General features: G+C 57.4%; 57 protein-coding genes and 2 pseudogenes (1 of these 59 only partly in view). 27 read left to right on the forward strand and 32 right to left on the reverse strand.

Features of this window, described 5'->3' with window-relative positions:
• Positions 1–408: 408 nt before the first annotated feature.
• A pseudogene (locus CR105_RS23055) lies at positions 409–1,022 on the forward strand (IS6 family transposase); the annotation flags it as partial.
• Positions 1,023–1,300: 278 nt separating this feature from the next.
• Here the strand turns inward: CR105_RS23055 and CR105_RS23060 are convergent.
• Together CR105_RS23060 and CR105_RS23065 are read right to left on the reverse strand one after the other, a co-directional pair.
• The gene (locus CR105_RS23060) at positions 1,301–1,621 is read right to left on the reverse strand and encodes an ElaB/YgaM/YqjD family protein (RefSeq protein ID WP_099792620.1); all 321 of its coding nucleotides are present in this window, start codon (positions 1,619–1,621) and stop codon (positions 1,301–1,303) included.
• 297 nt (positions 1,622–1,918) lie between these two features.
• Positions 1,919–2,503, reverse strand: coding sequence for a PRC-barrel domain-containing protein (locus CR105_RS23065; RefSeq protein WP_229414089.1), 585 nt, complete (start codon positions 2,501–2,503; stop codon positions 1,919–1,921).
• 153 nt (positions 2,504–2,656) lie between these two features.
• Here CR105_RS23065 and CR105_RS23070 point away from each other — a divergent pair.
• A pseudogene (locus CR105_RS23070) lies at positions 2,657–3,198 on the forward strand (IS6 family transposase); the annotation flags it as partial.
• 63 nt (positions 3,199–3,261) lie between these two features.
• On the opposite strand, the gene CR105_RS23075 reads toward CR105_RS23070, so the two are convergent.
• On the reverse strand, positions 3,262–3,954 hold the full coding sequence (locus tag CR105_RS23075; RefSeq protein ID WP_099792624.1) for an IS6 family transposase: 693 nt from the start codon (positions 3,952–3,954) through the stop codon (positions 3,262–3,264).
• 845 nt (positions 3,955–4,799) lie between these two features.
• Between CR105_RS23075 and CR105_RS23080 the strand changes: the two genes are divergently transcribed.
• The 7 genes from CR105_RS23080 to CR105_RS23115 all read left to right on the forward strand — a co-directional run bounded on the left by CR105_RS23080 (position 4,800) and on the right by CR105_RS23115 (position 10,943).
• Positions 4,800–5,366 (forward strand): recombinase family protein, encoded by a 567-nt coding sequence (locus CR105_RS23080; protein ID WP_099792626.1) that lies wholly within the window; start codon positions 4,800–4,802, stop codon positions 5,364–5,366.
• Between the two features lie 310 nt (positions 5,367–5,676).
• Positions 5,677–6,720 (forward strand): DNA-binding protein, encoded by a 1,044-nt coding sequence (locus tag CR105_RS23090; RefSeq protein WP_099792630.1) that lies wholly within the window; start codon positions 5,677–5,679, stop codon positions 6,718–6,720.
• A 136-nt stretch (positions 6,721–6,856) separates the two neighbouring features.
• On the forward strand, positions 6,857–7,252 hold the full coding sequence (locus tag CR105_RS27995; RefSeq protein WP_143752803.1) for a hypothetical protein: 396 nt from the start codon (positions 6,857–6,859) through the stop codon (positions 7,250–7,252).
• Between the two features lie 91 nt (positions 7,253–7,343).
• Positions 7,344–7,613: a hypothetical protein gene (locus tag CR105_RS23100; protein ID WP_099792634.1), complete on the forward strand. Its 270-nt coding sequence runs from the start codon at positions 7,344–7,346 to the stop codon at positions 7,611–7,613.
• The gene (locus CR105_RS23105; RefSeq protein ID WP_099792636.1) at positions 7,610–8,266 is read left to right on the forward strand and encodes a recombinase family protein; all 657 of its coding nucleotides are present in this window, start codon (positions 7,610–7,612) and stop codon (positions 8,264–8,266) included. Before CR105_RS23100 ends, CR105_RS23105 begins: the two co-directional genes overlap by 4 nt.
• A 750-nt stretch (positions 8,267–9,016) precedes the next feature.
• Positions 9,017–9,751, forward strand: coding sequence for a hypothetical protein (locus CR105_RS23110; protein WP_370660701.1), 735 nt, complete (start codon positions 9,017–9,019; stop codon positions 9,749–9,751).
• 799 nt (positions 9,752–10,550) lie between these two features.
• Positions 10,551–10,943, forward strand: coding sequence for a hypothetical protein (locus tag CR105_RS23115; RefSeq protein WP_099792640.1), 393 nt, complete (start codon positions 10,551–10,553; stop codon positions 10,941–10,943).
• Positions 10,944–11,028: 85 nt separating this feature from the next.
• Here CR105_RS23115 and CR105_RS23120 read toward each other — a convergent pair whose 3' ends face one another.
• A complete protein-coding gene (locus CR105_RS23120) occupies positions 11,029–11,304 on the reverse strand; it encodes a hypothetical protein (RefSeq protein WP_099792642.1) in 276 nt (91 codons plus the stop codon).
• A 526-nt stretch (positions 11,305–11,830) separates the two neighbouring features.
• Between CR105_RS23120 and CR105_RS23125 the strand changes: the two genes are divergently transcribed.
• From CR105_RS23125 to CR105_RS23145, 5 genes are all read left to right on the forward strand, one after another.
• Positions 11,831–12,658: a DUF932 domain-containing protein gene (locus CR105_RS23125; RefSeq protein WP_099792731.1), complete on the forward strand. Its 828-nt coding sequence runs from the start codon at positions 11,831–11,833 to the stop codon at positions 12,656–12,658.
• Positions 12,659–12,707: 49 nt separating this feature from the next.
• Entirely contained in the window at positions 12,708–12,977 is a 270-nt protein-coding gene (locus CR105_RS23130) for a hypothetical protein (protein ID WP_143752804.1), read from the forward strand.
• A 12-nt stretch (positions 12,978–12,989) separates the two neighbouring features.
• Positions 12,990–13,301, forward strand: a complete 312-nt coding sequence (locus tag CR105_RS23135; RefSeq protein ID WP_099792646.1) for a hypothetical protein — start codon at positions 12,990–12,992, stop codon at positions 13,299–13,301.
• Positions 13,302–13,316: 15 nt separating this feature from the next.
• Positions 13,317–13,658 (forward strand): hypothetical protein, encoded by a 342-nt coding sequence (locus tag CR105_RS23140; protein ID WP_099792649.1) that lies wholly within the window; start codon positions 13,317–13,319, stop codon positions 13,656–13,658.
• 87 nt (positions 13,659–13,745) lie between these two features.
• The gene (locus CR105_RS23145; protein WP_099792651.1) at positions 13,746–14,126 is read left to right on the forward strand and encodes a hypothetical protein; all 381 of its coding nucleotides are present in this window, start codon (positions 13,746–13,748) and stop codon (positions 14,124–14,126) included.
• A 554-nt stretch (positions 14,127–14,680) separates the two neighbouring features.
• Here the strand turns inward: CR105_RS23145 and CR105_RS28495 are convergent.
• The 5 genes from CR105_RS28495 to CR105_RS23160 are packed head-to-tail and all read right to left on the reverse strand — an operon-like array spanning position 14,681 to position 16,610.
• Positions 14,681–14,830, reverse strand: coding sequence for a hypothetical protein (locus CR105_RS28495; RefSeq protein ID WP_180288283.1), 150 nt, complete (start codon positions 14,828–14,830; stop codon positions 14,681–14,683).
• Positions 14,831–14,860: 30 nt separating this feature from the next.
• Positions 14,861–14,992: a hypothetical protein gene (locus CR105_RS29270; protein WP_267873911.1), complete on the reverse strand. Its 132-nt coding sequence runs from the start codon at positions 14,990–14,992 to the stop codon at positions 14,861–14,863.
• A 29-nt stretch (positions 14,993–15,021) separates the two neighbouring features.
• Positions 15,022–15,492, reverse strand: a complete 471-nt coding sequence (gene traM, locus CR105_RS23150) for a conjugal transfer transcriptional regulator TraM (protein WP_099792653.1) — start codon at positions 15,490–15,492, stop codon at positions 15,022–15,024.
• Positions 15,493–16,215 carry a P-loop NTPase family protein gene (locus CR105_RS23155; protein ID WP_099792655.1) on the reverse strand — a complete coding sequence of 241 codons (723 nt, stop codon included), beginning with the start codon at positions 16,213–16,215 and terminating at the stop codon, positions 15,493–15,495.
• A 2-nt stretch (positions 16,216–16,217) separates the two neighbouring features.
• On the reverse strand, positions 16,218–16,610 hold the full coding sequence (locus tag CR105_RS23160) for a KorA protein (protein WP_099792657.1): 393 nt from the start codon (positions 16,608–16,610) through the stop codon (positions 16,218–16,220).
• 344 nt (positions 16,611–16,954) lie between these two features.
• Here CR105_RS23160 and CR105_RS23165 point away from each other — a divergent pair, with 344 nt between their 5' ends.
• Positions 16,955–17,317 (forward strand): plasmid mobilization protein, encoded by a 363-nt coding sequence (locus CR105_RS23165; protein ID WP_099792659.1) that lies wholly within the window; start codon positions 16,955–16,957, stop codon positions 17,315–17,317.
• A complete protein-coding gene (locus CR105_RS28500; protein ID WP_180288284.1) occupies positions 17,307–20,087 on the forward strand; it encodes an LPD7 domain-containing protein in 2,781 nt (926 codons plus the stop codon). Before CR105_RS23165 ends, CR105_RS28500 begins: the two co-directional genes overlap by 11 nt.
• Before the next feature lie 147 nt (positions 20,088–20,234).
• Here CR105_RS28500 and CR105_RS23175 read toward each other — a convergent pair whose 3' ends face one another.
• The 19 genes from CR105_RS23175 to CR105_RS23255 all read right to left on the reverse strand — a co-directional run bounded on the left by CR105_RS23175 (position 20,235) and on the right by CR105_RS23255 (position 42,037).
• Positions 20,235–25,211, reverse strand: coding sequence for a DEAD/DEAH box helicase (locus CR105_RS23175; protein WP_099792661.1), 4,977 nt, complete (start codon positions 25,209–25,211; stop codon positions 20,235–20,237).
• Between the two features lie 145 nt (positions 25,212–25,356).
• Positions 25,357–27,810 carry a DNA topoisomerase gene (locus tag CR105_RS23180; protein ID WP_099792663.1) on the reverse strand — a complete coding sequence of 818 codons (2,454 nt, stop codon included), beginning with the start codon at positions 27,808–27,810 and terminating at the stop codon, positions 25,357–25,359.
• A gap of 166 nt (positions 27,811–27,976) precedes the next feature.
• Positions 27,977–29,215 carry an LPD7 domain-containing protein gene (locus CR105_RS23185; RefSeq protein WP_099792665.1) on the reverse strand — a complete coding sequence of 413 codons (1,239 nt, stop codon included), beginning with the start codon at positions 29,213–29,215 and terminating at the stop codon, positions 27,977–27,979.
• A gap of 13 nt (positions 29,216–29,228) precedes the next feature.
• Complete coding sequence (locus CR105_RS23190; protein WP_099792667.1) at positions 29,229–31,103, reverse strand: type IV secretory system conjugative DNA transfer family protein; 1,875 nt, start codon at positions 31,101–31,103, stop codon at positions 29,229–29,231.
• Positions 31,100–31,570: a hypothetical protein gene (locus CR105_RS23195; RefSeq protein WP_099792669.1), complete on the reverse strand. Its 471-nt coding sequence runs from the start codon at positions 31,568–31,570 to the stop codon at positions 31,100–31,102. Before CR105_RS23195 ends, CR105_RS23190 begins: the two co-directional genes overlap by 4 nt.
• Positions 31,563–32,630, reverse strand: a complete 1,068-nt coding sequence (gene virB11 / locus CR105_RS23200; protein WP_099792671.1) for a P-type DNA transfer ATPase VirB11 — start codon at positions 32,628–32,630, stop codon at positions 31,563–31,565. The genes CR105_RS23195 and virB11 overlap by 8 nt, the downstream gene beginning before the upstream one ends.
• Positions 32,611–33,885 (reverse strand): TrbI/VirB10 family protein, encoded by a 1,275-nt coding sequence (locus tag CR105_RS23205; RefSeq protein ID WP_099792673.1) that lies wholly within the window; start codon positions 33,883–33,885, stop codon positions 32,611–32,613. Before CR105_RS23205 ends, virB11 begins: the two co-directional genes overlap by 20 nt.
• Positions 33,882–34,706: a TrbG/VirB9 family P-type conjugative transfer protein gene (locus CR105_RS23210; protein WP_180288285.1), complete on the reverse strand. Its 825-nt coding sequence runs from the start codon at positions 34,704–34,706 to the stop codon at positions 33,882–33,884. Before CR105_RS23210 ends, CR105_RS23205 begins: the two co-directional genes overlap by 4 nt.
• Positions 34,703–35,491: a VirB8 family type IV secretion system protein gene (locus CR105_RS23215; RefSeq protein WP_180288286.1), complete on the reverse strand. Its 789-nt coding sequence runs from the start codon at positions 35,489–35,491 to the stop codon at positions 34,703–34,705. The genes CR105_RS23210 and CR105_RS23215 overlap by 4 nt, the downstream gene beginning before the upstream one ends.
• 5 nt (positions 35,492–35,496) lie before the next feature.
• Positions 35,497–35,625, reverse strand: coding sequence for a lipoprotein (locus CR105_RS29715; protein ID WP_502522556.1), 129 nt, complete (start codon positions 35,623–35,625; stop codon positions 35,497–35,499).
• An 8-nt stretch (positions 35,626–35,633) separates the two neighbouring features.
• On the reverse strand, positions 35,634–36,590 hold the full coding sequence (locus tag CR105_RS23220) for a TrbL/VirB6 family protein (protein ID WP_099792679.1): 957 nt from the start codon (positions 36,588–36,590) through the stop codon (positions 35,634–35,636).
• A gap of 51 nt (positions 36,591–36,641) precedes the next feature.
• On the reverse strand, positions 36,642–36,773 hold the full coding sequence (locus CR105_RS29275; RefSeq protein WP_267873912.1) for a hypothetical protein: 132 nt from the start codon (positions 36,771–36,773) through the stop codon (positions 36,642–36,644).
• Positions 36,773–37,429 carry a P-type DNA transfer protein VirB5 gene (virB5, locus tag CR105_RS23225; RefSeq protein WP_099792681.1) on the reverse strand — a complete coding sequence of 219 codons (657 nt, stop codon included), beginning with the start codon at positions 37,427–37,429 and terminating at the stop codon, positions 36,773–36,775. The genes CR105_RS29275 and virB5 overlap by 1 nt, the downstream gene beginning before the upstream one ends.
• Before the next feature lie 101 nt (positions 37,430–37,530).
• Complete coding sequence (locus CR105_RS23230; protein WP_099792683.1) at positions 37,531–39,930, reverse strand: VirB4 family type IV secretion/conjugal transfer ATPase; 2,400 nt, start codon at positions 39,928–39,930, stop codon at positions 37,531–37,533.
• A complete protein-coding gene (locus tag CR105_RS23235) occupies positions 39,890–40,255 on the reverse strand; it encodes a VirB3 family type IV secretion system protein (RefSeq protein ID WP_099792685.1) in 366 nt (121 codons plus the stop codon). The genes CR105_RS23230 and CR105_RS23235 overlap by 41 nt, the downstream gene beginning before the upstream one ends.
• A 2-nt stretch (positions 40,256–40,257) precedes the next feature.
• The gene (locus tag CR105_RS23240) at positions 40,258–40,551 is read right to left on the reverse strand and encodes a conjugal transfer protein (RefSeq protein ID WP_099792687.1); all 294 of its coding nucleotides are present in this window, start codon (positions 40,549–40,551) and stop codon (positions 40,258–40,260) included.
• Positions 40,552–40,587: 36 nt separating this feature from the next.
• Positions 40,588–41,232: a lytic transglycosylase domain-containing protein gene (locus tag CR105_RS23245; protein ID WP_099792689.1), complete on the reverse strand. Its 645-nt coding sequence runs from the start codon at positions 41,230–41,232 to the stop codon at positions 40,588–40,590.
• Between the two features lie 14 nt (positions 41,233–41,246).
• Positions 41,247–41,711, reverse strand: coding sequence for a hypothetical protein (locus CR105_RS23250; RefSeq protein WP_143752806.1), 465 nt, complete (start codon positions 41,709–41,711; stop codon positions 41,247–41,249).
• Between the two features lie 11 nt (positions 41,712–41,722).
• Positions 41,723–42,037 (reverse strand): hypothetical protein, encoded by a 315-nt coding sequence (locus CR105_RS23255; RefSeq protein WP_180288287.1) that lies wholly within the window; start codon positions 42,035–42,037, stop codon positions 41,723–41,725.
• A gap of 480 nt (positions 42,038–42,517) precedes the next feature.
• Between CR105_RS23255 and CR105_RS23260 the strand changes: the two genes are divergently transcribed.
• The 7 genes from CR105_RS23260 (at position 42,518) to CR105_RS23290 (ending at position 49,546) form a co-directional block, all read left to right on the forward strand.
• Positions 42,518–43,171, forward strand: a complete 654-nt coding sequence (locus tag CR105_RS23260) for a response regulator transcription factor (RefSeq protein WP_099792695.1) — start codon at positions 42,518–42,520, stop codon at positions 43,169–43,171.
• Between the two features lie 67 nt (positions 43,172–43,238).
• Positions 43,239–44,120, forward strand: coding sequence for a CPBP family intramembrane glutamic endopeptidase (locus CR105_RS23265; RefSeq protein WP_099792697.1), 882 nt, complete (start codon positions 43,239–43,241; stop codon positions 44,118–44,120).
• The gene (locus CR105_RS23270; protein WP_099792699.1) at positions 44,121–46,268 is read left to right on the forward strand and encodes a TonB-dependent receptor plug domain-containing protein; all 2,148 of its coding nucleotides are present in this window, start codon (positions 44,121–44,123) and stop codon (positions 46,266–46,268) included.
• 209 nt (positions 46,269–46,477) lie between these two features.
• Positions 46,478–47,296 (forward strand): type 1 periplasmic-binding domain-containing protein, encoded by an 819-nt coding sequence (locus tag CR105_RS23275; RefSeq protein WP_099792701.1) that lies wholly within the window; start codon positions 46,478–46,480, stop codon positions 47,294–47,296.
• Positions 47,293–48,804: a HAMP domain-containing sensor histidine kinase gene (locus tag CR105_RS23280; protein WP_099792702.1), complete on the forward strand. Its 1,512-nt coding sequence runs from the start codon at positions 47,293–47,295 to the stop codon at positions 48,802–48,804. Before CR105_RS23275 ends, CR105_RS23280 begins: the two co-directional genes overlap by 4 nt.
• A gap of 199 nt (positions 48,805–49,003) precedes the next feature.
• A complete protein-coding gene (locus CR105_RS23285; protein WP_099792704.1) occupies positions 49,004–49,288 on the forward strand; it encodes a hypothetical protein in 285 nt (94 codons plus the stop codon).
• 18 nt (positions 49,289–49,306) lie between these two features.
• Positions 49,307–49,546 carry a hypothetical protein gene (locus CR105_RS23290; RefSeq protein ID WP_143752807.1) on the forward strand — a complete coding sequence of 80 codons (240 nt, stop codon included), beginning with the start codon at positions 49,307–49,309 and terminating at the stop codon, positions 49,544–49,546.
• Positions 49,547–49,758: 212 nt separating this feature from the next.
• On the opposite strand, the gene CR105_RS23295 is transcribed toward CR105_RS23290, so the two are convergent.
• On the reverse strand, positions 49,759–50,724 hold the full coding sequence (locus tag CR105_RS23295) for an Abi family protein (protein WP_099792708.1): 966 nt from the start codon (positions 50,722–50,724) through the stop codon (positions 49,759–49,761).
• A gap of 36 nt (positions 50,725–50,760) precedes the next feature.
• Positions 50,761–51,051: a hypothetical protein gene (locus tag CR105_RS23300; RefSeq protein WP_099792710.1), complete on the reverse strand. Its 291-nt coding sequence runs from the start codon at positions 51,049–51,051 to the stop codon at positions 50,761–50,763.
• Between the two features lie 639 nt (positions 51,052–51,690).
• Between CR105_RS23300 and CR105_RS28505 the strand changes: the two genes are divergently transcribed.
• Both CR105_RS28505 and CR105_RS23305 read left to right on the forward strand, forming a co-directional pair.
• Positions 51,691–51,840: a hypothetical protein gene (locus CR105_RS28505; RefSeq protein ID WP_180288288.1), complete on the forward strand. Its 150-nt coding sequence runs from the start codon at positions 51,691–51,693 to the stop codon at positions 51,838–51,840.
• 73 nt (positions 51,841–51,913) lie between these two features.
• Positions 51,914–52,114: a hypothetical protein gene (locus tag CR105_RS23305; protein ID WP_099792712.1), complete on the forward strand. Its 201-nt coding sequence runs from the start codon at positions 51,914–51,916 to the stop codon at positions 52,112–52,114.
• A gap of 25 nt (positions 52,115–52,139) precedes the next feature.
• On the opposite strand, the gene CR105_RS23310 is transcribed toward CR105_RS23305, so the two are convergent.
• Both CR105_RS23310 and CR105_RS23315 read right to left on the reverse strand, forming a co-directional pair.
• On the reverse strand, positions 52,140–53,081 hold the full coding sequence (locus tag CR105_RS23310; protein ID WP_099792713.1) for a hypothetical protein: 942 nt from the start codon (positions 53,079–53,081) through the stop codon (positions 52,140–52,142).
• Positions 53,078–53,527: a DUF6932 family protein gene (locus CR105_RS23315; RefSeq protein ID WP_099792715.1), complete on the reverse strand. Its 450-nt coding sequence runs from the start codon at positions 53,525–53,527 to the stop codon at positions 53,078–53,080. Before CR105_RS23315 ends, CR105_RS23310 begins: the two co-directional genes overlap by 4 nt.
• 807 nt (positions 53,528–54,334) lie before the next feature.
• Between CR105_RS23315 and ssb the strand changes: the two genes are divergently transcribed.
• Both ssb and CR105_RS23325 read left to right on the forward strand, forming a co-directional pair.
• On the forward strand, positions 54,335–54,826 hold the full coding sequence (ssb, locus tag CR105_RS23320; RefSeq protein ID WP_099792717.1) for a single-stranded DNA-binding protein: 492 nt from the start codon (positions 54,335–54,337) through the stop codon (positions 54,824–54,826).
• A gap of 148 nt (positions 54,827–54,974) precedes the next feature.
• Positions 54,975–55,632 carry the 5' portion of a ParA family protein gene (locus tag CR105_RS23325; RefSeq protein ID WP_099792719.1) on the forward strand. The gene runs 140 nt beyond the window's last position, so 658 of the gene's 798 nt are visible here — the first part of the coding sequence; it begins with the start codon at positions 54,975–54,977; its stop codon lies off the right edge, out of view.

Consider the following 55,632-nt stretch of genomic DNA (forward strand, 5'->3'; position numbering starts at 1 on the left):
CGTCTAGAGAAGGTCGTGAAGCTTTAGCCCGCTCGCAGCCTTTTGTCCGCTGTGGGTCGAAAGCGGTCCTTCATTGAAGGACACGTTGCCTTAGCGCCCGATTTTTTCCGAATCCTGTGTTTTCCCCTTGAAGAGTCTTCAAACCTGGATGAAAGGCCGCTTTTGACCCAAAGCGGTCGTCTAACTACAAACAATGATAAGTTTACTTCTGGGAAAATCGTTGCTATTGCGGTCCTACGCAATAGCAACAGCAGGCCGTCTCCAACTAGTTCATCCCACTGAAATTAAGCGCCGCTGTTGAAGCAGGGCAGCCAGAACCTCTGGGTCGACTGGCTGGTTCTGTCGCATTAACAACCGCCGGTGGCCGATACGGTAGACTGCGACACCCCGAACACTGGACGAATCGACATGCTCAACTTCAAAGGGATGCGCTTCCCGAACGATGTCATCTTGGTCTGTATCCGCTGGTGTGTGGCTTACCCGCTGAGCTACCGGCATCTGGAAGAGATGATGGAAAAGCGCGGCGTGTCAGTCGTCGACCATTCGTCGATCAACCGTTGGGCAATCCGTTTCTTGCCGCTCATCGAGAAGGTGTCCCGGAGACACAAGCGTCCGGTCGGTGGGAGCTGGCGCATGGATGAAACATACATCAAGGTCAAGGGCGTCTGGAAATACCTCTACCGCGCTGTCGACAAGGACGGGAAGACCGTTGATTTTCTGCTGACGGCAAGCGCGACATGGCTGCGGCGAAGCGCTTCTTCGACAAAGCCATGCGAACGAATGGTGATCCCGAAAAAGTCGCGATGGACAGGAGCGGCGCCAACAAGGCTGCCATCGATGCAATCAACGTCGGCCGCAGCGTGCCGATCGCGGTGCGCCAAGTCAAACACCTCAACAACATCGTCGAGCAGGACCACCGCGCCATCAAGCGCGTGACCATACCAATGCTTAATTTCAAGTCATTCCGATCTGCCAGCAATGTGCTTGCCTGCATCGAGTTAATGCACATGATTCGCAAGGGCTAGTTCGCTATCGATGGCGCCGCTGCCATATCGTTCGCCGACCAATTTTATGCGCTGGCAGGGAAAATCCGTCCAGCATAAAGAGGGATCATGTTCGGCACAGAAAAATCTGTCTCGCGCTAAACAATGCGACAGAACCTCCAACAACGAGACAGAACCCAAAAACCACACAAGGCCATAACTCAAAAAAATTGCTGAAATGCCTTGTCTACAGACCGCGATGCCCGACGAACGCGCACCCGGTAAAGAAACATTTTGAAACTAGCGTGTGAGCGGCGTCAATTACGCGACAGTGCAAAGCCAGCCAATAGGCCGATTCCTGCGCCTAGCAAACCCGCGATCGCCATCGAACGCCATGGATTTTCATGGACTATATTGTCGGTCGAGGTGGCGATGTCTTTCGCCGAATTGATCGCGATTTTTTCCAGTTCGTGTGTCTTGGAAATGGTGGAGGAAAGTAGCTGCAAGCTGCGTTTTTCCAGTTCAGCAGCTTTTTCGCCGGTGCTTGTACGGGCTTCGCTCAACAATTGCTCGACTTCATTAATTATCGAGCGTATTTCATGGCCAGCAGTGCTTACTTTCATTTTCGATCCAAACATGCTTATCTCCTTAGGTGATTACTACTCGGCTGCAGGGAGGGTATTCCAAGAAACGTATAGCGAGCTATCATCAAATTCCCAAGATTCCCTTTCCAACGATACGACACTGCGTCGTATGCGCAAAGACCTGGCTCTGCTGCGCCATTAACTGCTAACGCCCAAGCGGTGCCACTATACCAGCTACTATCGACGATTCAAGTCCGACCGTTTAGTTGAATCAATCATGCTGTTTTGGTCGATGCCACTCTGAGATGATGCCCCGCTAGCTGTGCCAAGAGTTCCACTTTGACCCACCGATTAACGGTTGCCAGCGATATTGCCCCTATCGCTTCCCCCGCTTTGAAGGCTGTTTGTGCTTTGGCCCATCGTGCTTCCGGTGGATGTCATGTGGCCCGACAAGTTTTGCCGAGTACCATAAAATCCTTGGATTTGATTGCCAAAGTCGGGATCTGACATGTCGGGCCATCGATCCTCATCGAAACCCGGAGCGTTCTCCAGTCGTTCTTTTGTGCAGTCAAGGATGAAGCGTTTGTTGGCTGTATCTAACTGCAGAGCTTGCCAAGGGACTGCGAACAGTTTTTTGCCCATGCCGAGGATTCCGCCGAAGGAAACAACCGCGTAGGCGATCTGTCCCGTTTGCATGTCCAGCATGATTTCTTTAATGTCGCCCAGATCTTCATCTTGACGGTTACACACATCTTCGCTCATCAGCGTCCCCGCGCCCATCAGGCGAGGTCCGGGGCCATTATTGTCGCGGTCACGATATATACCGAATGGATCTCTATCTAGATAACTCATTGTTAAGTCTCCTGGTTGATGATCTTCCTCCAAAAAATGGAAGACAACAAATCTTATGCCAAAGAATTTTTTATCGGCGTTCAATTCCGCTCGTCATATTTACTTGCCCTGATGTAAGAAAATTTTTACTTAAAGAAATATATTGATTTTTTATTAGCCTGAACGGTTCTGTCGCATTAACAACCGCCGGTGGCCGATACGGTAGACTGCGACACCCCGAGCATTGGACGAATCGACATGCTCAACTTCAAAGGGATGCGCTTCCCGAACGATGTCATCTTGGTCTGTATCCGCTGGTGTGTGGCTTACCCGCTGAGCTACCGGCATCTGGAAGAGATGATGGAAAAGCGCGGCGTGTCAGTCGTCGACCATTCGTCGATCAACCGTTGGGCAATCCGTTTCTTGCCGCTCATCGAGAAGGTGTCCCGGAGACACAAGCGTCCGGTCGGTGGGAGCTGGCGCATGGATGAAACATACATCAAGGTCAAGGGCGTCTGGAAATACCTCTACCGCGCTGTCGACAAGGACGGGAAGACCGTTGATTTTCTGCTGACGGCAAGCGCGACATGGCTGCGGCGAAGCGCTTCTTCGACAAAGCCATGCGAACGAATGGTGATCCCGAAAAAGTCGCAATGGACAAGAGCGGCGCCAACAAGGCTGCCATCGATGCAATCAACGTCGGCCGCAGCGTGCCGATCGCGGTGCGCCAAGTCAAACACCTCAACAACATCGTCGAGCAGGACCACCACGCCATCAAGCGCGTGACCATACCAATGCTTAATTTGGCTCTGTCGCATTGTTGAGCCTGACACAGATTTTTCCTTGCTGAGCATGACCCCGGCTTACACTGGACGGACTTGTCCTGCCAACGAATAAAACTGGTCGGCGAACGACACGACAGTGACGCCATCGATGGCGAACTGGCCCTTCCGGATCATGTGCATGAGCTCGACGCCGGCCAGCACATTGCTGGCAGACCGGAATGATTTAAATCCCAGCATGGGCCTGGTCACGCGCTTGATCGCTCGATGGTCTTGTTCAACAATATTGTTGAGGTATTTGACCTTGCGTACAGTGATCGGCACGGCGCGGCCGGCGTTAATCTTGTCGATCGCCGCCTTGTTGGCGCCGCTCTTGTCCATCGCGACCTTGTCAGGCACGCCGTTCGCTGTCATCGCCTTGTCGAAGAAGCGATTGGCTGCAGCCATGTCGCGCTTGGCAGTTAGAAGGAAGTCGACGGTCTTGCCCTGCTTGTCGACAGCGCGGTAGAGATATTTCCAGACGCCTTTGACCTTGATGCACGTTTCATCCATCCGCCAGCTGCCGCCGACCGGACGCTTGTGCTTGCGAGCCATTTTCTCGATGAGCGGCAAGAAACAAATCGCCCACCGGTTGATCGATGAATGGTCGACCGATACGCCGCGCTCTTCCATCATTTCCTCAATGTGCAGGTAGCTCAGCGGGTAAGCCACGTACCACCGGATGCAGACCAGGATGACGTCGATGGAGAAACGCATTCCTTTGAAGCTGAGCATGTCGGATCGTCAAATGTTTAGGAACCACAGCTTACCTGAACCCTCCGTCCTCGTCGCCAATGCGACAAAGCCAGCATACATCCCTTCTGCAGTGATCGGCTAGGAACGCCGGCTCGCTTTGCCTGAACGGCTCGCGGAGCTTGGTGATGGCCGTTGGCATAGCATCGTGAGTGTAATTGGTCACGTTACCAAGCTATAATTGTTGCCTTACCAAACTGTATACCTTCCTATGCCAGGAATACCGCTGGACTACCGAGAACTCGAGTCGATGCTGCACTCCCTCGACCTATCATCACCGGGCTGCCGAGTACGGATCGGCGAGCTACGGAGGAAGATGGATATTGCCTGTGATAACGGCTCGATCACATTGCTGCAGTGGCGTGTACTGCTCGACAAGATAGCAGCAGTACAAAGTCACCTAAAGCCTTAGCTGTAATAGCTCGTGTTTCAGACCGACTGTGCTCGCATTGACGCCGATCTGGGCTCGAACGAACTTCAAACGAAGGCAGGTCCGTGCTCGCGCTATCTGCAAATGAGCTTGCAATCAACAGCGCCGGCTCGCCCTCCATAACCGGCTCACGTTAACTGCAAATGACGGTCCCGGCCTGCGCGAAGGGCCGCTGCCGACTGCAGAAATTCGTCAAGGCAGTACACGGTAAACGTCTGCAGATAAAATATAGTTCCGTTAACTTCTTCTTGTTCGTGTCAAGTTAAGGCATACCCTAACCTGATGTCAGACGACCACAACGCAGGCCGTCAGGATAGGGTTGATCTCGCAATTACTTGACATATGCCTTTAACGGTCATAGAGTCTTTCCTGACACATCTTGTTAAGGAGTCACGTTTTGCGAGGTCAACGCATCGGTTATGTCCGGGTCAGCAGTTTCGACCAGAATCCAGAGCGTCAGCTCGATCAAGTCCAAGTGGACAAGCTGTTCACTGACAAGGCCTCGGGCAAGGACACCCTGCGGCCGCAGCTCGACGCCTTGCTTTCGTTCGCCCGCGAAGGCGACACGGTAGTGGTACACAGCATGGACCGTCTGGCACGCAACCTGGACGATCTGCGCCGGCTGGTTCAGACGTTGACCAAGCGCGGGATACGAATCGAATTCGTCAAGGAATGCCTGAGCTTCACCGGCGAGGATTCGCCAATGGCGAACCTGCTACTGTCGGTCATGGGAGCATTCGCGGAGTTTGAGCGGGCCTTAATTGGCGAGCGGCAGCGCGAAGGCATTGCATTGGCCAAGCTGCGCGGCGCCTACCGAGGTCGCAAGAAAGCACTGGTGGACAACCAGGTTGTCGAGCTGCGCCGCCGCGCCGGTGCCGGCGAGCCAAAAGCCACGCTCGCGCGGGAGTTCGGCATCAGTCGAGAGACCCTTTATCAATATCTAAAAGTAGCCCCAGCGGCTTAACCCGGTTTTCCGTTCCACTGCACCTCAAACCCCTGAAGGTATGCACCAAGCCGCCGTGGACCGCAAGCGCAATGTCCAGCCTCGCCGCACGACCTTGAACAGGCTGTTTGTGACCTTCTACGCGAGCGTCGTGACGGCTGCGGCCAACCAGGGGGCGGCGCGGAGCCGCGCCAGGGACGATTTCTCGGCCGGGTCGGCACCGGCGGGGCGCGTTCCGCGCCGGACTTGCGAGGAATGAATAACGATGCTATCATAACGTTACTTGTTATCCGTTACGCTCGTTATTCGTTATCCTATCGGGAGAAATATTATGTCCAGCCAAGAAAAGCCTGTAGTGACCCGTGTAATGGTGTTCGCAGAATGCGACCGGCTCAAGGCGTCCGGCGTAGAGCCGACCAATCGGAAGCTGCTCCAAGAACTTGGCGGCAGCATGACGACCATCGCGGGATTCCTGCGCGAGTGGCGCGCTCAGCAAAGTCTCGTTGCGCCGCCCGCTGCGGAGGTTGTGGAAGTGCCAGCGACGGTAGCCGAGGCAGGCAGCGCGGCCGTGGCGGCGATCTGGAACGCATGCCACGTCGAGGCGCGGCGCGAAATTGAGACCATCACTGAGCAGGCCAACCAGCGCGTGCAGCATGTTGTTACCGACCGTGATAGCGTCCTCGGGGAGCTGGAAGCAGCAGACAATGAACTCAAGGCCGCTCGCGCAAGCGTGGCCGAACTGACCGACGCCCTGGAGGCGCTGCGCGCCGAGTTCACGGCCTTGCAAACCCAGGCGGTCGGGCGCGAGGCGGCATCGGCGGCGACCATCGAACAGATGACGCTCCAGATCGAAGGCCATACGTCTGAGCTGGTCCGGGTCCATGCCGACCTTAATGAGTCGCGCCAAGCGCATGCGGCCGAGCTGAGCCGCCTTACGGCGGACTTCGCCCGCCAGCTCACCGAGCAGACCGAGGCGGTGCGCGCCGCGAATGACGAGGCTGCGCGCCTGCGCGCCAAGCTTGACGACGAAAGCGACAAGCTGGCGGTCGCTAAGGCGGGCGAGCTGGAAAGTTTCAAAAAGTTGACGACATCGCAGGCCGAGGCGGCGGCGGCGCTCGCCCAGGTGCGCGACGAGAACACCCGGCACGCCGATGCGGTCAAGAAGCTCGAAGGCGAAATGGCGGCGCTGCGCGCCGAAGGGTCGGAAAGTGCCCGTAAGCTGGCCGCGACGGCAGGGGAGTGCGAAGCGCTACGCGCCCAGGTCAAGAGCCAGCTTGAGGTTATTAACAAACTTGCAATGAAAGCCGAAGCGCAGCCGGAACAATCGGCCGGGCCATTGTCAAAAGACAAAGGAACGCCGAAAAAGGACAAATAGAGTAGCCAAAAATAGGGAGGCCAATTAGACTTGTTGTTCTTATTTTTGGCCAGTGCTTCCGAGGCTGGCCGATTTGGGTATACTCTATTTGTCCATTTTAGTTGTATTTACATTCGTCATTAAGCAAAGGGATGCAATGAGCAAAGCCACCGAAGCCGAAGAACTTTACCAACAGGCGAAAAAATACAATTGGCGCGATTTGCCCGGCGATGCCGCATTGGCGCGTCCTCTTTTTGCCAGTGCGGCGAATCTTGGACACTTCCAGGCAAAATGCGATCTTGCTGGAATGATGTTTCAAGGTCATGGCGGCCCCAAAGAGCAAACAACGGCAATGTCGATAGCATGGCAAGCTTTTGCTGCGAATGACCTCGAACCATTGCAGCAGCTTGACGAGCTATTGCATAGCTATGCAGATGGATTGGATGATTCACCCGAGAAAATGCGAGCTTTAAATGCAGCCGATAAAGCCGAAAAGGCGATTGAATTATTGCGCTACGTCTCTGGATACGTGAAGGGACTCTCCGGTAAGTGAATTTTCGCCCCCGCGAAAATTAGTAGGACAAATATAGCGACGCCGGGTCACGGCCGGCCGGCTGGTTCCGTCACCAAACAAGAGGTAAATCATGGAGTCGGACAACACGAAGAAGCCCGTCGTCAGCCGCAAGGTTGCGTACTGCATCCTGTTCGCGATGGCGCTGCTGCTCGCGCTGTGCCTCATTTGGTTTGCAGTGCGCGCCATGGCTGGCGCGAATCCGTGGTCAAGCGCCATCGGGATCGCCGCCGCCGCCGTATACGTCGTCATCGTCCTGGCTCGCAACAACCCGCTGCGTTCGTACCGAGCACCGCCTCCTGGCAGAAGCACCAGACCAAAATTACGCATCGTGAAGAAATGAAAGTCGCCCGCATTTACCTCCGCGTCAGTACCGCCGAGCAGGACTTAACACGGCAGGCCAGCATCGAAGCCGACACCCGCGCCGCTGGCTTCTACATCGCCGGGGTCTATCGGGAGAAAGCCAGCGGCGCCCGTGCCGACCGGCCGGAGCTGCTGCGCATGATCGCTGACTTGCAGCCCGGCGATGTCGTCGTGGCCGAGCGCATTGACAGGCTTAGCAGGTTGCCCCTGGCCGAGGCCGAGGCGCTTGTCGCTTCAATTCGGGCCACTGGCGCTCGCCTTTCGATTCCTGGCGTCGTGGACTTGTCGGAGCTGGCCGCCGCGTCCGATGGCATCGCCAAGATCGTGCTCGAATCGGTCCAGGACCTGTTGTTGAAGTTGGCTTTGCAGATGGCCAGGGACGATTACGACACGCGGCGCGAGCGCCAGTTGCAAGGCGTCGAGTTGGCCAAAGCTGCTGGGAAGTTTGCCGGGCGTAAAGCCGATACGGCCATGCACGAGCGGATCGTGGCGCTTCGTTCCGGAAACAAGAAAATCGCTGAAACCGCGAGGCTGGCCGGGTGTTCAACGAGCCAGGTCAAACGTGTGTGGGCCTTGCATTTGGAGAAGCAGGGCGGCGGCGAGAAGTCGCAAACCTTGAGTTCTCCGGCCTAGTTGTAGCGGCTCGCGTTTGAAACAGGCCATGCTCGCATTCGACGCGTTTTACGGCTCAGATTAAGTGCAAATGACTGAGGACTCGGCTCACGCAATCTGCAAATATGCTCGCAATCCATGGCGCCGGCTTGCATTCGACGGCGGCGTGCTCGCGCTAACTGCAAGTGAAAATACCCCTACGTCGATAGGCCGCTTACGACCCAAGCAGCCGTTTAATGATGGACGGGCCTAATTACGGGACCGAGTCAACGCCAAGAATTGTGTATGACGACGTGCGTTCAATCGTGCCCAATAGCCATTTTTTTACTTAACCACAAAACAGGGTTGCTAGATATTTTTAAAGTAAATTTTACCCACGGCTTTGGAGAACCTAGGCGGAACCGGCTAAAATGCTTGGATTAACTGGCAGGAAGAAGAGTTCCCGCACGAAAATTTGCTGTAGAAAGTCAAAAACCACCCGTGGGTGGCTTTTATGTTCTGTTACCAAAGTGGCGTCATCGGCTTAGGTCCCTGTACAAGGGGCGAGAGAGGGATCAACTTCGGGCTACAGGTAAATTCTACCCCCTTACTCAAAAAAGAGCAATCAAACTTTACCCTATGCCGCCAAACGCTATAGATGTCATAACAACAATAGGCGCTTCCCGTATAGCGCCCTACCGCTCGCACTTCCAATGCAAAACCGATGAGGAGACGCTGGGCGCGTACTTTTGGGGCCAGGCGGTCTCCTCGGCTTTTCAGGCTTGTCTGGGTATGTATGAGGTTACTTTGCGCAATGCGATTCATGCTGCAGCAAGTAAATTCGCGAACAATGCCAACTGGTACGACTACTCCCAAACCTGGGCACTTCCCCTTTATGGCACGACCAAGGACAAGATTACGGATGAGCTGTATTCCGGCACCCCTTCCCTTCGCAGAGCCCCACAACCGACACCTGATGCTGTGGTTTCATCGCTGTCCTTTGGCTTCTGGAACGGCTTCTTGAATGGGCTGACTTCTCGTGAGCAGCCACGCATCCTTACCGACACGTTCGCCTTTCACCCGCACTCCAAGCCTAAGCATTGGTCCATTACGTCCAACGTTGCGGACTTGATGGAAAAGTTGCAAAAGATACAGCGCCTTCGAAACGCCGTTGCCCATCTGGAGCCGATTTGGAAAAAACACCGGTTAAAGGGAACGGAAACCCACTGGTCGCACTGCGTGGTTAGTCTTCGCGAGCTGCACGACGACATGATGCAAATCATGTCGTGGTGCTGCCCGCATGCGGCCTCCGCTGTAGAACACAGCTACGCCCGCCGGTTGTTTTTAGGCATCTGTTCCACCAATGCGGTTAAGGCATTTAAAGCTGACCCGTTTGCCGCCGGGCGCATGATGCCGTTTGCCGACCTCTTGCCGCGTTCCAGTTACTCCATGCCGCCATCGTATGCCTGGATCGCCCCACAAGGCAACGCCTACTGGTCAGCAATGAGGCCAGTGCTCACGTATTGACCCCGTTGACCGCCAGCACCCTGGCCGAAAGCGGGAATTGCCTTCGGGAGATTTGTACCGTACAGGTACACCCATGCGAGGCCTTACATCGAGACGCTTTCTCCCGTCCCAGATGGGTCGTTGTGACTCATTCGAGACACCGTCATCCGATGGTCTAGACCCTAACGAGACGAGAATCATGTCTCCGGTATTTGCAGTTAGCGCGAGCACGCCGCCATCGAATGCGAGCTGGTGCCGTTGATTGCAAGCTCATTTGCAGATAGCGTGAGCACGGCTATACCGTCACTTGCACTCAATTCGAGCCGAAATTGGCGTCGAATGCGAGCACGTCTTTTTTCAAACGCAAGCCGCTACACCTAGTTTCCGGGGCATTTTTCGCGGTGCGAAAAACCGGGGATGCCCGTTCCAGGGCGCGCAGCATAGCTGCTTGGTCGCTGCGCGACTGGCCGCGAGCGGCCACCCTTCCAGGCCACCCGCTTGCCTAAGTTCAAACCCGGCATTTTCCCGCTTGGGCGGAAAAACTGGGATGCCCATTCCGGAGCGCGCAGCATAGCTGCTTGGTCGCTGCGCGACTGGCCGCGAGCGGCCACCCCTCCAGGCCACCCCTTGCCAGACCCCCGCCACGCCCTACGCCGAACGCGCCCGGACGATAGAACTGTCCGCCCTCGCCCGCAAGCGGGTTGCCTTCGGCAATTCTCTGTTGCCACCCTTGGTGACGCCGGCAGCTGGCTGGCGCCGCGAGCGTGTCACCAATCCGGCGTTTTTGCGGGGGCGAAATCGTGAAACCGGAATATACTGTATGTTCATCCAGTATTTTATGCGGCGCACGATGTTGGTCATACTCGCAAAAATGTTTGAAGACGGCGGAAGACCGCTTGCAAGGCATCGCGCCGTCACGCTTCCACCGAGCCACCAGGGCGTGTTCTCGCTGTACGAGGAACACGACCGCGATCTGCGCCGAACCGTCAGGATTGCCCGACTTGATAGCGTCCTGGGAACGGAAACTTTGCTGTCGCTGTACGACGCCGACGTACTGATGTGCAAGGACGGCATCATGACCGTCACCGGCCTGGAGCGCGATCCGGTCACCCGAAAGGCAACGGCGCAGAGCTGGTACATCGAGATTGTCGACGTGCGCAAGCGGGCCGAGCTGCGAACTGCCGCCGAGCAGCAGGAGAGGGCGCGGACTTAGGCGCATGGTGACACGGTGCCGCCTGCAGCAGCTCCGTGGCGTAACCAATGGTCACGCGGGGTCGTCTTCGTCCTCCGCATCAAGGCTACGACGCGGGCAATACGACAACCGGCGAAGCCCGCCAGTTGCCCTCGCCCTCATCGTCCACGCCAGGCATATCGTCAACCAAGAGCTGGAGGCGTTCCTTGTCCTCGATCCGAGCGTCCGCGCCCGCAAGAGTGATCCACATGCGTAGCACGCCATTGGCCATGTCCCAATAGCTCTGATTGCTCTCATCGAGCTGGCCGCGAGCTTCCTTGGTCAATTGCAAAATCGTGTCCTGGGCGCTGTTGGTAGCGTCCTCATAACTGAACTTCCACATGCCAGTCTCCGGTTCATCGAGCGAAAGCCGATAATAGCCAAGGCAGACGGGGGGCGATGTGGCCGTCTTAACAGACGGACTCATTTGGTGACAGATCCAGCGCGCCGGCGCCGCGATCGTGTCACCAGTCAAACCGGACCGTGGTTGTTCTTCTGTCCCGGAGTGGTCGGGCGGGGCTGTCCGGGGTCGGCCCGGCCAAAACGCCCCTAAACCTCCCACGATGCAGGGGGTGCCGTCCTGCGGCGGCATCCTCGCCTTCGCTCGGACCGTCGGGGACGCCCCCGTTTGCTCAGCTCATGCGCCTGGAAAAACGGTTTTGCAGAACCAGGTTTGCCAATTAAATTGCTATTTAAATAATCTATCACTTAGCTGATTATCATCAAAAGATAGGTTGCGAAATCATCGTATGACAACTGAAAGTACTTGTCAAAATGGTTGTCACGTTATATAATACTTACATGGTGGACGAAACGATTCACCAGTAAAAAACCTAAATTCAACGTCAACGTAAGCAAAGGAAATGATCATGCAATTATCGTCCCGTTTTGGCCGCAACAGCACCTCGATCCGCTCGAAATTCCCATTGGACGACGAGCAGATTATGCGCGTTGCCCCTTCCATTTTTGCGGAAGACAAGCACACCAGCCGCTCCGACCGTTACACCTACATCCCGACCGGCCACGTTCTGGCCAAGCTTCGCCAAGAGGGTTTTTCGCCCTTCATGGTGTGCCAGTCGAAATGCCGCGACGAAGGCAAGCGCGCCCACACGAAACACATGGTGCGCCTGCGCCACGCCAGCCAAATCAACAGCCGCGAAGCTAACGAAATCATCCTGTTGAATTCGCACGACGGCACCAGTAGCTGGCAGCTCTTGAACGGCGTGTTCCGCGATGCCTGTTCAAACGGCTTGGTATGGGGCGATGTCGTCAACGATATTCGCATCCGCCACAAAGGCGACATCGTGCATGACGTTATCGAAGGCGCGTTCCGTGTGGTGGACGACTTCGAGCAGGTGCGCGAACAGATGGACGGCATGAAAGCACTGACGTTGAACCAAGGCGAGCAGAACGCCTTTGCAAACGCCGCACTGGCCCTGCGCTACGACACGGAAGCCGCACCGGCTCCCGTCACCGAATCGCAACTGCTGCGCGTAAAGCGCTCGGAAGATCGCTCGTCCGATCTGTGGACGACGTTTAACCGCGTTCAGGAAAACCTTGTTCAGGGCGGTTTGCGCGGGCGCACGGCCACCGGCCAAATCCGCACCACGCGCCAAATCACGGGCATCGACCAAGGGATCAAACTTAACCGGGCCCTGTGGCTCCTTTCAGAAGAAATGCGCAAGCTGAAAGCCTAATAACGAACGGGGAGGGCGCAAGCCCTTCCCATGAAAACGGGGCCACAAAATGAAATCGAAAATGCGATTCTTCGCACTACAAAACAGCAAGCGCGCACGCACGACGGCAAAGCGTCTGACGGCGATGGTCCGGGAATACAAGCGTGATCCAGTTCGCAACTTCCGAATGGGCAGCGAAGCCGCCGCCCTGGCAATGAAAGTGTCGTATTACTTGCGCCAGTCCGAAACCGGGGGGCGCATCATCCTCACCCAGGACGGGAAAAGGCGTCAACTTTTTTTGGTTGACAAATCAAATTCGCAGCAATCGTGCGGTTATTGAACCGGGGGCATCATGACTACCTTACATGTACCCAGCCCGGCCAACGCCGCCGCCATGATTCGCAACTGCTTGGAAGCATTGCCATTGGGACCGGTTTCCGATGACCGCCGCGAGCAGATCGTCAATAATTGCTTCGGGCCAATCGTGCTGCTAATCGAGGCGGTAGAGCTTGCCGGAGCCGCAGGCCCGGACGAAGAGGCCGTTATGATCCAGTGCATCCGCAATCTGTTCGCTCAAGCTGAGATTGCCCGCCGCGAGAGCTACCTAGCAAATCTGCTAGGCAAGCTGTCCGCACAGCGCCACATCAATAATTCAGGGGAGTAATTCTTGAGCTTAACAATGGATCGCGGTACGTGCAGCGAGTGCGCGGGCGAGTTGGAAGAGGGCCATTCATACGGCCAATGCGGCGATTGCGGCCTCGCCGACAGTCCCGCCGCCTATGAGCCGGTGCATCAGGCGTTCTTGGTCGACGTGATGGGCACCAGCCGCTACCCGGCGCTGACTGAGCTGTTTATGCTTGAGGCGATCAAGGCGCACGCTAAGGCGACGGCAGCGCTGCAGCCGGACCAGCTCGGCCAGCTCCATGGCGGGGCCGACCCTGAAATGTGGGTGAGCATCGCACGGGAGATTACGGCCAAGTTCGACCAGGCCGCATCCGCAATAGCACCAACAAATTCCTAAACAGTTTTCGCGTGCGCGAAAAAATGGTGACAAACCAACGGCCAGGCGCCGCCGGTCCCGTCACCATCCAACACTGAGGTAAGTACGATGAACACCAGCAAACACCACATTTCGAAGTTGTCTAAGATGTCCACGCAGTTGCCGGACCTGATCGCATCGCTCGACGCGGCCACAACCGACCTCGCGCAGCGCATGGCCGAGTTGAAAGCACAGGGCCTGATCTATGCGACCGAGCACTGGAAAGACCAAAAGTACATGGTGCTGCTGTATCCGATCCAGGCTGGCCAGCCCCGAAAACGCGAGTACGTCGGCAAAGACCCGGCGAAGGTCGAGGACGCCAAGGCCAAGATTCAGCGCGCCAAGGACTACGAGGCTCTTGCCGCTAAAGCGAAACGGCTTGATGAATCGCTATTTGAGGGCTTTAGACGCCTCCAGGAAGCGGCCAGCGTGCTTGAGCGGGCAAATTGATACGGGGACCGGCGCGGCGCGCTGGCGCGCCCGCCGATGCCCGCATCGAAGCCAGAGCAGGGCGTTTCGCGGAGGCGAAAACAAGTAGCACTAGGAAGAATCCTGCCCCGCTTCTGCAAAACCGTTTTTCCAGGCGCATGAACTGAGCAAACGGGGGCGTCCCCGACGGTCCGAGCGAAGGCGAGGATGCCGCCGCAGGACGGCACCCCCTGCATCGTGGGAGGTTTAGGGGCGTTTTGGCCGGGCCGACCCCGGACAGCCCCGCCCGACCACTCCGGGACAGAAGAACAGCCACGGTCCGGTTTGACTGGTGACATCAGCTCGCGGCCGGCGAGCTGGCCAAGTCACCAAAGGGGGGGCAACAGAGAATTGCCGAAGGCAACCCGTAGGGCGAGGGCGGACGGCTTTATCGTCCGGGCGCGTTCGGCGTAGGGCATGGCCGCTTTTGACGTTCGGGGTGGATGGTGACAATCCGAAAGATCCTGGGCGCGCCAGGTGTCACCAAGCGGGCAGGGGAGTGGTGACAGCGCGCGCCGATCGAGCGTGCCGCGGTGTCACCAAGCCCGCTCTATCGCCAGGTAGACCCAATACAACAGCATCGAGGTCAGGGCCAAGCCGAAGTAGGGGATTGGCTCCCACTTCATCAGCACGAAGCCGCGAACGAGACGGCCAAGACTGTTCAGCGCCACCATGAGTGTGCTCATCACATCATCCTTTCAGCGCCCTTGGCGCTGCTATTTTGCGAACTGCGTATCGAACGCTTTGTTCCGCTCGTTCGCCACGTCTTTTTCCTGGCGATCCATCGCCAGGTAGCCGACGATGGCAACCAGCAAGACCACGATTACCCCGATTGAAACTTTCCGCATAGTGCCTCCTTGGCGAGTTGACAGCGACGTTACTTAATTTGCAACACTGCTAAGACGATCATTGCGGCCACGATACCACCAATTGCGGCCTGTACGATAGCGACGCCCCAGCCCCGACGCCCATTGGCCCGCGCTTCTTCTGTCGCCTTTGCGAGTAGCGCGACCGCCTTTTCCATTTCGGCGCTGACGGCCTGGCGCGCCGCCGTCATAATGTCGGCCTTCGCGTCCGCTGCCGCCTTCAAGGCGGAATTCAAGTGCGCCTGGTCGGCCCGTTCGGTAAGGTCTTTCCCGGCTGCGACCAGGTTCCGGTGCAGAACCACCAGGCTCCCGATCCGTTCGTCCAGCTCGCCATTGCTCTTGGCTTGCGCCTCTTCGTACGCCCGCATCAATTCTTCGAATACGGCCTCATTGAGCGCGACCACCGTAAACACGGGGTCAACGGCATCAATGCGAATGCCGGTCCGTTCGAATACCTGATTCTGTAGCCGCTGGATGTCCATTTACCATTCCACCTCGTCGAGCTTGCCGAACACATCGCGCACCACCGTCCCCAGGCGGCTTTTCTCCAAAATATTGAATTCGGTTTCGGAGTCGCTGACTTCCTTGAGCGTCAAGCGCGCTTTATTCATCCGGCGAACATCATCACCAAACGTGTCGGAATTGCGGCCCTGGAGCAGCACCACGCCACGGACGTTCGCGCTGTTATCGGTGAACGTTTGCGATTCAATAAAATTCTCGGTCGTTCCCCAGCTCGCGTTTTCATTGAGCCAAATAATCATCGGGCAATGGGTCTGTCTTGCCAGCGATACGAACCCCGCCGTGGTGTCCTTCAAATTGTCACCCCCGCCAATAATCGTATGGATATAGACCCGCTTGCCTGATTCCATCATCAAGTCAATGAAATCATTCTCCATGAGATACGACATTAGCGGCGAAAACGTGTTCGCCCCATTGTCGATAACAATATTCTTCTTGCTTGCGAATACCTCAAGCAGCATGTTATCGAACATCTTGCGGTTGATCGTGCGATCCGGATTCATTACATCGACCAATTTAACATTGAGCGCCTTGTAATTGGCAAACGTCGTATTTTCCTGATCCGTATCATAACATTCGAGCGTTCCAGGAAACCGGTCAGCGATCCACTGTGCAATTAGTGACGCCGTGAGCGTTTTCCCGATTCCGCCCTTACCTTGCAGAATAAAATGTACTGAGTTTTCCATGATTATGTATTTCCTGTTTTGTCGTGTTTGAATTGCTTGCTCTCAGCATTACGCTTTTGCTCTTCGAGCTTCATGCGCATCTTATCAGCCTGCGTCATTTTCGGCTTAGCGGTCTGATCAATTACGGGAATCGGATCAGCCGTATTGCTCCCGGTATTCTTATTCCCCGGAATATTTGGTAGCTGCGAGTCCGGCTGTTTTTCCGAGACTTGCTTTGCGACGAACTTGCGCACCATCTCCCGTGATACCTCGACCTTGTTCAGCGCCAGCCAGTCGCGGATTTGGAGGTCCGTGTATCCTTGCGATTTCAACGCCATGATCTGCTCCTTGAACGGGATCAGCCTGGAGCGCTTCTTGCGCGGCTGGACTTGTTTTGCGAACTCTTCTATGTCCATGTTCTCCCTCAAGACTCGGTGTATTGGCCAACAAGCATCATACGACGCAGACCACGGCCAAGCAACCGAAATGCAAGCATTTGCAACCAGCGTGCAACCATAGTATGCCTGATCCTGGCGCTTTGCAACCTAATGCAACCATATGCAAGCAAAAAGCAACGGCTGCTTGAATGTGCTGCGCCCATTCAAGGCACGACAAATATGAATACAAAACCCTGACGGGTTTGGTATCATATTGCTGTGCCAAAGGGGAATCCCCTTTGAAACCCCTGCGTCCTACGGACGCCGGGAAACCCGCCTGGCGCTGGCCAGGTGGCACCGCGACGCGTTGAATGGAGCCGCCCATGGCGAGACCGAAGAAGACAGAAGAACCGCTTTCAGAGCCGTTCTCGTTCCGTACAGGGGCCACGGTGGCCGCTGCCCTCCGGACGAAGATCGAGCAGTCCGGCTTATCGAAAGCCGAGTTTTTCCGGGACGTGGCCCTGAATAACAAGACTGTCGTGGTGGCCCGCCCTATTGCGAGTCTGGATAAAAAACGGATGCAATTTCTGTTCAATAAGACGAGCAACAATATGAACCAGATTGCGCACGTTCTCAATTCGGCCAATACGAGCGGTAGATTGTCTGATTCTTTATGCAAGGACTCTCTGCGCGCCCTGGAAGAGATTGCGAAGTATTTAAAGGTTGCGCTTAATCATGTTGATTAGAGTCAGCGGCGGCAACGGCGGTATCAAGGAATATCTGGAACGCGGCCATAAGCAAGGCCGCGAGCACGACCGCGACGATTTGGACGAGCGCGTCATTTTGGCGGGCGATCTTGAATTCACCGACCAGATCATCAACGACATGGAAACTGACGGCGAGCGGTATTTGCATGTCACCCTCGCCTTTAAGGAAGACGAGATTTCGCGTGAAACGCTTGCGAATATTACCCGTGACTTCCAGGACTTCGCTTTTGCGGCTTACGGCGACAATGAGGTTAATTTCTATGCCGAAGCGCATTTGCCCAAGATTAAGAGCTACGTGAATGCGAAGACGGGCGAGCTGGTCGAGCGCAAGCCGCATATTCATATTGTCATTCCGAAGACGAACATGCTTAGCGGCGGCTTTGCCAATCCGCTTGGAATGGTCGAGACAAACGAGCGGTTCATCGACGCGTTTCAGGAGCACGTCAACAACAAGTACGGCCTGGCGAGTCCCAAGGATCATCGACGCATAGAATTCACTAATGCGTCCGATATGATCCAGCGCTACAAGGACGATCATTTCGACGGCACCAACAAGGAATTGAAGAGGGATATCCTTGCGGCCGTTCTCGACCGCAAGGTGTCCGATTACGAGACCTTTACTAGGCTGGTGACGGAGTTCGGTGAGACCCGTACCCGCAATGCGGGCAAGGAACACGAATACCAGAATGTGAAGCGGGAGGGCCAGGCCAAGGGCGTGAACCTGAAAGACTATGTGTTTTCCCGTGCATTCATCGAGCTGCCCGACGTGGACAAGCGCGCCAAGCTCTCGGCCGAGGTCGAGCGCAAGTACGAGGTGGAGGGCCAGGCCCGGCGCGATCCGGCGAACATCGAGGCCGGGTTGGCCGACTGGCACGGCCACCGCGCCATGGAAATCAAGTATCTCAACAGCGGGAATAAGAAACAGTACCAGAGCTACCAGGCCGCCAGCCCGGAGGACAAGCAGCGCATTCTTGCCGAGCAAGCGCGGAAATTTTACGACAAGTATCAGGAGCCGAAAAATGAGCCAGACGGAATCAGACGAAATCCCTTCGAACACACCTACGGGTTCAAGCGGCCACAGCGAGAGCTGGGAAGAGGACTTGATGGGCCAGGGTCCGAGCGGACCGATGGACGGGCCGCAAGAACCGAGCGGGCCGTCAATGGACGAGGGACCGAGCGAACCACCGGACGGTCCCCAGGAAGGGCCAGCGGCGAGCTTGGAGGACGAGGGACCACCGGAGCCGGTCACGTTCGAGGAACCGAGCCAGACAGCCTTACAAGCCGTCGAATCGCTTTTGCCGTTAGTGGGAAGCACGACCCTTTCCCAATTGCCCAAGGCCAGGCAACCAAAACCCTCAACGGTGTGCGAACAATGTCCGGCATCGATGTGGCTGGCGACCCCTCGCGGCCTAAAGTGCTATTGCAGGATCATGCACGTGTTCAGCTGGACGACGGACGAGCCGGTCGAGCTGACGCACTGCGACGGGATCGCCATCGCCAGCGCGACGTAGGCGGCACTGGCCGGGCCAGCGATTCGTCGCTCAGCCAGCTCTCCCGCGACCTCGGGCAGCGGCAGCAGATCGGCGCGGCGGGCGAGCTGACCGAGTTCAAGGAAATCAGGAGCAAACTCGATGGCGGCAGGCTACTGGCCGAGCTGTCGGTGTCGCACGGCGTCATCATTGACAAGTACGCGGTCAGCACGGCTCCGGACGGCAGCAGCCGGATCAAGGTCGGCAACCGGAACCTGAACGTCTCGGATTTTCTGACCAAGGAAATGCGCCTCCCGTGGGCCGAGTCGGCCGCGATCCTGCGCCAGTCCTATGCGCGCCAGGTCGGCTTGCACCCTTCGCTGGCGCCCAAGGCAGCACCGTCGCAAACATTGTGGCGCAAGTTCCAGGACGAGCGCCAGGTGCGTGGTGGCCAGCGCCAGTTGCTGGCCGAGCAGCTCAAGCGCGAGCAGGCGCGCCGTCTGGCGCTCCGCGAGACGCTGGCGAAAGCCCAGGCGCAGGCCAAAGCGCTGCCAGCGGCCGAGCGCAAGGCCGCGCTATCGTTGGCGAAGATGGGCTACATGACGGGCGAGAGCGCGCTGAAAGACGCGATCCGGGCCGAGCGGCAGCAGCTACGGACACCCGTTTCCGAGCAATACCGTGTTTTCCTGCATGGCCAGGCGCAGGGCGGCGACGACAAGGCGCTGGCCGAGCTGCGGCGCGTGGCCAGGGACGCGCCGGTCCGGCCCGGACAGGACATCGGTTCGATTGGCGCGGGCGTCGGCAATTCTGAGCCGAACAGCATGTTCTATCGCGGGAAGGAGATGCGACACCTCGTCCACAAGAACGGCGACGTGGTGTATACGCTTGGCGGGCGGGCGATCATCCAGGACAACGGCGACAAGCTGCTGATGCTCCAGACCGACCGGGTGGCCATCGAGGCGGCATTGCGCCTTGGCGAAGCCAAGTTCGGCAACGTCCTAGCCCTGACCGGCCCGAAGGACTTTCAGGAGCGGGCGGCGCGGATCGCAGCCGAAGCCGGGATCAAGGTCACGTTCTACGATAAGAAAATTGAAGTTATCCGGGAACAGCGTGCAGCGGATCTGGCATCGGAGCGGGCCAAGAAGGAACAGCACCGCGAGCTGGGGAGCAAGTTTGTCGAAGACCAGCGGCGCGCTAAACCGGCAACACCCGCTACAGCGAAGCCTGGTCAGCGTCCCTCCCCTTCGTCTGAGCGAAAAGACAAAGGGCCGGAAAGATAGGTACTTCCAGATTGGTGACTGCCGGCGCGCTGCAGGAGCGCCAGGCTGTCACCATCAACCGCGCTTCGAGCGTCCAGTCAAAATTGATTTTCGCGGGGGCGAAACGCGAAAAGCGTCTCGATGGCAGTGCCCCGCATGGGTATAACCCTAAAATGCCACCGAATCCGCAACAAGAATGTCCAGCTTTGGAAGCGACCGGACGATCTTCATCGTCTCCAGGCTCACTGTGATGACGCGCTGGAACAGCTCCAAGGGGTAACGAGAATTGTCCATCGTTTCGGTTGCCCAATCGTTGGCATCGTTGATGATGCCGCTGTCTTTTCGCGTAGTTATTGATTGACGTTCCATCACCCATTCCAGCGCCGGTTTACCGTTCACCTCATACTCGTAGGCTTCGAGCGGGATGCCGGTAATGGTAATTTTGTGGTTGTAAAGGACAATGCTCTTGTCATCGACATTTTTTCCGCCATCCTTTTTCTTGGCGAATTTCATTTGCATGACCTGAAAATCAGTATCTTCAAGTCTGTCTAGCAACGAGGTGCTACCTACGAATTGCACCGGATAGCAGGGGACCGACTCATAGTTGATGTGTAAATCAGCCAGCTTACGGCCCGCCTTTGAAAAAGCCCAAAAATCAGATGCAGTTTTCACGCAAGGAATGCGTGGCAATTCTTTAGACAAATTATCGGCATAGCGCTCGCGGTAGTCGGGGGAATGCAGCAGTCCGTAAATGTAGTAGAACAGGCTTTCCCTGCTGATAGTCTCGTCCGGGTAGGCCGTTGAGAAATGACTCAGTCCGGCTTTGCTAATGCCTTCTCGACGGGCTATGTGCAATTTCTGTGCAATGTTTACTTCTTCAAGGTCCAGATTGGTCGAAAATATATCAATTTGCTGAGTATTTTTTTGGTTCATTTCCGCACAAGGTTTTGCCGTATCATATAAATAAAGTGGGAATCCTTGACCGTTCGCCATTAATTGAAAATCAGGCAGCAGATTAATCGCTAAGGCACTAAAGTCTTTAGCTACACCCGTCCCCGTGATGTAAATCATTACGTTTTCGTCCGCTTCATTTGGAAACATCCTTGGCATCAAATGATGCGTCCAATTAAAGTTTTTGTCGTAATAAATAAACTGCTTGCAGAATGGTCTCCTAAGTGATTTTCTAATATATTTTTGTTCAAATTCATGCTTCCGCTGTTTTGCAAGATCGCCAATTAAATCTTCCGTCCATTTTATTTTTGTTGGATCGGAATTGATAAATGACGCTGCATTTGTATCAGCCTTTTTCATTTTTTCGGATGACCATCTATCCACCTCTTCATTGTAGAAATGAATCAGTTTCGTCATGTTTGTCTTGAGGATGTGCTTAGAAGAATTGAATACCCAATCATCTCTGTTTGTTTTTACGCCCATTGAATATGTTTCAAATATTTTCGATGAGTCTTTGTCTTTTTTTTCTCCGACTTGAATAAATTTGGAAAACCCAATGTCACGTTGCCCCAGCCAGTCATGATGTTCATTTGGCGTAATCGGTAGCCAACCATTCGCAGCATGGATGCGGCCCACGCTTTTGTATTCTTTAATGATATTTAGCTTCTCTTGTTCGCTCAAGTAGTCGCCAATGTCGTGCCAAAAAATCTGGCCATGCTGTTTGGCATTGGGATTCTTTACAAATAGCGTAATAGCAATCGGCGTGCGTGTACCTTGACCGAATACGTTGTCCTTTTCTTTGCGACGTTGTTCGCCAGAAGTGCGAGCATTGCCGCGCAAATGGAAGACATACAAGCTGCTGAATTCTTCCGCTAAGCATTTACGCAATCCGTCGGCAGTATTCGCCTCCAAAAAGCCGGCATTGGTTACAAAACCAATTACACCACTATTGCCAATGCGGTCACTTGCCCAACGGATAGCACGAATGTAAGAGTCATACGCCTTGCTCTTGCCGTCCTTTTTTGAAGAACTATTCACGTAGGAATCGAGAATTCGCTCATCAAGGTGAGGATAGGATATATTTTTATTGTCACCTCCCGCATCTTCCTGCCCAGATGAATATGGCGGGTTACCAATAATCACTCGAATATCTAAATTTTTCTGCCGTTTGCGTCGAGCGCTGTTCTGCACCAGAATTTGGTCAACTAAATCTTCTTTTTCGTAAAGTTGGAAGGTATCGGTCAAACAAATTCCACTAAAAGGCTGATATTCACCGCCCACTATGTCGTGATAGACAGATTCGATATTGATGGCTGCGATGTAGTACGCCAATAGGATGATTTCATTGGCGTGAATCTGGCCGGCATATTTCTTGGGAAGGCTTTCTTTGCTTATCAAACCGCTTTGCATCAAGCGGGTAATGAAGGTGCCGGTGCCTGTAAAGGGGTCAATTATGTGGACGTTATCGCTAGCGAGCGTTTGGCCAAATTCGCTTTGCAGGATGTCATTAACGCTGTGGATGATGAAGTCCACTACTTCGACCGGTGTGTATACGATGCCGAGCTTCTCCTTAAGGCGAGGGAATGCCTTTTGGAAAAAATTATTGTAAAGCTCGACGACAATTTTTTGCTTGCCCTCGGCGTTTTGGATGCCTTCGGCGCGCAGCTTGACGCTGTCGTAAAAGCGTTGCAGGGTGTCGGCTTCTTTGTTCAGATGATGCTCTTGCAACACGTCCAGCACGCTTTGCATAGCAAGCGACATGGGGTTGTGCTGGGCAAAACTGTAATCACTAAACAGGGCGTCGAATACTGGTTTGGTGATCAGGTGCTGCGCAAGCATCTCGACCACCTCGTTGTCCGAGATGCTGTCGTTCAGGTCGTCGCGCAGCTCGGCCGCGAACGCGCCAAAAGCCGCGCGCTCGGCGACATGGCTTTCGTCCTCCAAGATCGCTTGGATGCGGTCGATGTGGGTACGCGCAATCTTGGCAATGTCGTTCGCCCAATCTTCCCAGTGGTGCCGGTTGCCGCACTTTTGCACGACCTTGGCGTAAATGGCGCGCTCGATCTCACCGATTTCAAACTCCAGTTTGATCTGCTTGTCCTTGTCGCCGCGCTTGGCGTGTTCGCCAATATTGAATTGGCCCTTGCCAGCATCCTTTTTGGCAGCGCCATTCTTGCCAGCCGGTTTGTTGATCTTGTCGGTGACCGCGACGACCTCCATCTTGGCCGTGTCCCGCCCGATCAAGTCGAGCTTGTTGACCATCGCATCGAAACGGTCATCGTGTGACCGCAGCGCCTGCAGCACCTGCCACACTACCTTGTAGGTCTTGTTGTCGTTAAGCGCCTCATGCGCCTCCATGCCGGCCGGGATCACGACCGGCAGGATCACGTAACCGCGTTTCTTGCCTGGCGCGTTCCGCATCACGCGGCCGACCGATTGCACCACGTCAACCTGTGAATTGCGCGGCGTCAGAAACAGCACGGCATCCAAGGCCGGCACATCGACGCCCTCCGACAGGCAGCGCACATTACTGAGAATGCGGCAGGTATGCTCGGACGCTTGGGCCTTGAGCCAGTTAAGCTTCTCCTCCTTCTGGCTGGCGTTCATGCGCCCGTCAACGTGTTCAGCCTCACAGATGAGGCGGTTGACAGTCTCGAATTCCTCCTCGGCCTGGTACGCCTCAACGACTGCCTGGAACATGCCGGCGATGTTCTTCGAGCTGGTCTTGTGGGTCTTGGCATTCTTGGGTACATCGATCACCTGGCAGAATGCCACCGCGCGCCTCATTGGGTCGGTGTCGCCAGCCAGGTCTTCCTGGGTGCCCTGTTTGCCAAGCGCCTTCCAGCAGCCGATGATCTTGGCAGCGTCATCGACCTTGACCTGGTTGTTCTCGTCGGCAAGCAAGGCTTGCAGGCGGCGGTTGACGTGGCTCTCGTCGACGGCGAGAACGATCACCTTGTAGTCGACCAGCAGGCCGCGCTGCACTGCCTGGGAAAACGTGATGACGAACAGTTCTTTACCAAACAGCGCCTCGTCGTCCATCGAGCATAGGGCAACATTGTCCTTCTCAGCGCTCGCCTTGGCATTGTCGCCGTAGATGCGCGGCGTGGCCGTCATATACAGGCGCTTGCTGGACCGGATGAAATCGGCGTTGTGTATCTTGACGAAATTGCTCTCGTCAGCGTCGTCGAAGGTCGCGCCCGTGGTGCGGTGGGCCTCGTCGCAGACGATCAGGTCGAAATCGCCGAGCTGGTGCTCCTTCTGCGCGTTGCTGATGACGTCGATCGAATGGTAGGTGGAGAACACCACGCTCATATGCTCGGCGTCATGGCGCTTGGCCATTTCCATCGCAAGCCGACCCGGCTGGGTAGTTGCCGGATAGCGCAATTCATGGGCGAAGGTCTGGACCACATCCTCGTCCACGGCGCGCTTCTTGCCGACGTCACTGTCTGAGCAGACGGCGAAGCTGTGCAGGGGCGTGTCGCTCTCCTGCGTCCACTCCGTCAAGGTCTGCGACAGCAGTGCCAGGCTAGGGACTAGGAACAGGACGCGCTTGCCCGGTCCAGCCACGCTTTCCGCGATTTTTAAACTGGTGAAGGTCTTGCCAGTGCCACACGCCATAATCAACTTGCCTCTGTCCGCTGTTTCCAGTCCTTGTTGGACAGCAGAAAGGGCCGTTTTTTGGTGATCGCGTAGCTTTTTTTTCTCCATGAGAATGGGCGCGTGGTGCGGTTGGTACTTGGCCCAGTCAATCTGGCTTGTTTCGAGGTCGTGCAAGTCGATCTTATTGACCGGCGGCTGTTGGTTTTGCAGCGCGTCGTTGGCGTGCTCGCTCCAGTTATTGGTGGTCGTGATCACGATACGGCGCACGAACGGCTTCTTGCCAGAGGCGGTGAAGAAGCTGTCGATGTCGGCCTTCTGCACCTTGTAGTCTTCGGCAAAGAACTTGCACTGGATGGCGTGAAATTCGCCAGTCCCCTGGGTTTTCGCCACCAGGTCGATCCCGGTGTCGCGGCCGTCGATACCCTGCTCGCTGGCCCAGTTCCCATATGTCCAGATCTGGCTGTACAGGTCGCGGTAGGTCGCCTCATTGCGCAGGTAGGTGACAATCAGCTCTTCAAAATAAGTGCCTTTCTCACGCTCTGAAACGGAAGCACTACGGTAAGTGGCAAGCAGGTCGAACAGCGCGGTCATGTGAGGGCTTTCCATAGGCAAATATATTGACCGGCATTATGGCGTACTACGGCCCCTTTTGGATTGAAAGTGAGAATTGTTTTGCGCCACCAATCTGATGCCTTGGTGACGCCGTAGCGCGCTCGAGCGCCGCGCGCTGTCACCATTACGCCGCCTTTTTCATCCCGGGTTTGAACGGCTTCGCAGGCGGGTTCAAATCCGGCACGCCACCGCGATCCGGATACGCTCCCTTGCACTGCGCCGTTTCATTGCGGTAGTTGGAGCATGACCAGAACGGTTTTTCCTTCCCTGGAATGAGATTCAAACGCCCCGTCTTGCACTTGGGGCAAACGATGGGCGCGGACACCAGGGGCTGGCCGTTGTCATCCTTGTAGGTGGCATCGCACTTAGGGTCGGCGTTCCAACGCGAGCAGTACCAGAACGGGCCGCTGGCCCCCGTCTTCGTCTTGAGCTGGCCCTGTTTGCATTTGGGGCAGCTTCCATCATGCTCGCCCGGCTGCGGGAAGATGAAATCAAGCTTGTCGTCGGCCTTCATGTACGCCAGGAAGGCATCGAACGCCTTGCCGCTTTTGGCGCTGGTGAAGCCCCTGAGCAGCGTGCTCTTGCCGTTCTGGAGCATCCCCGTCACCTCGGCCTTCGTGATGTCGCGGCCGCAGATGTTGCGGCCGACCTTGAACCCGCAGGCGCAGGAAAAATTGTAGCTTTCCTCGCGGACCACGCCGCCGCACTTGGGGCATGGAACGTCCAACTTGAGGGCCGCGTATTGCGGGGATGCCTTTCCCTGCGATTGCAGCTTGGCGATGATGGCCAGCACGACGTCCTTTATCTCGGCCATGAATTTAGCTTTTGCGTAGCCACCCTTCTCCATCTCCCGCAGCCGCAGTTCCCATTCGCCGGTCGTGGCCGGTGTTACCAGCTCATTGATGCCGTACTGGCGCAGCATCGGCACCAACTGCATCGCCTTGGGCGTCGGCAGGATTTCCTTGCCGTCGCGCTCCAAGTACGGCTTTTTCCTCTCCGTCTCTTCAATGAGACCTTCGATGATCGATGCCCGCGTTGCCACCGTCCCGAGTCCGCCCTTGGCCTTGAGCGCTTCGCGCTGGTCCTCGTCTTCGACATACCGGCCAGCGCCTTCCATCGCGCCCAGCAGCGTATCCTCGGTAAAGCGCTTGGGTGGCTTCGTCGCGCTGGCCTTGCTGGTGATCGATCCTACTCCGGGCAGCTCGCCCTCGGCCACGAAGGCCAGCTCATTGTCGCCGCCCGCCTCGCGGCCATTGACTTCCATCCAGCCGGGCGTCACGAGCACCGTCCCATTCGACTTGAACGTGTATCCCTTCACCACCGTTGCGCGCACAGTCTTTTTGAACAGCGCGGCCGGATAGAACGCGGCGATGAAGCGCCTGGCCACCAGATCGTAAATCTTGACTTCATCGCCATTAAGACCGAACGGCTGGAGACCGGTCGGGATGATGGCGAAGTGGTCCGAGATTTTTTTGTCGTCGAAGATGCGCTTGCTCTGCTTGAGATAGCCATTGTCGAGCGCTTTCCTCGCCATGGGCGCGAACGCGCCTTCGAAAGCTTCAAAAACCTGCACCACCGTATCAAGGTAGTCTTCCGGCAGCACCGCCGCATCGGTGCGCGGATAGGTCAGCACCTTGTGCGTTTCATAGAGCGCTTGGGCAATCGTCAGCGTTTCCGCCGCCGTGAAGCCGAATTTGCGGTTGGCCTCGCGCTGGAGCGTGGTCAGGTCGAACAGCTTGGGCGGCTGCTTCAAATCGTCTTCGGACTGGTCGGTCACCGACTCGACCGCCGCGCCTGCGCAGGCTGCGGCAATCGGCGCCGCGCTGGCCTGATCGAACAGGCGGTCTTCCCTGGCGTCTTCGTCGTCGCCCTTGATAAAGGCCGGGTCGATCCACTTCGCGGCGTATTCGCCGCTGGCCGCTACGAACACCCCGGCCACTTCCCAATAGGATCGAGGCACGAAGTTCAGTATCTGGTTTTCACGGTCCGCCACGATGGTGACGACCGGCGTTTGCACTCGTCCCGCCGTCACCATATCGCGCCCGCCGTTCATGATGCCGTTGAACCAGGTTAGCCCACGGCTCCCGTTGATCCCCATGAGCCAGTCGGACTCAGAGCGGCAAACGGCGGCGTCATGGAGGTTATCGAACTGCGCGCCGTCCTTGAGGTCGGCGTAACCGGCACGGATCGCCTCCGGCGTCATCGACTGCAACCACATGCGCTTGATCGGCTTTTGCGTGCCCGCATGGCTGTAGATGTACCGAAAGATCAGCTCACCCTCGCGCCCCGCATCGCAACAATTGATGATCGTGCCGACATCGCGGCGGGCGATCAGTGATTCGATCTGTTCCAGCTTGTCGGCCGTTTGCGCTATCGGGGCCAGGTCGAAGTGCGTCGGTATGACGGGAAAATCCCCGTCCTGATCCTTCGGGCACTTGAGGCCCAGCAGGTGGCCCACCGCGCCGATGATGATCAAGTCGTCGCGCTCGAAGTAGCCGCCAGCCTTCTTAAAATTGCCAAGGGACTTGGCGATGTCGGCCGCGACCGACGACTTTTCCGCGATGATGAGACTTTTCATATTCGTGCCCTCCTTCAAAGAAACCTTGTGGTGACAGCGCCGCGCCGCCGGCGCGGCGCCGCTGTCACCACCAACCGCTTTGCACTACGTGGATGATGGGTTGGTGACGGCGCCGAAGATCCTGGGCCTGCAGGCTGTCACCAATTGGATTTTCGCGGAGGCGAAATTAACGGCTGCGGTCCATTGCTGGCGCGGGTGCGGGCGCAGGACGTTCAACAGCACGTTCCGTCACCTTCGGAGTCGGCAGTTGCAGCGAGCCGTCGCGCACCATGCTGGTCATTTTGGAAATGGCCTCATTGCGCATGTTGTCGGGGAGCTTGGCCAACGCCTTTTCCATCACTCTCGTCGCGACGTTCAATTTCGTCTGGTCTTCCTTCGACAGCGGCGGCGGAGCCTGTTTGTCTTTCGCAGGCTCGGCATCCTTGGCCTTGGCCGGTTCCGCCGCGTCCCTAGCCTTCGCTGGCTCTGGTGCGTCTTTGCTCGGGGTGCGGTCGGACAGGACAATTTCATTGACCTTGGCCGGGCCGCTCACACTCACCGGCTTATCAGGGATGCCGCGTTCCTGCTTGACCTTGGCCAGTTCCTCCAGATCGCGCTCGTTCGGCTTGTAGCCCTTCGTTTCCATACCGCGCGCCGATGCTTCGATCCAGGCAATCTGCTTGAACGTGTCGGTCCCTTTCAGCTCAAGCGTGCCCCAATTCTTGGCCTTGGCGACTTCGACCATATCGGCAATGACCTTGCGGTCCTCGACCGGCGTCGAAAGTTTCTTGCCATGGTCCTCGAAGCGCAGCGATTGGGTGTCGCGGTCGTGGAACTTGCCGTCCTTGACGGTGTACTCGCCCTTCACGCTGTCCGGCAGCGTGTAGCCCGTCTTGTCGAACACGGCCTTTGGCTCCTTGCCGCTGAGGGCGACGCCTTCGGGCGTTTCCTTCTTGATCGGTTCTTTCGCGTTGCCGGGCCCGGCCGGATCGGCAGCGGCCTTGCTCGCTTCCTTGACGCCCTCGCGGCCTTGCTCGGGCGCGGCCTTGGCCAGCGCTTTGGCGCGCTCGTCAAACGCCTTGGTGTCCATGGGAAGCTTCTCGTAGAAGCTGGCCAAAACGACTTCACCCGGACCCCTGACCGGAATCCCCTGGGTCTGGCTACCCTTGATCTCGCGGCCGACATCGACATCGAGGCTGCGATTGGTCTTGACGTGGACAATATTCGGATTGTCCTTTTCGTTCACCAGAACGTCTTTGCCCTTGCCGACCAGCTTGTCCGCCTCCTTGATGGCCTGCTTGTACTCGGTCGTTTCAGTCTGCAATTCGTAGCTGTTGCCGACCTTGGCGAAGACCCGCAGCGTGGGACTTTCTGGCTGCTGCGGCGCTTTTCTTTCGGGGGTGCTGCCTGCTTCAATAGTGTTCATGTAGTTCTCCAGGTTATGCGGCTAATGGAAGGTCCACGTCGGCGGTGGACGTGATGAACTCCGACATATCGAAGCCAATCCCCTCCCCGATCACGCGAAGAAATTCCGCTTGGTTCACGATCTCGTCGGCATCAACGGTCTCCGACTCGACCAGGGACAAGGTGCGCGTGCGATGCGTGGCGCGCACGATCACCAGGGCGGGGACAGGCGGCGGCGTCAAGCTCAGCCGGTCGGCAAAGGCTTCGTCCTCGTACGAAATCACCTTGTCAGCGAAGATGGGCTTGCAGCCCTCGACTGAAATGATGATCTTGCGGAATCCGATTTCCTTCACTTCCTGCGGCAGCATCAGGGCGCGTTTCTGATCGCTTTCGTTCTGCGAATGCCCAGGCCGTCCGGCGCTCACGCTACGCGAGCGCGCCTTGCTCTTGACGGTCTGGTAGCCCAGTGTTTCGGAATACTCCTTGGCATCCTCGTTCTCCTTCGGCTGGAACAGGATGTTCATGGCGCAGTTGGTCATCAAGGTCTGCGCGCCTTCCGGCCCGTAGCCGTCCTCCCGGCCTGCGATCTGGCCCTTGTTCTGGAAGATCAGCAGCAGGCGCATGTTGTAGCCCGCCATGTAGGCGATGGCCTTCTGGATGATCTTGAGTCGTCCCACGGAGGTAAATTCGTTGAACACGACCAGGCACTGGTATTTCAGGCTCGGGTCGTCCTGCGGCAGCGTCTTGGTGTTCTCGTTGAGCAGGATCGAGTAGAAGATATTGGCGAGCACGGAGTACGTCACCAGGTCTTCCGCCGTCATGCCGAAATAGATCGTCATTTTCCTGCGGCGCACCTCGCGCAAGTCGAAGTCGTCGCCCGACGTGGCGGCGGCGATCAGCGGCGAGCGGAAAATCTTGAGCGGCGCAATGAATGTGCTCAGAATATTGGCGCGTACCTGATCTGTATTGACCGCGAAGCTGCGCAGCGCATCGACGCACTCGACCGACAGGCGCGGGAACTCGCTGTCGCGTTCCTCGCGGGCGGCAATCGTGCCCTCGATCCACTTGTCCAGGCTTTCGCCCGTGGCGGGTGTGCTCAGGCTGAGCATGTTCGCCATCGTGACCGACTCGCTCGGCGTTTCCATCATGTACAGCGCCAGGCCGAGGAACAGCACCTGGGCATTGTCGTTCCAGAACGCGTCCTTGCCGCCAGACGGGTACCACATGCTGGCCTGGCTCTGCACATCGCCAATCCGGTAGTCGTATTCCCTGCGGATGTACGACATCGGATTGAACCTGTGCGATGTCTTGTCCGGGTGGTTGGGCGCGAACAAATACACTTCCTGGCCGTGCGCTGCGCGGAACCCCGCCGTCAGCTTGTAGCTCTCCAGCTTGATGTCGTGGTTGACGATGGAATGCGGATACGACAACAGGTTCGGCGTCACGATGCCAATATCCTTGCCGGACCGCGTGGGGGCCTTGACGCTGATGAACTGCTGGCCCTCGAAGGTCAGGAACTTGCCGCCCATCTTGCCGACGATGACGCCCGGCCATTTGCTGGTCTTGGTGCCGAACAATCCGACCTGGCGGACTTCGTTCGACGTGGCGAACCGGGCGCTGCCGTGCAGCTCGCGCTTTTTCCCGGTCAGCGCTGCCACGGCAAACATGATGACCGGCAGCAGAGGCAGACCGATGGCGATAGCCCATCCCGCCATCAGTGCGTGCTTGACCGCCCGCATATCGCCATACACTTTGCCGTACTCGTACAGGGTGAAGATCGTCACCGATTCGGACGGAATTTTTTGCAGGTCTGCGAACAGACGGCCTCCCGCGTACAGCCCGCCGACGAACAGCCCCGCCAGCACCAAAACCGCGACGGCGGACCCGATTAGTATCTTTTGCAGCTTCATGATGTTCTCCCTGTCGGCACAAAGCCGAGTTTGCGAATGACAGCTTCGACGCGGGCGTTTTCCTCTTCCGCCAGCTCCCGCGCCTGCGGCGACGGCATCGAGCGCAATACCGCGTCCAGATGCTCGTAGCGGTCGATGAATACGGCGTAAATGATTTCGTAGTCCGCTCGCGTAAAGCCGGTGTCGGGTGGGTACAGGACAGACACCAGGTTCTCCATCGTGTATCGCCAGAGCGAAGTTGTTTTCGCGGGGGCGAAATTGCCGTTGGTGACACGATCGCGGCGCCGGCAGCTGGGATTTGTCACCATGACCGCATTGGTGACGGGGTTGAGGATCCAGGGTGCGGCCGCTGTCACCACGGCCGGAGTGGTGACGCCGCGGCACTGCTGCAGCAGGCCTGGCGTCACCAAGCTTGTGTTGTGGCGTGGCGACTTGTAGATGGTCGTTTCGGGCAAGCGGTTAAACATTGGTGTCCCCCCTCATCAGTTTGGCCTTGCGGACCGGATCGAAATAAAGCTGCGTCATGTTCGTCCGGGAAAATTGAAGCATCACGTCGATGGAGGTTGTTACCTCCCGGACGATGTAATTCCAGTCCAGCGTCTGACCGATGCCCGATTGCTTCACCAGCGTGGCGATGCGCTGGTAGGCTGTCAGCGGGCTATTGGCGTGGGTCGTGGTCAGCGAGCCTGGATGGCCAGTGTTGAGAGCGGCGATGTAATCGAATGCCTCGTCGCCCCGCAGCTCGGTCAAGAAAATGCGGTCCGGCTTCATCCGCATGCAGTTCTTCAACTGCTCTTTCGGCGTCACGAAATCGCCGTACATCAAATGGACCTTGTTCCAGTGCAGCGGCAAGGACAGCTCATGCACGTCTTCGATGGTGATGATGCGGGTGTTCGTCGGCACCATATCGGCCAGCGCCTTCATGAACGTGGTCTTGCCGCTGCCGGTGCCGCCCGACATGCAGAAGTTCAGCTTGTGCTCGATGCCCAGCTCGAAGAAACGCTTCATGTCGCGGGACTTCTTCGCTTCCAGCATTTCCAGTTCGAAGTCCTCCAGGTGAATGTCGCTCGGCACGTCCTGGAAAATGCTCACGTCGCGGAACTTCGTCAGTCGTCCCGACTTGATGTAGTCGTCAATCGAATAGCGGTCATTGCTGGCGATCCGGAACGCCATCGCCACCGTGCCGGGCAGGCAGGCGGGCGGAATGACGACCTGGCCGCGCTGCCCATCGGGCAGGCGAACCTGCTTGATGGGGTTGGTCAGGGTCAGCCCGATCCCGTCCTGATAGATGCCTGCTGCGTTGGCCAGCTCGATCAGGAGCCGCAGTGTGGCTTGCGGCGCGGGATGCGCCGTCCAGCCAGCGGGCGATTCCGTCATGATGATTTCGGGCGCGTTCACGCACACTTCCGTGACGCCCTTCATATCAAGCAAGTCCTGAATGCCGGACTGCTTGAGTTTCGAGCGCAGCGTGACGCTCTTGTCGTATACGTCGATATTCGTGACGTTCTTAGTGCCGGGCGAGTTCATAGACGCTCCTGAAATCAATATCGCGGACCACGAAAATATTGATGACATCGCCGGGCTGGCCGTAGCCGGTTGGCGGAATGTTGATGGTGCTTTCGAGCGTCCGGTTGGCCAGGTCCTGGCCCGACTTGGCGCTCGTCGTCAAACGGATCGTGCCTTCGCCTTCATTGGCCCGGTTCGACAGCGCCTGGCCCAGGTCGCCAATGAGGCTGAGCAGGACAGCGCCGCCGAAGCGCTGCATGATGTGGTTGTCCACTAGGATCGGCTGGCCGCTTGCGCCCAGCGAGTCCGTGCCGAACGAATTGATGTCCACCACCACGCCCAGGGGCGTTTCGATGCGTGACCACAGCACGGGAATGAATGACTGTCCGGCCACCAGGGAATCGCGCAGCTCCCCGAACGATTCGCTGCCGCGCTCGATCAACAGCACCTTGCCATTGGCCGAATACACGTCCTTGGCCACGACACAGCCGACCGGTCCCGGGTTCGTGGTGACGATCCGCGTTTTCTGCACGCATGGAATCGCCGTCCCCCGGCGCAACAGGAAATTCAAGTCCGGGCGCTGCGCCGCCACGCCGCCCACGAGCTGGGAGGGCTTGAGCTTGTCATCCAAGCCACCCCGGCTCGATTGGCTACCTTGCGCGCCGCCGCTGCCCAGGAACCCCGCCGCTGGCGCCGTGTGATTGGCCACGCTGACGCTCGACCCGCCGCTGTTGCCCGAGCTGACCAGCAGCTCGCCGCTCATGCGGCGTTGAGCCAGGGTCCGGACCGGCGCGGCGGGCGCGCCGCCCCCGGCCGCTGGCGTGCCAGGCGCGCCGTTGGAGGCGTTAGGAGGCGTGCCAGCGGGCGCAGCGCCGGGCGTGCCCGCTGCGCCTGCTGGCGTGGCCATCGCGGCCCCTGGCGCGGCTGTAGCGCCGTCCATCGGGATCGCCATCGCCGCCGCTGCCGGTGGCGGCATCTGCTGAGCTTCTTCGAGCTTGATGCGCTTCTTCGCCGCTTCGAAATCGCGGCTGCTGGCCACGACAGCGGGGGCGGGCTTGGCCTTGGCCTGTTCCTGCGCCTTGGTCTTCTTCCCTTCTTCCAGGCGGTCGAGGAACAGGATGACACCGAAGGCGACGACAAGGACTGCCAAGACCATGACGCCCGCGATCACCATGCGCGACAGGTTGTTTTTCTTCTTGGTCGAGCTAAGCGCCGGAATGTCCCGGTCGGCGGACTCTTCGCTGCCGACGACAGCGTTTTGGGTTGCAGCGGTCATTTTTCACCTCGTGATAAGCGCACGGCATTTGGCACGGTCGTGCCGCTCAGATTGAGCTTGCCGTCAGGATTGAAGCCATCATTGCGAAGCGCCAGGACGGCGCTGCCGTAGCGGAGCATGAACTTGCCCGCCGTCTCATGGATCACCATGGTCCCGCTGTCACTGTCCATATGGAAATTGGTCAGCGCCTCCGTACCGTCCGGCAGCACCTTGTACGCCACCGGCAATTCGCGGGTCGAATCGAAGACCATGAAGGTAAAGCGGCCATCGTCCGAAATCGAGGTCGGCGCGATCCCGGTGTGCCCCTGCATCATGTAATTCACATTGCGCTTGGCGCTGCCCTGCCCGCGATCCGCGATTTGCTCCAGCCGCTCATTGACGGCCGAGCGCTTTTGGCTTGCCGCCTGGGCGGCTTTGGCGCGGCTGTCCGGATAATCGAAGCGCAACACCAGCGTCGGGCTGAGGTCCGATTTCCTGGGCAGGCTCACCAGCTCGAAAGCGTAGGTGCGCTTGTTCGTGACGATCAGCAGCTTCGTGTCGGGCTTGGGTGCAGCCGGTTTAAGCATGACGTTGCTGCCCTTCGGTCCGACCTTCCATGCCTCCCTGTCCCCAATGCCGATCATGGCCTTGCTCGAATCGGACTCATCGACCGACTCGTCCTCTTCGAACTGGATCAGCGTCGGATTGCCGACGGCCGTGTAGATTCGCACGACCTGATTGGGCTGGTACGTGACCGTGCGAATGCGTGGGTCGTCGGCAGGCGCTGCGTTCGCGGCGCACGCCGCGCCCAGCAGCAGGGCCGGTAGGATATGTTTTTTCATGGTGCGGTCCCTTCTGCTTTGCCGGTAACGGCCGTCACGGCCGATACAGCCGATGTCTTGGTACTGTCGCGTACCGCGTTGTAGCTGGTGGCCTTCCATCCGGCCACATTGATCCCCCGGTCGCGGTCGTCCATCGGCTGGTCTTCGTACTTGAAGGTAATGGTGGACACGAAATACTCGACCACCGGCTTAGCGAAGGGATCAACCAGGTTGATCGTCTTGCGGCTCCATGAAACGAGCGCGGTGTCACCGACCCACGAAATGGTGCCGGGCGTCGGAATGACGCGGAACTTGTCCTTGAGAACGTTGACCGGGGCGCTCGGATTGCCTTCCGAATTGAACGTGGCGTACAGGTTTCCCTCGGTCGGCGTGGACAACAGCATCGTCGCGTTGTACAGGTCCTGAATCGTTTCCCAATCATAGGACTCGCGGAACACGACGTACTTGCGCAGGTACGAAATGTCGGTGGCCCGGTTGTACGTGATCTTGGCGTCGGAAAGCGTCTTGAGCCAGGTGATATCGCCGTTGTCATGCACCTGCATGATCCCTGGCGGATTGGGCTTGTTCTTGAACACCGTGATCGAGCTGGCGACAATCGTCACGCCGCAGAGCACCATGGCCCCGGCGAAGCACCGCCATGCCAGTGCCTTCGATTTCGCCATGTCTTCGAACTTGCTCTTTTCGAAGTCCATCGCCTGCTTCATGTAGAAGTCGGCCAACTGGTCGGGTGTCATGTCGGCTTCGGATTTCTTGCCGCCGATGATACTTTTCAAAATTGCATTCATTGCCATCACTCCTTTGCCGCGACCGGCTTATTGACTGGCGTCCATGGACCGGACGGCTGCGTAGCCTTTGGCGGCGTGGTGGTGCATGCCGTCAGAAGCGCTGTTAATACGAAACCCATGATTAGTTTTTTCATTGCGATCCTCACTTTTTCTGTTCTGGTGTTTTGGCCCCGCCGCCTGGAGGCGATGCCGGTGGTTTGCCCTTGATTTCGCCGCCTTCTGGCGGGGCTTTGGGCGGCTTTTCCACGCCCGCGCCGCCGCCGACCTGCCTGTTGCCCCCTGGCAGATTGCGCAGCTTCCCGACCATGCTCGATATCCCCACACCCCCGGCCAGCGACGACGCCAGGCTAGGCAGATTCAGAGACACAAAGACCATCACCGCGCAGATCAGATTGACCTTCAACAGCGACGACAGCGACAGGTCGGCCGGGATCAATGTGCTGACCATGGCAATTTCAATTTGGGCGGCGAACGAGAACAGCATCACGAGGAACGCGTAGTTCAGGATTTGCCCGGTCCACGCCTTGAACAGGTCGCGGGTGGCGGGAAAGAGCGCGGAGGCCACGAATAGCGGCCCTACCGCGACAAGGATGCCCAGGGCGAGCTTGGCCAGGATGATGTAGGCAATGGCCACAACCATGAACGCGCCCGCGAACAGGCTCACCGTCACGATGGCCAGCACGGCGAACATGGTTTGCTTGATGCCGTCCGCCATCGTGTAGAGCAGGATAAAAGAGTCGAGGAACTTGTTGACCATCGTGTCAAGCGCAGCCGCCGAGCTAAATTGCGTGCCGACCGTCCCGGCCAGGTCCTCCCCGAGGCCGTTGATGAACGGCACGACGTGATCGGTGTACATCGTCGCATTCAGTCCGAGCGTGATGACCAGGCCCCAGCCCAGCATTCGGAACAGGAAGTCCTGTATGGGATCGTCGTTCTCCCCGCGCAGATACGAGGCGACGATGAGCATCACGTAAAGTCCGAAACCGGCGGCAACCAACGGTGAAATGAGCGCAATCATGTTGGTGGTGCCGTTCTGGATGACGGCAACCACGGCCGTATCGAAAAACTCGTAAATCTCTTGAAAGGGTTTTATAGGCATGATGTTTTGGAACCTAAGCCCCAACCTCCGGACGGGTCGTTTTCATTGTTTTCACCTGGCGAATTTGGCGTCGAAGCTCTTGTCGCGCTGCTGGGCCACGTTCTTTTCCTGACGGTCAGTTGCCAGGAAAACGACCACTGAACCCAGCAGCGCGACTATTACGATGATCAGGGCCGTTTTCATCACTGGGCGAACTTGTTGTCGAATTCGCGGGCACGCTGCGCGTCGGCCAATTTGGCCTCGGCCACTTGCAATTGCGCGGCCAGGTTCAGCCGGATTTGCTCGTTCTGGATCATTGCGTTCTCAGCAGCCACGCGGTTATTCAGGTCGGCAGCGGCCTTGACGTCCTGCGTCGCGTCCGCCTGCGCCATCAGCGACTGGATGTTGTTCAGCCGCGCCAGGGTCTGGTCGTAGGCCCGCATCGTCATGGCCTTGTTCGCTGCCATGATTTCGTTCTGACGCTTCGCAGCGCCCACCGCGTTCGGATCGAAGCCCTCGGCGCTGTAGATGCTGCTGGCCACGCCACTGATGCCAGCGAGATTGCCGCCCTTGACCTTGTCGTAAATGCCGGACCACTGATCCGGCAGGTACGTGCGCAGCGAAGGATTGTTCATGATCTGGCCCAGGCCACGAGAGCCGGTCATCGACTCGTACTGCGCCTTCATCTGGTCAACCTGCGCCTTCATCTGTTGCAGTTGCGTGACCCACTTCTGCATCGTGGCGATCTGGTTGAGCGTGTCCGGGATGGACGCGACGATCGACACCGGAACGCCTGCGAAGCTGGTCGAGGCCAGGCTAAGCATCGACGCTGCGACGACCGCTCTTACTGTTGTTTTCATAATGGTTCTCCAAAGTGAAAGGAAATTTTCGCGGAGGCGAAAATGGTGCTGCTTGATGCGGGGACCGGGCGGGTTTCGCGGAGGCGAACCGCCCTGCCCCGCTACACAACCGGGTCCGCCACTTTCTTACGCTTGCCTTTGCGGCGGGCCTGGAAAATTGGAAGCCACACATCCGGATCGGCCCCGAATTCGGCAACGATCTCGTTGAAAATGGCCACGTTTTCCGTGTTGCCCGACAGGACCGAGATTTCATCGTCCATGCCGTACAGGTCCAACTTGGCAAAGCAGCTCTGATTGCCCTGCTTGATGAGAAACGTGCGCGAATCCAGTTCCAGGTCTTTCAATGCGGCGAATTCCTTGTACGTCATGCCGCAGCGCTCGTAGCTGGCGAACTCGGCTGACGGATTGGGCAAGAAAATCTTGGTCGGGGTCTGGTCCCGGATCGCGGCGAAAATCGGTGAGTCGATGGCGTCCTCGGGCGACTGCGAGTCGAGCACAAGGTGCTCGTCGCGCTTACGGCCGGTCTTGAGCACGTCGAACATCATCTTGTAGGTGGTCGGGTATTTGGCCGGAATGTGGAATTCCGAAATGACCGTCGTGAGCAGCCCACCCTTTTCCTGCATCAGGGATTTCAAATGGAACAGATACGCCAGGATCGGTTCGGTAGGCTGGTAGTTGTCCACAAGGAAGTCGGAAACGTCAAAGCCGACCCGCATTTCGCTGATGACCCCGATGTTGTCGCCCACGTTGTCGAGCGCCCAGGCGAATTCGCCATTCCGGCTTTCGCACCACTTGGCCAGGCGCTGCGCCAGGCAGTTGCCGCCGATATCGGTAATGTTTTCGAGCATGCGGCTAAAGCGACGGTGCTCCCAAGGCAGATCGAGCACGGCATCGACTGCCGCCTTGATGTCATTGCCTTCCTCGTCGGTCACCGTGCCCTTGTCGTTTTTGCCGCATGTCTTGACCAGGCCGTACAGGAACTGGCGCGTCTTGGGCGTATCCGGAAGCTGGAACGGCGCAAGGCCGGTGCGTTCTCCCGCCTTGAGCGAGTAGTAGACCCCGCCCAGCGCGGCGATGAAGATTTTCAGGCCCTCGTCCTTGTCGAGCGCGAAAATCTTGGCGTCGAAGCGTTCCAAGAAGCCGATGGTGACGGTCTGCAGCGTGGTCTTTCCCGCGCCGGTCGCGCCCAGGATCAGGCAACTGCCCGCGATCTTCTCGCCCTGATTGTCCTCGTCCTTCTTGGAGTGGTGGAAATTGAAGCTGTACAGGGATGACGAGGTGGTTTGCAACGGCAGCAACGCGGAGCCGTCGCCAATCGGGTTGCCTTCCGCTTTGCCGGTCGAATAATTGTGCATCCCGAACGACGCCGCTAGATTGCGGCTGGACTTCATCATCGGACGCGGCTTGACTTTCGCCCCCGGCACGTGGCTTTGGTAGGTGAATTTCGCGGACTGGTTCGCCCTGATGAAGCGGGCGCCGCATTCACCGAGGAACGTGCCGGTCACCAGCGTGCCGTTGTCAACGGCCTCCGCTTTCGTATCGCCGTATACGGTCAGGGCGCAATGGTATTCCCCGAAGGCCAGCTCGCCAGTCGCAATGTAGCCTTTGGCCTGCTGCAAGTCCTTGATCTGGTGATCGGCGGCGTCGCCCACGGCCGTCAGATTATTGATCTGACTTTGCAGCGCTTCCTGCTGCTCGAATACGGCCATGCACATGAAAGATTGCGTGAGCGTGAATTCGGCCGGCAGCGCCAGTACCTTGTCGAACATGCCCCACACGGTGTCGTCGGGGAAGTCTTTCAAGTCATAGTTCGTGGCGAACCGCGTCACGCCCTCGCCGCGGATTTCCAATGTCTCGTAGCCGAAGTGCAGCCACGAGCTGGGAATCGACTCGGCCGCTGGACAGGCCAGCACGGGCTGTTTCTCCCAAACGCCATTGACCAGAAAGCCCAGGTATTCGTAAGTCTTGGAGAACATCACACCGTTCTCGACATACGTTTCCAGGTATTCAGGGTCGTAGACGTTCAACGCCTTCATGAGCTGGTTCCCAACTTCTTCCAGCTCGGCAGCGCCTTCCTCGACATCATCGTGCTTGAGGATCAGCGAAATGTAGAAGTCGTTCGAAAAATACTTGCCGGTGTTGAAGCGGCTCAGATATTTTTCCGAGAACTGGCGCATGAAGGCGGACTTGAACTTGAACAGGCTGGAGAACGCCACGCGCTTGCGGTCGAGCGTCGTCGAGAACGACAAGCGCCTGCCCTTATCCTTGGCCAGTGCCGCGATGAGGCGGTTGCGGGAATTGAATCGGTTGACGATGATTGCATCGTCCATCGATTCGAACGGCATGCCCGCCAGTTTGATGACCAGCAAAGCACGGCCATCCTCGTAGTTCACGACCCGTGGGGTCACGTGTCTCCGCAGCTTTGGCAGCTGGGCCTCAATCGCTGGCAAGCTTCTCAGCTCACTTTCCGATAAGGGTTTTGAAATAGCGCTTGTAGACATGGGCTCTCCGACCGTATTGCATAGGTGACAGGGTGTATGTGTTGCCGTATAACCGCCCGCCTCGGCGGGTCAACCGGCACCACAATTCGAGAAAGGTGATTCGCAATGCCTGGTCGTCGTTTTCGCTGATCTTCTTGATGTACAAGAAGATCGGGATGCCGACACCGGCGAAGAGAATTCCGCCGATGCCGAACATGAACGCCCCAGCGAAACCGACGAACAAGCTAATCATCGCGATCACCACCCCGGCGATGAGCGGGACCCCGTACATCATGGGAACCCGCGACATGCCGTTATAGGATGAGTACGAAAGCTTGTCGCTCATGATCAGGACGCCGCGCCCCAGATACCCCACAGGAAGGTGACCAGCGCTGGCGTACCGCCTAGCACCGCCACTTTCCCGCACGCCTGGCCGACATCAACCCAGGTGATCTTGTTGCTGAACGCCTGGACCACCTGGAACATCAGGTAGATGACGGAGACGACCGCGAGTGTTCCGTAAATCCAGTTCTTGAAATTGGTCACTTCCGTCTTACCGGCTTCCAGTCCACCGGCCGCAAAAGCGGCGGTCGAAAAGATGGAGGCGGCGATGACGAGCAGGACTGGCAGATACTTTTTCATGGTGGAGACCTTTAAATTGAAGTTGGAATTGATGGCTTAAAATTCGTTAAAAACGTCCCAGCTCGGCCTTTTGGCCTCCGCTGGCTGGGTTGTTGCCACGTTTTCGCCTCCGCGAAAATCCGCAGCGCCGGTACTTGTCTGTTTCCCCTCCGGCTGGCGCTTCGACTTACCCTTTGCCACTACAGGTATGGCAAGCCCTACCTGCGGTACGGACGTGCTGGGCAAGCTGGCGAGCACCTTGTCCACATAGCTGGCCTTGTTCCCCTCCTTTTGCTGGCCGCGTGTGAAATTCCCGCTGTAGTAGCAGGACAACGCGGCACGGGTTGCTGAATCACCCTCGCCGAATTTGGCGACGGCACGTGTACGACATTCGTCGTATATGGCGGACCCGGCCATGGCGTTCTGGCGCGGATCGAAAACTGAGTTGTGGTCAAGCCCGTACTTGGCCAGGTTCGACTGGTTGACCTGGCGGCAACCCATGCTGTAGTTGTAGCCAGCCGCCTTGAGGGCCAACGCCGTCGCTATCGCTTCCGGCTTGTTGCGCGGCTGCCGGACCAGCGCGCCGCCCACCACGCCGATGGCGTAGGGGTTGAACGAGGATTCAACGAATGCCATTGCCTGCGCAATCGGCGCCTGCGCATAGCGCAGGCATTCGTTGTCGGGAGCGACGAAATCGGCCATGACTGTCCCCTCGCCTACTTCTGGACCTGGCCTGGCGGCAGGACTTCATCGTCGGGCGGGAGGTCGACCGGCTGCGCGCCGCCGCCCAGCACTTCGGTGTAATTGCTGCCCTCGGTCCAGTACACGCGGGTGTATGGCTTGTTCGCCACGGCGACGTTGATGACGCCTTGGTACTCGCACATAGCGACTTTGCCGACGTAGAACTTGTGCTGCTCCGGGCAGTTTTTCCCGTTCAGCATCGTGTTCTTGGCCGAATTGCCTTGCGAATCATTCGAGTTCATGTCGCAGTAGGGGAACGGCTTCCCCTTGGCCAGTTGCTTGTAAAGCTTCTTGATCGGCGCGACGCACTCCGTTACGGCGGTTGCGCCGTTCGGATTGGCAAGGCACAGCACCACCTCGCACGCCCAGCTATCCTCGGCCTGCGCCATCAGGGGCGCGAGGCCCAGGACAGCTACTGCTAGAAACCTGATACTTTTCATGGTGTTCCCCATTAGTTGACGTTCTCTATACGGCCGAGCTTCCAGCCGCCCACTTCGACACACACACTGCTGGCCAGGCCGCAGTTTTCTTGCGCGAAGGTGATAGCGCCAATGACGTTGCGCCACACCTTCATTTCGCCCCTGGCCGTCGTCACCGGCCTTTCCTCCGGCTGACCTTCAAATTTCAACCGGATCGTCCAAAAGCCCTCTGGTGTTTGCTTGACCGTCACGCCATACGTGCCGCGTCCCAAGGACGCACCAAGCATTTCCAGATACCCCTTGGTCAACTTCGGTGGCTTGCCTGCGCCTGGGGTCATATCTGCCATAATGTTTTGCATTCTGTGGATTTGTTCCCAGTTTATAGGATTATTTAAACAAAATCACGATTTGTTCAACAAAACGTAGTTTTGTTGGTTTTGACGCATATTCGCGTTGCCGCAAGGTTGCTAAAGTTACTTCAAGTTCTTCTATTAAAAAGCTAACTTTTTTCCGTCTTTATAAGTATTCTAGGGAAGAAGTGGCAAAACGCTTGCGGAATGCAGCAATACTAATGAAGTTTTTCGGACTTTTCCACGTATATTTTAGGAAACATTTCTTCCTAAAATTGGAAAATTCCTCTTAGTAATTGAATAAAGTTGTTAAAATGCTGCGCTACGCCCCTTACGGGCATCCGTTGAAAGGCGAACCATGAAATAATTGCCACCCTCTGCGGCAAAAAAAATAAATCAGGCGATAGCCAATCAGACGGATTCCGGCAAAAGTGCCGAATCCAACCAGAATGCTCACGGGAAAGACTAGGAGAATGTATGCATGACAAGGAGACCGCGCAGTTGCGCGTACTGCTGGCGGATGACCACCCCATCGTGATGTCGGGGTTCGCTCTTTCCCTGCAAAGCAAAGGAATTGAGGTAATCGGGCAAGTAACAACGCCCAATGAAGCCGTTGAGGCTTACGGAAAATTGAAGCCGGACGTTCTAATGATGGACCTGCGGTTTGGCGAAAAGCTGACGGGCCTGGACGCTGCCAAGACCATTCTGGAGCGCGATCCCAAGGCGAACATTTTGTTTTTGAGCCAGTTCGACCAGGACGCCCTGATCAAGCAGACATACAGCATTGGCGGACGCGGCTTCCTGACCAAGGACATCAGCGCGGGCGATTTGGCCCAGGCGGTTGCGGACGCCAGTCGTGGCGAGACGTATTTCCTCGACAGGATCGCCAAGCGCTTGGCCAATTTGTCGGTCAAGGGCGACCAGTCACCGGGCGCTGTGCTCGACGCCCGCGAATTCGAGATCTTCCTGCTGACAGCAAAAGGCCGCACGAATCAGGAAATGGCCGAATTGCTGGGCCTGTCGCAGAAAACGATCAGCAATGTGACCCACGCCCTCAAGGAGAAATTGGGCACAAACCGGAACGCCGATTTGACACTGCTCGCCGTCAAACACGGCTACGTCGAACCTTGATTTTCGCGGAGGCGAAAAACAAGGCCGAGGACCAACTTTTTCGCCTCCGCGAAAATCTACCCTGCATATGATGAATATTACAATCCCCATTGCGACCACCTATGGCCTCCTGGCCGCTTCAATAGTCGCCGCATGGCTCAAACCCCTGCCCTTCAAAGACAAGCTCACCCTGCCCCCTTGGGTGGCCGTATTCGCCGCCGCTTGCATCAGTGGCCTGCTTAGCGGGCTGGTCATGTGGCAGGGCGTGCTTGCCCTGGCAGGCTTCGCCGCGCTGGCCAGCGCCGCGAAGGCGTTCAAGCCCGGCTTGATCAAGGTGGCTTTGCTCATCGGAACCGGCTGGATGACAGTGGCGCTGTCTGTCCACAAGTTCGCCGGGTTCGTCAATCCGTCGCTGGTCTCGAATATGCGGATCAGTGAAGGGGCACCCACCTTCACGCACAATCTCAACTTCGACACGACCGCAGCCGGGCTGATCCTCTTCGCAATCTTTTGCGTGCCTGCCCGCAGCCGCGACGAATGGCGCGAGGTCTTCCGCCAGTACCCCGTCATCATTGGCACGCCAATAGTCGTGTTCGCTTTCGGTCTCGCATTGGGCTACGTCAATGTCGATCCCAAGCTTGTTGCCTACACTCCGGTATTTCTCATGTGCAACTTGCTTTTCACTTGCGTGACCGAGGAAGCCTTCTTCCGTGGCTTCATGCAGGCGCAATTCACCATTGGAATGAAGCGCAGGCGTTCCGGCCCGTATATCGCCATGGTCGCAGCGGCGATCCTGTTCGGCATCGCCCATGCGAAGGGAGGGCCGTTGCTGATCGGCCTCGCTTCGCTGGCCGGTCTCGGATACGGCTACGCCTTCCACCGCAGTCAGCGAATTGAGGCGGCGATCCTGACTCATTTCGCGCTGAATGCGCTGCACTTCATTGCGTTCACCTACCCCCGAACGCTATAAATGACGATCATGAAACCATTCCCCCGTTACCTGGCGCTCAGCGCACTCACCTTCACAACGTTGCAGGCGTTCGGCCAGAGCGCGGACCTCGACATTATCGACAACACCAATGTCGTGCTCACGCCCACCCGCCTGCGCCAGCCGATTTCGGAAGTGCCCGGCAGCGTGACCGTCATCACGGCCGACATGCTGGTGAAGTACGGCATTGCCAGCGTACCGGAAGCTCTGCGGCTGGTTCCCGGCATGGCCGTCACCCAGCTCTCGGGCGGTGAATACACGATCAACTACCACGGCAGCAATTCCATTTCGCCACGGCGGATGAATGTGCTGATCGACGGGATGTCGGTCTACCGCTCCGCGTTCGCCCAGGTGGACTGGACCATGCTGCCGGTGGCCATGGACGACATCGAGCGCATCGAAGTCACACGGGGGCCGAATAGCGCGTCGTATGGCCCCAATTCCATGCTGGCGATCATCAACATCATCACCAAGCACCCGAACGAGTCCGCTGGTACATCGCTCAGCGGTTCGGCAGGCTCGCGCAAGACCCGCTCCGCCACAGCCCGCCACGGCGGCAAATTCGGGGCCAATACCAACTTTTGGATTACCCTGGATCACCGCCAGTCGGAAGGTTTCGAGCAGGTAAGCGGGTCGGGCTTCACCCTCCCCGGCGTCGATCCGCACCATGACAGCTCGAAACGCGACTTGCTCAATTTCCGCTCATCGACCGAGCTGAGCAAGGACGAAAACCTTGAATTGCGCCTGGCGGCGCTCAATGGACGCCAGGGGAACCCCCTGCTCGACCAGTACCAGCGGTCGTATCCCGACGTCAATTTGCAAGAGCGCGATATCGGCGTGACCTGGCGCAAGAGCCTGTCGCCCGCGCACGAAATCAAGGTCAATGCCTACCTTTCCCGCCACAGCAACGACCAGAATTGGGTCGAGTGCCTGCCCGCCCTCGCCTACCTGCCCGAACTTGGCACGCTGTGGCGCGCCAATCCTGGCTACGTCCTGGCGATCATCGCTGGCCGGACGCCATCGGGCGGCACTCCGGCCGACAACCTGCTGGCCGCTGCCGCCCTGCGCGCCATTCGTGGCCTGGGCGCCAGGGCGACAGCGCCCGCGTGCGGCACCACCAATCAGGATTATGTCGAGAACCGGGCCGACATCGAAGTGCAGATGACCAGCGTGCTCTCGAACTCGCTGCGGTTCGTGGCGGGCGTCGGCGGCCGGCGCGACACGGCCGAAAGCGCGACCTACCTTGGCGGCAAGGTCAGCAACAACACCTGGCGCGTTTTCACGAATGCCGAGTACCGCCCTGCCCCTTCGGTCGTTGTCAACGCGGGTGGCTATTACGAGAGCGACAATCTCACAGGTTCCTCGTTCTCGCCGCGTATCGCGCTCAACAAGCACTTGAACGCCAACAATACCGTGCGCGTCGTCCTGTCCCGCGCCAACAGGATGCCCGGCATCATTGAGCAACGGGCGAATTGGTCCTACCTGACCACCGGCCTCGATCCCGCCCTGCTTGGCGTGACTGAGGCGTATTACGCCCAAAGCGCGCGCGCCAGCGGCACGCTCCAGGCCGAAAAGAACACGTCGCGGGAGATCGGCTACACGGGCAATTTCCCGGCCCGTGGGCTGATGGTGGACGCGAAGCTGTTCGATGACCACCTGACCAACCTGATTTCTGAACGGATCACGCTGGCCAGCTTCAATCCGACGAACGCCAATTCGCTGCGCCTGCGCGGCGCGGAAATCCAAGTAGATTACGCGCCCGCGCCCAAATGGAATGTGCATGCCGGTTACTCCCACCTCAACGCCGACGCCACGACCCCGATGGAATTGACGCAGTATTCCCGCAACAGCGGCGTGTTCGCTGCCTCGCACCTGCTGCCCGGCGATGTCCGGGTGTCGCTGGCCGCGTACAGGAACCAGGGCGCGGCCACGGGCCAGAGCGCTTTCGGCAAACAGGATTTGACTGTCTCCAAGAGCTACCGCATCGGCGGCGCAGTTTTGACGCCGACGTTGACAGTCACGCACCTGGACGAAACCGAAGTGAGGTACTTCTACGACATCGGCAAGTCGATTACCAACCGGATCGGCAACCAAATGCAATATCGGGTTAGCATTAAAGCCACCTTTTGATGCTTTTGTGAAATATAATTCCGCATAATAAAAGAAATGCGTTTTGAATAACCCCGCCGCTGTGCCCTCCCCCGCAGCGGCCAATGCCTCACAACCTAAGCTGCAGCAACATGAGCGTACGTTCTCGGAGACAGTTTCTCGCCCTTCTCGTACCTCTTCTAGCTGGTCCAGCCGCTGCCGCGTGGGCACTTAACGCGCAACGCTTCGATTTGCAGATCATCACCGCCGACCAGTCGAAATCGACCATCCTCATTGTCGATGCGCTGCGAGCACGCTTCCCGACCGCCAGCGCGGCCAGCCAGGTCAACAAACGCCGACCGTCTGGCAAGCTACCGATCTACTTGGCCGTGGGGCCTGAAGCGCTGCGCTACCTGGCCACCAGCGGCACCAGCGGGCCGATAATTTCGACCTTCACGTCGCACAAGGTATTCCACGCAGTGCTCGACAAGGCACCCTGGCGCGCAGGTGCTGTCAGCGCTGTTTACGCCGATCCGGCCCCGGCCCAGCAGTTCCAGCTTATCGGGATGATCTACAGGAAGCCGATCAAGGTTGGCGTCATTCTCAGCAGCGACAACGAACACATCGAAAGCGTCCTGCGGCGCAGCGTCACCCCGCGCCAGGCCGAGGTGACGTACGAAACGCTCGCACCTGGGGAGGACATCAACCGCGTCCTCACGCGCCTGGCGGACGTGCAGGCGATCCTGGCCACCCCCGACAGCGCCGTCTACAACGCGGAAACGATCCGGTCCATACTGGTTTCGACGTACCGCCGCAACCAGGCGGTCATCGGTTTCTCTGCGGCCGTCGTCAAGGCCGGGGCGCTGGCGTCCACGTTCTCGGGCATTGACGACATCGTTGCGCAAGTTGACGAAATGCTTGCCGAATACGACAGCACCGGACGCTTGCCGGAGCCACAATTTCCCAAGTTCTTCGAGGCCGTCGTGAATGAGGACGTGGCGCGCTCGCTGAACATTGTCATTTCCGAGCAAGTGCCCAAGTTCTCGCGCAAGCCGGGCGGTAGAGCATGAAATTCCTGAAATGGACGAACTGGAGCATCGGCACGCGTCTGGTGTGGATCGGCCTGGTGCCCGTTGTGCTGCTGTTCTGCGCGCTCGTGCCCTTTACCTACATGGTCCGCCTGGCCGAAGTACGCGCCGAGGTCGTCGAGCGAGGGAAGGTGGTCGCCACGGCGGTTGCCGAAAGCAGCGAATATTCGCTCATCACCGGCAATTTCGCCGAGCTGGAGCGCATGTCGAAAGGCTTCCTGAAAACGGACAGCAGCATCCGCTTGATTCGCGTGCTCGACAACCAGCAGCGCGAAGTCTTCCGGATCGCGGCCGAGACGCCGCCCGACAGCTCGATACCCGTGGCGAAATCGGCCATTCTCAGGCAAGCGCCCACCGTGGACGATTTCGGCGCTACGGGGGAGCCGCATGTGACCGGCCCCATGGTCGGCCACGCGTCCCAGTTCAAGCCAACGGTCATCGGCCAAGCCCAGGTGAGCATGTCGGCCGTCGATGTGCTGGCGGTCCAGAAAAAGCGCCTGTATCAGCAAACCGCCATCGCGCTGCTCGCGCTGGCGGCGAGTATCCTCATCGCCATGATCCTGTCCAACACGCTCAAACGGCCCCTGGCGACGATCATTGGGGCCGTCAACGGCATCCGGGCAGGGCGGTTTGACACCGACATAGCCGTGACGAGCGGCGGCGAAATAGGGGACTTGCAAGCGTCCATCAAGGAAATGAGCATCAGCTTGAACGAATCCAAGCAGAGCTTGGAGAGGAAGGTGGAGGAACGGACGTTCGCCCTGGAACAGTCGCGCAATGAGGCGGTCAAGGCCAATTACGAGAAGCGAAAACTGATTCAGAAGGTCAATACGGCGGTTGAGGACGAACGCAAGAGCATTTCCATCGAGATCCACGACCAGCTTAACGCTACGCTCATCGCTGCAAAACTGAACTCGGAACGCATCATCCATCTCGCACAGCAGGGGCCGTCTGCGACGGCCAGCAGCGAAATCGCTGCCCGCGCCCAAACGATCATGAATCTGACGCTTGAGCTGTACGAGAACGCGAGGATTATCGTGCGGCGCCTGCGGCCGGAAGTGCTCGACATGCTGGGATTGCGGGGCGCAATCGAGGAAATGATTTACACGTACAACGCGAGCCACCCTTGCTGCCAATTCGAGTTCAAGGAGAATGGCGACTGCTCGAAGCTCGACGGCGGGCTGTCGATCACGATCTTCCGGCTGATCCAGGAAGGGCTTTCCAATGTCGTGAAACATGCGAACGCCACGCAAGCTTACGTGACGCTCAAAGTGGACGAAACGACCGAAACCGTGCGCCTGACCGTGCTCGACAATGGGATCGGCTGCAACGTGTCGCACGAGGCCGAGGGGATTGGCCTGATCGGGATGAAAGAGCGGATTTACCCGTACAACGGAACCTTCCAGTTCGACTCGCAGCCAGGGGAGGGGACTAAGATCACGATCTGTCTGCCACTGCTGCATGAACGGCACGACGATCCGCACCCCTAAAGAGGGCACGATTGGTGTCCTGGCCAGCTCGCCGGCCGCGAGCTGGTGTCACCAATTTTCGCGGAGGCGAAAATGTCGGTTTTGGTGACTGCCGGCGCGCTGCAGCAGCGCTGCAGCGTCACCAACCGGCCAGCCCATTGCGCTATGACGCTTCGGGCTTGGTATCATTCCACCAATCACCACTAGCTGGAGCCGCCAAATGGCAGTTATCGCCGGAATTTGCATGTTCCTGGCCATCCTCATCGCCATTATCGGTATGATGAATGATGCTGGACGCGAGCGCTTGGTGCGAGAAGGGAAGGCCGCATACTTTGTCCGCATTGCGGCCAGCGGCAAGGGACAGGTCTACCACAGCTACAAATGCGGGACAAATGTGGCTTGCATCGGACTGACCATTGATGCTGCGCGCAGCAAGGGCTACCGGCCGTGCGCGACTTGCGGCGGTCGGGGCACCATCAAAATGCTCGACGGTAGTAGCTGCTAAACAACATGAATGGAAACGATGAACCACAGCATCAATTACAAGGGTTTTGACATCGACGTGCTCGTGAACGGCGCGGGGACAACCTATAACGCGGAAGTGATGATCACCCCTGAGAACGTTTCTGGAACTGCTGGATGTGCCCGTATACTGAAATTTCAGGTCGTCGCTGATGGCAATAGTGCTTTTGATGCAATGAGTAAGGCGATTGACAAGGCTCAGGCCGACATCGACGCCTGGCTTGTCACGACCTCTTTCTGATAGGTCCGGACGGCTGCGCCAGGTAGCTAAGAGCGTTCCGCTTTAACTACCCTGATTGCAACCGTATTCGGCTTGTGCTAAGATGCCTGGGTAGACATTACAGGCGTAACTTGCGACGGTTAATAGCGACTTAGCAGGGTCTGGCGTGCAACGGCTTCAATCAAAGAGTCATCCCTAAAGGATGGCTCTTTGTCTTTCCGGGTCTGATTTCTTCAACTCGGTTCGCGGTAGTACCTACCTACCGCCTTCTTCTTGTCAGTGACTACCACGAATTTACGCTCTCTCAGCTCGCCCTTTAGACCCCACCCCTTGGTGAGAGAACTGAGCCTAATTTCGCCATGGCCAGGAAGTGATCGGAAGCTGAGCAGCGCGTCCTCCGACATCAGCCATCGAAGCGTCTGGTGGTTTTCCGACTCGGAATAGTCCGCCGCTCGGCCCTTCGATAACCAGTGCAGTAATTGCGTTGTTCTCTGGTAATACAGTTGAAGTCGTTGCAGACTATCTGGAATCGTGGTCGGTGCGGGGTTGACCACGGTCCTGGGCGCATGGGCCCGGTCGCGTGTCTCGCTCAATTCCTCCCCAAATTTCCACAAAGGCTCGAAGTGAGCCACCCTGTTACGCAAATCGCCGACCAGGAGCAGTCGTGCAAACAAGGCATCCTGATGGGCCTGCACGCCCCAGTAAGTGGCGGCCCGCTGGTGATGACCCGGCAGGATAGCCGGGATCAGCGTGTCCCAGGGAACAACGATACCGTTATTGTCCAGCGTCTTGTCGAGGACGTGCGGCCAGAAACCGTAGGTCATGCTGGCAATCACCTTATTGGGGGCCGTTGGCGTCGCGGGCTTCCCAATCTTCTTCTTCAACGTTCTGTCACCCGTGGAATTTCCTGTAAATGGGCGGTACAGCTTCATATACCAGTCGTTGGAGTCCTGGCTTCCGTTGGAAGTATGATGGTTCCACGCGTAGCCGCTCAATGCCGTGTGCAAGCGATTGCGAAGAATAACCTCCAGAATGCCGATGAGACGCATGTATCTGCTGGAAACAGCATCGTTCCAGCAATAGAGACCGTAAAGCTCCTCATCGTTCGCCGGGCTGAAAAAATTCTGGTAGCTTGAAAGTCTTGCCGTGGAAATGTCCGCCAGAGTCTGAGCCAAATCAGCCGGTAGAAGATGATGCATATCGGGATGTTTTTCCTATGGTGGAAGCCGGGTAGATTATTGGAGGTCTGGTGCCGATTCAATGCGTCTGGCCAGTACCCAAGCCCCGATTTCGATCTCGAAATTCAGGCACTCAGGACACGTCTTCTCAAAAAAAAGAACCGCATCGTCAAGGTTGCGCCACGACTTAATATCGCCCCTCGCTGTAAGAATTCGATGCTCTTCCAGTGTCCTGGCAAGAATGACGAACGCATACCAAAAATCCCCCTCACCGGAACGCAATTTCACAGAAAAAGCATCAGGGCCAGTCTTGGCTATGGTGGCCAACTCGTTTTTATTGAAGCCCATTTGAACCGGTTGAGTTTGGTATGTAGAGCGCAGATTTTACTGTATCGATGAACATTCCTGATAGTTGTTTGCAAAGCGTCGTTTTTGAAAGACAAATTCAACAGACGTAAAAACAGGACACCCAGGGGCATTTTTCGCCTCCGCGAAAAACCGGGGATGCCCGTTCCGGAGCGCGCTGCCGCTTGGTCGCTGCGCGACTGGCCGACAAGCGGCCACCCCTCCAGATCAGCCGCTGTGCGCCTGACCGCTGCGCGGCCACCCACTTGCCTAAAGTCAAACCCGGCATTTTCCCGCTAGGGCGGAAAAACCGGGGATGCCCATTCCGGAGCGCGCAGGCAAGCTGCTTGGTCGCTGGCGCGACTGGCCGCAAGCGGCCACCCCTACAGGCCACCCCTTGCCAGACCACCAAACCGCCAAGTCAACACCTGGCCACCGCACACCGCCATCCACTTCCTGCAAAACCGAAAATGCCAGCATCGAGGCGGCGACGTCGACGGCCATGTAGCCCGCAGCCCGCGCTTGCGCGGGTTTGCCGGTAGGAGCCGGGCCGGTAGGGCTTGGCCGCTGCGCGGCCAACTCCGTATCCCGGCAAAGGCATGGCCGGAACCACGACATCGCAAAGATCAGGGCAGGGCAGGGGTGACAGAACATGCGTACCAGGTGCGCGGCCGCGTCGCCAAGGGCTTGGTGACAGCGCGCGCCGATCGAGCGTGCCGCGGCGTCACCAAGGCCGGGATGGTGACAGCCGGCGCGGTCAAGCAGCTGCAGCGCGTCACCAACGAAAAATAAATCCTGGAAATCCGCTCCGCTGCGCTGGTCGTGATGAACACCATGGGGCTTCGTAAACAAAAGGAGCAAAAAAATGACTCCCCCTCAAAACCACAGGCGCTGCCAGGTGCAGGGCTGCACCGTGATCGTCTTCGACCTGATTTTCCGCTTTAGCGGGATAGGCGACGACGAGCAGCAACAGCAGCTTGAAACTGCCTCAGACAATCCCTTCGAGTGCGCCGGTCCCGACCGGCGAGGATGCCTGTGCCAGCGGCACGGGCTGGACAGCGACTAGTCCGCACAGTTTAGTGACAATGAAGTTATCGACTACTAATCCCGCCTAGCCTGAACTGCTCTATCAGCCGTTGTTCCGACTTGTCATAGAAACTTGTCTTTTCAACTTCCAGGACGACGCGCTGTCCTACAGTTAAGTCCGCGATCAAGGGAAGCTGGTCTTTGCGATAACGTATTTTTGTAGCTTTGGTTTTCCCATCCTCACGGATTTCTAAGCGGGTAGTGTCGCTAAGTAGTGATATCGCGCCTTGTATCTCCAGAGTCTCGGTCTGGCGTTCTTCTGTCTGCTCCAACATAGCGCGCAGTTGGGTTATTCGGTCAGTACGCCCCTCCCAGTAAAAAGGCTGCGCGCTTTGAGACGTCCACATCAACTCCGCCGCGACATCCTCAGCTTCCATGGCTTTCAGAAGCGTTTCTGCGGCGCGTGCAGCACGGGGTCCCATGGCGTGCAAAGAGTCAAAAAAGCTGTCTTGGTCTGCATTTAGTAAAGCGAATAACTGCTTCATGGACACGTCGAAAAGTGATTGCCCAGTCAGATCTGTCGTCGCATTTCCTGTTAGATAAAGTCGAGTAGACCCAGTGCCGAGGGATGCAAGACGAAGATCAAGCATCCCACTCACTAAGTTCCAAGAACCGGGCTTGTCGTCGTCCGGGTAGCGGAATCTGTGAGCGGCGGCCGTCAACACATCCGCGAGAGGTGCGGCTAATTTCGCGAGGAGACCTAAACGGATCGTGCCGTTGGTAACTTGATTTCCTATCAGTCGAAAGTCTATGAGGCCACGGGCTTCCTCAGCTTCGAGCAGAATAGTCTGACGATTCAAGTCATCTAGGTGTGAACGCATTGATGACAAAGTTAATCGTGCAGCGAAATCAAGCGGGTTCCTACGTATATGCTCTTCGCGCTCGATCATCAACGTGCGTACTTCTTGCGCTCGTAACTTGAGGAGCTGTAGTTCGTTGGCGCTCATAACGAAATGCACCCTATCCCTTTAGGCGTTCGGCCATCACGCTTGAAGCCAAACCAACCACGCCAATACGATACCCAAACTACGTCTGTGCTGAGCACACAGTACACATCGCAGTTGTATTTTGCCTTTGATGAAGGGTTATCGAACAGTTGCTGCACACTCAGTTGTTGCTGATCTGTCAGGGCGGACACCGAATCGGCGTCGAGTACGACGACCAAATCGATGTCATCGGGATCAATCTTTTCGGTAACAAACGACCCATCAAACCAAACGTCACCTCTTATCGCGAGCGCTGTTAGTTCATCGAGAAATTTCTTCAGGCCGGCCAGCAGCATCGGCCTACGATGCGAGAATGCAAACGGCGTGACAAAAGCGTTCGGCATGTCGCTGAACGTAAAATTGTGGAATCCAGGGGCTAACAGCGTCGGATGTTCTGGTTTGGACATAGCAGCCGATTGTACGTGACTTTTCAATCTAGCAACAACTGGCATTTTAGTGTGATCTGCTTGCATTCCCTCAGTTTTGTCCCTCTCTGCGTCAACAGTTTTCACTTACAAAGCACAGTTTTCACTTTCTGTGTCACTCGACACTAGGGCAGGGGCGTAATTGTCCCGCAGCGGGCCGTGGTGACAGATCCTGCACGCCGGCGCCGCGATCGTGTCACCAGTCAAACCGGACCGTGGTTGTTCTTCTGTCCCGGAGTGGTCGGGCGGGGCTGTCCGGGGTCGGCCCGGCCAAAACGCCCCTAAACCTCCCACGATGCAGGGGGTGCCGTCCTGCGGCGGCATCCTCGCCTTCGCTCGGACCGTCGGGGACGCCCCCGTTTGCTCAACTCATGCGCCTGGAAAAACGGTTTTGCAGAATCGGGTTGGTTTGTGATCAATCTTGATATTTACATAAACTATCGACTAGGTGATTATGATCAAAACAATTGCTGTTTTTACTCCTATTTGACAACTTAAATCGATTGTCAAATGAGTTGTCATGCCCTATAATAGTTACATGGTGATCGAAACGAATCGCCAGTAAAAACAAGTGGTTATGTCAACGTAAGCAATGGAGTTTTTATGAAGAATGTTAACTGGCGCAGCTTTGGTTTAGGGGTCGTTACAACGCTGATTTTGGTCCTCCCAACCGTCGTCATCCTGTTCCACCACATCAACAACCTGTACAGCATCAACCGCTAGACCGCTTCAAGCCCCGGCCAGTCCGGGGCCAGTTAAAACCCTCTCTCACTTTTAAGGAGTTTCAAAATGGCATCCGTCAACAAAGTAATCATCGTAGGCAACCTGGGCCGTGATCCTGAAATCCGTTACATGCCTAGCGGCGACGCAATCGCAAACATCGCCGTTGCGACCTCGTACAAGTCGAAGGACAAGAACACGGGCGAACAGAAGGAGCAGACCGAGTGGCACCGCATTTCGTTCTTCGGACGCCTGGCCGAGATCGTGGGCCAGTACCTCAAAAAGGGTTCGTCCGTCTACGTCGAGGGCCGCTTGCAAACCCGCAAGTACACGGACAAGGACGGCGTGGAGAAGTACGCAACCGACATCATCGCTGAAACGATGCAAATGCTGGGCACGCCAAACGGCGGGCAGCACCACGCAGGCGACGACGAAGGCCAGCCAGCGCAATCGTCGGCCCCAGCCCGTGCGCCAGCTCCGGCAGCGGCACCAGCGGCCAAACGAGGCGGCAAGGGCGCGAAGCCAGCCCCGGCAATGCAAGATGACGACATTCCATTTTGATGCTCTAGAGAACCCCGGAGAAATCCGGGGTTTGTAAAGCCGTTGACAACAAAAGTCTGTTTACATAAGTCGTCGGTTTTAGTATCGTTCTGCACAATAAAAAATATCTCGCATACGTCAACGTAACCAGAAAAAAGAGACCCACATCATGAAAATGAAAATCTTAGCTGTCGCAAATCCGAAAGGCGGCATCGGCAAGACCGCGTTTTCGGTCAACACCGTGCATGCGGCCGTCGAGCAGGACAGCCCTACCTTGCGGATCGACTTCGACAAGCAGGGCAGCTTTTCGCTCGCGCACCCGCACGGTCCCGACTACGACCCAAGCAAGCGCTATCTCAAGGCATCCGACCTGTTCTACGCGCCGGAAAAGTCGGCCGACGCCGAGCTGGAGTACCTTGCTCCAGGCCAGGCGATCATCCGCGCAGACTACGACGAGTTGTTGAAGCTGGAAAAAGCGCCCGACGATTTCGCCAAGCATCCTGGCCGCTATCTGCGCCAGTTCAGCGACAAGTTCGAAGTCGCCGTTATCGACACGCCAGGCACGATCAACATGCTGCTCAAGGCCGCGCTCACCTGTGCTGACGCGGTAGTCAGCCCGCTCACGTTAGGGCTGTATGACACGGCCGGACTCGCGCAGCTCTGGCAGATTATTCGTGACGTGAAGTCAGGCGGCTTCAATCCGAAGTTGCGCATGATCGGCATGCTGCCGTCGAAAGTCGATACCCGCGACAAGATGGCCATGGCGGAGCTGGACGCGCTGCGCAAGCATCCGAAGTTCGGACCGGCGATCCTCCCGTTCATGCTGG

It is taken from the genome of Massilia eurypsychrophila (assembly GCF_002760655.1).
In the GTDB taxonomy this organism is placed as follows: Bacteria; Pseudomonadota; Gammaproteobacteria; order Burkholderiales; family Burkholderiaceae_D; genus JAFCUW01.

What these genes read in the sequence shown, in the direction of transcription:
- CR105_RS23165 (WP_099792659.1), top strand. Translation starts at nt 16,955, where the DNA reads ATGGCGAGACCGAAGAAGACAGAAGAACCGCTTTCAGAGCCGTTCTCG.
- CR105_RS23100 (WP_099792634.1), top strand. Translation starts at nt 7,344, where the DNA reads ATGGAGTCGGACAACACGAAGAAGCCCGTCGTCAGCCGCAAGGTTGCG.
- CR105_RS23265 (WP_099792697.1), top strand. Translation starts at nt 43,239, where the DNA reads ATGATGAATATTACAATCCCCATTGCGACCACCTATGGCCTCCTGGCC.
- CR105_RS23145 (WP_099792651.1), top strand. Translation starts at nt 13,746, where the DNA reads ATGAACACCAGCAAACACCACATTTCGAAGTTGTCTAAGATGTCCACG.
- CR105_RS23300 (WP_099792710.1), bottom strand. Translation starts at nt 51,051, where the DNA reads ATGGGCTTCAATAAAAACGAGTTGGCCACCATAGCCAAGACTGGCCCT.
- ssb (WP_099792717.1), top strand. Translation starts at nt 54,335, where the DNA reads ATGGCATCCGTCAACAAAGTAATCATCGTAGGCAACCTGGGCCGTGAT.
- CR105_RS23205 (WP_099792673.1), bottom strand. Translation starts at nt 33,885, where the DNA reads ATGACCGCTGCAACCCAAAACGCTGTCGTCGGCAGCGAAGAGTCCGCC.
- CR105_RS23240 (WP_099792687.1), bottom strand. Translation starts at nt 40,551, where the DNA reads ATGAAAAAGTATCTGCCAGTCCTGCTCGTCATCGCCGCCTCCATCTTT.
- virB11 (WP_099792671.1), bottom strand. Translation starts at nt 32,630, where the DNA reads ATGAACTCGCCCGGCACTAAGAACGTCACGAATATCGACGTATACGAC.
- CR105_RS23220 (WP_099792679.1), bottom strand. Translation starts at nt 36,590, where the DNA reads ATGCCTATAAAACCCTTTCAAGAGATTTACGAGTTTTTCGATACGGCC.
- CR105_RS28500 (WP_180288284.1), top strand. Translation starts at nt 17,307, where the DNA reads ATGTTGATTAGAGTCAGCGGCGGCAACGGCGGTATCAAGGAATATCTG.
- CR105_RS23255 (WP_180288287.1), bottom strand. Translation starts at nt 42,037, where the DNA reads ATGGCAGATATGACCCCAGGCGCAGGCAAGCCACCGAAGTTGACCAAG.
- CR105_RS23110 (WP_370660701.1), top strand. Translation starts at nt 9,017, where the DNA reads ATGTATGAGGTTACTTTGCGCAATGCGATTCATGCTGCAGCAAGTAAA.
- CR105_RS23235 (WP_099792685.1), bottom strand. Translation starts at nt 40,255, where the DNA reads ATGAGCGACAAGCTTTCGTACTCATCCTATAACGGCATGTCGCGGGTT.
- CR105_RS23280 (WP_099792702.1), top strand. Translation starts at nt 47,293, where the DNA reads ATGAAATTCCTGAAATGGACGAACTGGAGCATCGGCACGCGTCTGGTG.
- CR105_RS28495 (WP_180288283.1), bottom strand. Translation starts at nt 14,830, where the DNA reads ATGAGCACACTCATGGTGGCGCTGAACAGTCTTGGCCGTCTCGTTCGC.
- CR105_RS23075 (WP_099792624.1), bottom strand. Translation starts at nt 3,954, where the DNA reads ATGCTCAGCTTCAAAGGAATGCGTTTCTCCATCGACGTCATCCTGGTC.
- CR105_RS23125 (WP_099792731.1), top strand. Translation starts at nt 11,831, where the DNA reads ATGCAATTATCGTCCCGTTTTGGCCGCAACAGCACCTCGATCCGCTCG.
- CR105_RS23155 (WP_099792655.1), bottom strand. Translation starts at nt 16,215, where the DNA reads ATGGAAAACTCAGTACATTTTATTCTGCAAGGTAAGGGCGGAATCGGG.
- CR105_RS23185 (WP_099792665.1), bottom strand. Translation starts at nt 29,215, where the DNA reads ATGAACACTATTGAAGCAGGCAGCACCCCCGAAAGAAAAGCGCCGCAG.
- CR105_RS23090 (WP_099792630.1), top strand. Translation starts at nt 5,677, where the DNA reads ATGTCCAGCCAAGAAAAGCCTGTAGTGACCCGTGTAATGGTGTTCGCA.
- CR105_RS23115 (WP_099792640.1), top strand. Translation starts at nt 10,551, where the DNA reads ATGTTCATCCAGTATTTTATGCGGCGCACGATGTTGGTCATACTCGCA.
- CR105_RS23290 (WP_143752807.1), top strand. Translation starts at nt 49,307, where the DNA reads ATGAACCACAGCATCAATTACAAGGGTTTTGACATCGACGTGCTCGTG.
- CR105_RS23215 (WP_180288286.1), bottom strand. Translation starts at nt 35,491, where the DNA reads ATGAATGCAATTTTGAAAAGTATCATCGGCGGCAAGAAATCCGAAGCC.
- CR105_RS23210 (WP_180288285.1), bottom strand. Translation starts at nt 34,706, where the DNA reads ATGAAAAAACATATCCTACCGGCCCTGCTGCTGGGCGCGGCGTGCGCC.
- CR105_RS23245 (WP_099792689.1), bottom strand. Translation starts at nt 41,232, where the DNA reads ATGGCCGATTTCGTCGCTCCCGACAACGAATGCCTGCGCTATGCGCAG.
- CR105_RS29275 (WP_267873912.1), bottom strand. Translation starts at nt 36,773, where the DNA reads ATGAAAACGGCCCTGATCATCGTAATAGTCGCGCTGCTGGGTTCAGTG.
- CR105_RS29715 (WP_502522556.1), bottom strand. Translation starts at nt 35,625, where the DNA reads ATGAAAAAACTAATCATGGGTTTCGTATTAACAGCGCTTCTGACGGCA.
- CR105_RS23120 (WP_099792642.1), bottom strand. Translation starts at nt 11,304, where the DNA reads ATGTGGAAGTTCAGTTATGAGGACGCTACCAACAGCGCCCAGGACACG.
- CR105_RS23230 (WP_099792683.1), bottom strand. Translation starts at nt 39,930, where the DNA reads ATGTCTACAAGCGCTATTTCAAAACCCTTATCGGAAAGTGAGCTGAGA.
- CR105_RS23135 (WP_099792646.1), top strand. Translation starts at nt 12,990, where the DNA reads ATGACTACCTTACATGTACCCAGCCCGGCCAACGCCGCCGCCATGATT.
- CR105_RS23060 (WP_099792620.1), bottom strand. Translation starts at nt 1,621, where the DNA reads ATGTTTGGATCGAAAATGAAAGTAAGCACTGCTGGCCATGAAATACGC.
- CR105_RS23305 (WP_099792712.1), top strand. Translation starts at nt 51,914, where the DNA reads ATGACTCCCCCTCAAAACCACAGGCGCTGCCAGGTGCAGGGCTGCACC.
- CR105_RS23260 (WP_099792695.1), top strand. Translation starts at nt 42,518, where the DNA reads ATGCATGACAAGGAGACCGCGCAGTTGCGCGTACTGCTGGCGGATGAC.
- CR105_RS23310 (WP_099792713.1), bottom strand. Translation starts at nt 53,081, where the DNA reads ATGAGCGCCAACGAACTACAGCTCCTCAAGTTACGAGCGCAAGAAGTA.
- CR105_RS23295 (WP_099792708.1), bottom strand. Translation starts at nt 50,724, where the DNA reads ATGCATCATCTTCTACCGGCTGATTTGGCTCAGACTCTGGCGGACATT.
- CR105_RS29270 (WP_267873911.1), bottom strand. Translation starts at nt 14,992, where the DNA reads ATGCGGAAAGTTTCAATCGGGGTAATCGTGGTCTTGCTGGTTGCCATC.
- CR105_RS23250 (WP_143752806.1), bottom strand. Translation starts at nt 41,711, where the DNA reads ATGAAAAGTATCAGGTTTCTAGCAGTAGCTGTCCTGGGCCTCGCGCCC.
- CR105_RS23140 (WP_099792649.1), top strand. Translation starts at nt 13,317, where the DNA reads ATGGATCGCGGTACGTGCAGCGAGTGCGCGGGCGAGTTGGAAGAGGGC.
- CR105_RS23315 (WP_099792715.1), bottom strand. Translation starts at nt 53,527, where the DNA reads ATGTCCAAACCAGAACATCCGACGCTGTTAGCCCCTGGATTCCACAAT.
- CR105_RS23175 (WP_099792661.1), bottom strand. Translation starts at nt 25,211, where the DNA reads ATGACCGCGCTGTTCGACCTGCTTGCCACTTACCGTAGTGCTTCCGTT.
- traM (WP_099792653.1), bottom strand. Translation starts at nt 15,492, where the DNA reads ATGGACATCCAGCGGCTACAGAATCAGGTATTCGAACGGACCGGCATT.
- CR105_RS23195 (WP_099792669.1), bottom strand. Translation starts at nt 31,570, where the DNA reads ATGTTTAACCGCTTGCCCGAAACGACCATCTACAAGTCGCCACGCCAC.
- CR105_RS23105 (WP_099792636.1), top strand. Translation starts at nt 7,610, where the DNA reads ATGAAAGTCGCCCGCATTTACCTCCGCGTCAGTACCGCCGAGCAGGAC.
- CR105_RS23270 (WP_099792699.1), top strand. Translation starts at nt 44,121, where the DNA reads ATGACGATCATGAAACCATTCCCCCGTTACCTGGCGCTCAGCGCACTC.
- CR105_RS27995 (WP_143752803.1), top strand. Translation starts at nt 6,857, where the DNA reads ATGAGCAAAGCCACCGAAGCCGAAGAACTTTACCAACAGGCGAAAAAA.
- CR105_RS23180 (WP_099792663.1), bottom strand. Translation starts at nt 27,810, where the DNA reads ATGAAAAGTCTCATCATCGCGGAAAAGTCGTCGGTCGCGGCCGACATC.
- CR105_RS23160 (WP_099792657.1), bottom strand. Translation starts at nt 16,610, where the DNA reads ATGGACATAGAAGAGTTCGCAAAACAAGTCCAGCCGCGCAAGAAGCGC.
- CR105_RS23190 (WP_099792667.1), bottom strand. Translation starts at nt 31,103, where the DNA reads ATGAAGCTGCAAAAGATACTAATCGGGTCCGCCGTCGCGGTTTTGGTG.
- virB5 (WP_099792681.1), bottom strand. Translation starts at nt 37,429, where the DNA reads ATGAAAACAACAGTAAGAGCGGTCGTCGCAGCGTCGATGCTTAGCCTG.
- CR105_RS23130 (WP_143752804.1), top strand. Translation starts at nt 12,708, where the DNA reads ATGAAATCGAAAATGCGATTCTTCGCACTACAAAACAGCAAGCGCGCA.
- CR105_RS23285 (WP_099792704.1), top strand. Translation starts at nt 49,004, where the DNA reads ATGGCAGTTATCGCCGGAATTTGCATGTTCCTGGCCATCCTCATCGCC.